Origin of the sequence: Nonomuraea sp. NPDC050643 (genome assembly GCF_040654715.1) — a bacterium.
GTDB lineage: Bacteria > Actinomycetota > Actinomycetes > Streptosporangiales > Streptosporangiaceae > Nonomuraea.
Map to the genome: position 1 here is coordinate 1 of NZ_JBFAIM010000049.1, position 55936 is coordinate 55936.

Genomic DNA, 55936 nt, shown 5'->3' on the forward strand with positions numbered 1-55936 from the left:
GTGCGGCAGGAGCTGATCGCCCACGCGCGGGCCATGACGGGCGCGGCCCGGGCCGGCGACGGCGAGGGTTTCGTGGCCGCCGACACCGCCTTCCACCGGGTGCTGCTCGGCGCGTCGGGCAACGGCATGTTCGCCCAGCTCGCCGAGGTGACCGAAGAACTGCTCGTGGCCAGGCGCGACCTGCTGCTCCTGCCCGAGCCGCTCGACACGACCGCCGTACGCCGCCACCTCGACGCGGCCGAGGCGGTCGCCGCCGGCCGTGGCGCCGAGGCGGCGCGGGTGGTCGGCTTGATCGTCGCGGCGGCCCATGATGAGGTCGAGCGTCTACTTGCGGGCGGCGCCTGCGCCGCGATCTTCTCAACGACGAAGGAGAGCACATGAGTGTCCCCGTGTTTGTCGGCCCCGAGCCCGTCCCGGTGCTGATCGACGCCGTACGCCGCGCGGGCGGCGAGATCGTGCCGCTGGAGCGGGCCGAGGCCATCGTCTACTTCGGCGACAACGACCCCGAGCGGATGCGCTCCATGCTCCACGACGGCATCCGCTGGGTGCAGTTGCCGCACGCGGGCGTCGAGCGGTGGGCGGACGCCGGCGTCATCACCGACCAGCCGGTCTTCACCGCCGCCACCGGCTCGTACGGCGCGCCCGTGGCCGAGCACGCGCTGGCCCTGATGCTGACCGCCGCGCGCGGGCTGCACCGGCTGGCCAGGACCACGTCGTGGGGGCCCAACACCTCCAAGGAGTTCGCCGGCTCGACGGTCGCCATCGCCGGCTGCGGCGGCATCGGCCGGGCGCTGATCCGGATGATGGAGCCGTTCGGCTGCACGGTGGTGGCGGTCACCGACCGGGCCGAGGTGCCGGGCGCGTCCAAGATCGTGCCGCGCGCCCGCTACCGCGAGGCGCTGCCCGAGGCCGACTACGTGGTCGTCGCCGCGCCCGCCACGCCGGACACCAGGGGCATGTTCGGGGCGCGCGAGTTCGCGCTCATGCGCGACGACGCCTGGCTGGTGAACGTCGCCAGAGGCGGCCTCGTCGTGACCGGCGAGCTGGTGGAGGCGCTGCGCGCGGGCCACATCGGCGGGGCCGCGCTCGACGTCACCGACCCGGAGCCGCTGCCCGACGGGCATCCGCTGTGGGAGCTGGACAACGTGCTCATCACCCCGCACTGCGCGAACCCGCGCGCCGCCTACTGGCGCGGCCTGGCCGAGCGCGTCACCTCGAACGTGCGCCGGTTCCACGCGGGCGAGCCGCTCGAAGGCCTGGTCTCACCGTCGCAGGGCTTCTGACCGCCCAAGCGCTCCCGCGGGCCCGCCGACGGCCCGGACCGTGAGGTCCGTCGACCGCCCTGGACCGTGAGGTCCGTCGACCGCCCGGACACCCCCGGGACCGTGCGGCCTGCTAACCGCCCAGGCTCACTCTGGCCCCGGTGCTCAGCCCCGAATCGTGCACCTCGAGCTCCGCCGGCTCGAGGTCCTTCGGCAGCTCGAACACCAGCGCGCCGGTGAACGACTGGCCCGCCTCGATGCGGACCGGCGTGATCTCCTTGCCGGCCTTGTCCAGCAGCTTGGTGCCGCCGTGCGGCGCGTCGTCCTCGTCGACCAGCCGCTGCTGACCGGGGTAGAGCACCCTGGCCTCCTGGCCGACGTTGTTGACGCGCACGCCGATCTGGCAGGTGCGCTTGTCGGCGGACTTCGGCGGCTTGGGGCACTTCGCGCCGGTCACGGCGAAGCGCAGCTTCCCGTCCTGCACGGGCCCGTCGCCGACGGCGGGGGAGGAGCGGAACACCCACGCCAGCACGGCCAGCACCACCACCAGCAGCACGACGGCGATGACCAGGGCGGTCAGGCAGCCGGCGAACACCCCGCGCTTGGGTCGCGCGGGCGGGTAACCCGGCAGCGGACCCTGGCCGGTGGTCGCGTGGTGGGGCAGCGGCCCCTGCCCGGTCTGGTGCGGCGGCATGTGCCCGCTCATCGGCCCGCCCAGGTCGGGGTGCGGCGCGCGCACGCCCCCCGGTACGGGCCCGGTGCGGTCGACCGGCGGCGGCTGGTGCGGCACCCGCGACGATCCCGGCCGAGGGCCGGTGCGCTCCGCGGGCGGCATCTGGGACGAGCCGGGCCGCGGCCCGGTGCGTTCGGCGGGCGGCACCTGCGCGGCGCCCGGCGTGGGCCCGGTGCGCTCGGCCGGCGGCGGCTGGTGAGGCTGGTGGGACACGCGCGACGAACCGGGCCGAGGTCCGGTCCGTTCGGCGGGCGGCATCTGGGACGAGCCGGGCCGCGGCCCGGTGCGTTCGGCGGGGGACGGCTGGTGGCGGGGCGGCTGGGGGCCGGGGCCCGGCACCGCGCCCGTGCGGTCGGGCGGCATCGGGTGCGGGGCCGGCGGCATCAGCGGCCCGAACTCCGACGGGTTCCACGCGTTGGTCAGGTGCTTGGAGGCGGCGAGCTGCGCCGCCGGCTCGTCGGCCGCGCCCACCAGCTCCAGCAGCAGTTGCTTGGCCGCGGGCCGGCGCGCCGGGTCGGGGTGGATGGCCGCCGCGACCAGCCGGTCGAGCGGCGCGGGCAGCCCCCGCAGGTCGGGCGGCGCGCTGCGGGCCCTGGCCGCCATCACGTAGGCGTCCCCCTCGCCGAACGGATGCCCGCCCAGCCCCGCGTACGCGATCAGCGACCCCCACGCGAACACGTCGCCCGCCGGGCTGGTGCGCCCCTCGAAGACCTGCTCGGGAGCGATCCATCCGGGGGTGCCCATGACCATGCCGGCGTTGGTGTGCCGGGAGTCGACGTGGGTCGAGCGGGCCAGCCCGAAGTCGATCACCCGGGGCCCGGCCAGGGTCAGCATCACGTTGGCCGGCTTGAGGTCGCGGTGCACCAGCCCCGCCGCGTGGATCGCGGTCAGCGCGGCGGCCACGCCCACGGCCGCCGAGTGCAGCACCGACGGCGTCAGCGCGCCGTGCTCGATCAGGTGGTCTTCCAGCGAGATGCCGTCGATGTACTCGGTGACGAGGTAGAGCACGCCCCGGTCCTCGCCGTGGTCGAGCACCCGCGCCGTGCAGAACGAGGCCACCTTGCGCGCGTTGGAGACCTCTTCGTTGAAGCGCGCCCGGTAGACCGGATCGGCGGTGTAGTCGCGGCGGATCGCCTTGAGCGCCACCCGCGAGCCGTCGGCGGCCTTGGCGAGGTAGACGACCCCCATGCCGCCCGAACCGAGGCGGCTGGCCAGCTCATAGGGCCCGATCGCCGGCGGATCTTCCGGCTTCAGCGGAGTGCCCGCGGAGCGCCCCAACGTCGCCGTCCTCTCGCCGTCGTCATCCCGTCTCAATCCGAACCGTTCCTCCCGCCGGTTCGTCATCGCGTGGCACCCGAACCGTTACGCCGCCCGGCATCCCGTTTGTACCCCAGACTCTAACGGAGGAAGGGGCTGCCCGTTGGCCAACTAGCCCTGAGCAGGGTTGCGACGGAGGGGCCGCATCGTGACGCGCAGCCGCCACGGATCGAGCGTGTGGGGCAGCGGGCGGTGCGGCGAGAGCAGCCGCCCGACGGGCTTCGGCCGCGCCGTGCGCAGGATGCTCGCCAGGAAGGCCGTGCCGACCGCGAGCGTCAGGTGCACCCCGCCGCAGCCGGGCCGGGCCCACCACTCCTCCGCCGCCGTGCCGTCCAGCCAGATCTCGGGGCAGAACGTGTTCGCGTACGGCAGGCGCGGGCTGCGCTGGTGGGCCGCGATCGGCACGAGCACGGTGGTGCCGGCGGGCAGGGTGGTGCCGTACCAGTCGGTCTCGGTGGTGGAGACCCGCGACAGCGCCGGCACCGGCGGCCACAGGCGCAGGCCCTCGCGCAGGCAGGCCCGCAGGTAGTCGCCGTCGGCGCGGGCCGCCTTGCGGTGGGCCGGGTGGGCGGCGAGCAGGGCCAGCGTCTGCGTCAGCCCGGTCGCCGTGGCGCCGAGGCCCATCAGCCAGAACGCGGCCTGCATGAGCCCGCGCGACTCGGGCTCGGGCGTCTCCGCGATCAGCCCGGCCAGGCTGCCGGGCTCGGCGCGGCGCAGGTGGTCGATGATCCTGGAGTCGTAGCGGCCGGACAGCAGGTCCTGGCGCCGCCGGGACCGTCTCCTGGCCCGCCGCCGGCCGGCCCGCGTGAGACCCTCCAGCAGCCGGGTGAGCTCCTCGTCGCCGGCGGCGCCGTCGCCGTACACGCAGCGCCTGGCCACGCGCTGCCAGCGGGCGTTGAGCCGGGCATGGTCCACCACGCCGGAGGTCAGCTCGGCGGCCTCCTCCTTGGCGATGGCGATGAAGCCCGGGCGCAGCACGTCGGTCGGCAGGGCGAAGGGCCGTTTCTCGACGGCCGGGGCGTAGGCGGAGTCCTGCTCCGACAGCACGCGCAGGGCGTCGCGCTTGGACATGACGAGCAGGGCCGGGCCGCGCGGGCCGCCCACCAGGACGGGGCGGCCGCCGTACCGGGACTCGAGGGTGGCCAGCAGCGTACGGGAGCGCAGCAGGTCGCGCCCGGGGGTCACGTGCGGCGCGCCCGGCGGGACGAGCGCGGCCGACAGGCGCAGGCTCTCCAGGAGGGTGGCCCTGGGCAGGCCCCTAGGCACGCGGGGCCTCCCGCGATCCGACGTTCATATCCCGATGTGATCGCCGGGGAGGTGCTCGCGCAATGCGGGGTTTCGGTCAATGGAACACTTTCGGTCTCATGATCGGCCCATGTTCCGTTGACCGGAACGGTCACAAGCCGAGGAGTGTGGCGGAGATGGCCTGGGCGGCGCCGCGCACCGAGATGCCCAGCTTGGCCAGCGGCACCTGATGGGCGGGCGCGGCCACCCCCAGCGACATGCAGATCCGGCCGCCGGGGCCGAACACCGGTGCGGCCACGCAGGCCACGCCCTCGGTGTACTCCTCCTGGGAGTAGGCCACGCCGTGCCTGCGGACCTGGGCCAGCTCGCGTTCGAGGCCGGCCAGGCTGGTGATCGTCCGGCGCGTCATGCGCTCGAACATGCCGCGCGCCAGCACCTCCTGGCGCAGCTTCGGATCGAAGGCCAGCAGTGCCTTGCCGGTCGCCGTGCAGTGCAGCGGCGCCCGGTCCACGCTGTCGGAGCGGGAGACGACGCGGTTGTGGCCGTAGAGGCGCTCGACGTAGCGGGCCTCCAGGCCCGAGGGAACGGCCAGGTTCACCGTCTGCCTGGTGGTCTCGTACAGATAGAGCAGATAGGGCAGCACCGCCTGGCGCGTGCCCGGGATGCGCGCCCTGGTGATGCCCGTCATCGACTCCAGCAGCTCACCCGGCAGATAGGCGTTGCCCACCCGCCGGGCCAGCTCCCGTGAGCACAGCACGCCCAGGATCCGGTGCGCGGTGGACTTGGGCAGCCCCGTGCTCCGGCAGAGCTGCGACAGCGTGACCGGGTGGGACGCCGCGCTGAGCGCGAGCAGGATGTCGATCCCCCGCTCCAGACTGCCCGGCTGCGACACGGGGCGGTCGTCCGTCACCATCTGTACTTGGCTGGCCGTTTCCGTCGGCATGAATTCCCTTTCGCCTGCCGAGGAGCGGAAGGGGGCTTCCCGGGGCTGCGGTTTTACATTTCCTGGCGTACCCGGCCACCGCTCGCTGATACCCCCGATCGGCGCTCGGCGATGATCTCCGCGTACACGGAAACCGCCACTTCACCAGGAGTTCTGGCCCCTATGTCCAGACCCGCCGGAACCCGCACCCGCTCACCTCCCTCCAACCCCTCCAGCACCGCCGCGCCGCGCCTGCGGCTGGCGATCAGCCCGACGTACGGCACGCCCCTGGCCAGCGCGTCCCGCAGCACCGGCTCCTCGCCCACGCCGTGCGAGGCGACCAGCACGACCGAGGTGCCCTCGGTGATCGGGCCCGGCTCGACCCGGTAGCCCAGCGCCCGCCCGACCGCGACGAACGCCCGCGCGATCGGGCCGTCCCCGTGCACGTGCACCAGCACCGGCGGCAGCACGGCCTCCAGGAAGATCTCCAGCGTCCCGCCGGACAGGCACGGCTGGCCCACCGCGACCAGACCCTCCTCCTCGTGCGGCGCCTCCGCCTCCGGGGTGATCCGCAGCAGCGTGGAGTCCCCGGTACGCAGCAGCCGCAGGCCCTGCGCGCGCACGGTGTCGGTCGCGCAGACGCCGCCGACGAACCCCTCGATCGTCCCGTCGGGCAGCACCAGCGCGCGGTCGCCCGCCTTCGCGCTGGTGGGCCGCTGCGCCCGCACGACGGTGGCCAGCACGTACGGCTCCCGCCCCGACCGCAACGACGCGACCCTGGCGTCCAGATCACCCGCCACTTCCTCCGATACCGGCCTCGGGTCCGGCGCCCCGCCACGCGGGCGGGGCGCCGGCATGCCCAGGAACTCGTTCACGGGATCGCCAGGTCCGTGCGGAACGGGTCGCCGTTGATGACGCGCCACACGTTCGCCGGGGTGAGCGGCATGTCCGCGTGCCGCACCCCGTACGGCGCCAGCGCGTCCACCACGGCGTTCACCACGGCGGCCGGCGAGCCCACGGTGGCCGACTCCCCAACGCCCTTGGCCCCGATCGGATGCGTCGGCGACGGCGTCACGGTCTCGCCCAGCTCCCACGACGGGCACTCCATCGACGTCGGCAGCAGGTAGTCCATGAACGAGGCCCCCAGGTGGTTGCCGTCCTCGTCGAACGCCATCACCTGCATCAGCGCCATCCCGACCCCGTCGGCCAGCCCGCCGTGGATCTGCCCCTCGACGATCATCGGGTTGATGCGCACCCCGCAGTCGTCCACCGCCACGAACCTGCGCACCTTGACCTGCCCGGTCCCGGGATCGACGTCCACGACGCAGACGTAGGCGCCGAAGGGGTAGGTCAGGTTGGGCGGGTTGTAGACGGTGGTGGCGTCCAGGTGGCCCTCGACGCCCTCGGGCAGCTCCAGGTTCGAGTGCGCGGCCAGCGCGATCTCCGCCATCGACTTGCCGGTGGCCGGGTCGCCCACCACCGACCACCTCCCGTCGGCCCACTCCAGGTCCTCCGGGGACGCCTCGAGCATGGCCGCCGCCACGATCTTGGCCCGGTCGCGTACCTTCCTGGCCACGATGGCCGTGGCGGCGCCGGAGACGGGGGTGGAGCGGGAGCCGTACGTGCCCAGGCCGAACGGCGTCTGGTCGGTGTCGCCGTGCACCACCTCGATGTCGTCGGGGGGCAGGCCCAGCTCCTGGCCGACGATTTGGGCGAACGTGGTCTCGTGCCCCTGCCCCTGGGACTGGCACGACACCCGCAGCACCGCCTTGCCCGTCGGGTGCACGCGCAGCTCGGCGCCGTCGGCCATGCCGAGGCCGAGGATGTCCATGTGCTTGCGCGGGCCGGCCCCGACGGCCTCGGTGAAGAAGCTCAGGCCGATACCCATGAGCTCGCCCCTGGCCCGCCGGTCGGCCTGCTCGGCGCGGAGCTTGTCGTAGCCGACCATGTCCATGGCCAGGCGCAGCGCCTTGGGGTAGTCGCCGGAGTCGTACTCCCAGCCGGTGGGGGAGTGGTAGGGGAACTGCTCCGGCTTGAGCAGATTGCGCATGCGCAGCTCGGCCGGGTCCAGGCCCAGCTCGGCGGCCAGCACGTCGACCATGCGCTCGACCAGGTACACGGCCTCGGTGATGCGGAAGGAGCAGGCGTAGGCGACGCCGCCGGGGGCCTTGTTCGTGTAGACGCCGGTGACCTCGCAGTGGGCGGCCTCGATGTCGTACGAGCCGGAGAAGACGTGGAAGAACCCGGCGGGGAACTTGGTCGGCTGGGCGGTGCCGTTGAAGGCGCCGTGGTCGGCCAGCACCTTGACCCGGATCGCCTGGATCCTGCCGTCGCGCGTCGCCGCGATCTCGCCGTGCATGTGGTAGTCGCGGGCGAAGGCGGTGCTCATGAGGTTCTCGGAGCGGTCCTCCATCCACTTGACCGGCTTGCCGGTGACGATCGAGCCGACGATCGCGCACACGTAGCCCGGATAGATCCCGACCTTTCCGCCGAAGCCGCCGCCGATGTCCGGGGAGATCACCCGGATCTTGTGCTCCGGCAGCCCGGCCACCATCGCGTACAGCGTGCGGTGCGCGTGCGGCGCCTGCGTGGGGCACCAGACGGTGAGCTTGCCGGTCACCTTGTCGAAGTCGGCGACCGCGCCGCAGGTCTCCAGCGGCGCGGGATGCACGCGCGGGTAGATCATGTCCTGCGCGACCGTCACCTCGGCCTGCTCGAACAGCGTGTCGGTGCGCGCCCGGTCGCCGGCCTCCCAGTCGAAGATGTGGTTGCCGGTACGGCCCTCGAGATCGTCCCTGATGACCGGGGCGTCCTCGTCGAGGGCGCGCCGGGCGTCGATGACCGCGCCGAGGGGGTCGTACTCGACGTCGATCAGCTCCAGCGCGTCGCGGGCCGAGTACGGGTCCTCGGCCACCACGAACGCGACCTCCTGCCCCTGGAAGCGCACCTTGTCCGTGGCCAGCACCGCCTGCGTGTCCTGCGACAGCGTGGGCATCCAGGCCAGGTTCAGCCCCGCCAGCGTCTGGCCGGTGATGACGGCCTTGACCTTCGGATGCGCCTCGGCGGCGCTGGTGTCGACGGAGACGATCCTGGCGTGGGCGTGCGGGCTGCGCAGGACGGCGCCGTACAGCATGCCGGGCAGGCGTACGTCGTCGGTGTAGTTGCCGCGGCCCCGGATGAAGCGGGCGTCCTCTTTGCGGCGCATGGGTCCGTAGCTCATGACTTCGCCTCCGTCGCGGGTTCGGCGACCGTCGAACGCGCATCGGCCGCCCACCGGATCGAGCGGACGATGTTCTCGTAGCCGGTGCACCGGCAGAGCTGTCCCGAGATGGCCTCCCTGATCTGGCCCTCGTCGGGGTCGGGATGGCGATCCAGCAGCGCGCGGGCGGTCAGCAGCATGCCGGGCGTGCAGAAGCCGCACTGCAGGCCGTGGCACTCCACGAAGCCCTTCTGCACCGCGTCCAGCTCGCCGTCCCGCTCCAGGCCCTCCACGGTGGTCACCTCGTGCCCGTCGGCCATGACGGCCAGCACCGTGCACGACTTGACCGGCACGCCGTCCAGCCGCACGGTGCAGACGCCGCAGTTGGAGGTGTCGCAGCCCCAGTGGGTGCCGGTCAGGTCCAGCTCGTCGCGCAGGAAGTGCACGAGCAGCAGCCTCGGCTCGACGTCCCTCGTGTAGGGCTGCCCGTTCACGGAGACCGTGATCCGCATGTCAGATCCTCCCTGCGGCCGTGGCCAGCGCGCGCCGGGTCAGCTCGGCGGCCAGGTGGCGCTTGTAGTCGGCGGGGCCGCGCTGGTCGGCGTGGGGCGAGCAGTGCTCGGCGGCGATCCGGCCCGCCTCCGCGAACGTCTCCGCGTCCGGCCGCCTGCCCTCCAGGTAGGTCTCGGCCTCCGGGGCGCAGAAGTGCTCGGCGCCGACCGCGGTCAGGCCGATGCCCGCCTCCGCGATCACGCCGTCGTCGAGCCGGACGACCGCGCCGGCCGCCGCCACGGGCCAGTCGCCGACGCGCCGCTCGACCTTCTCGTACGCGCTGCCGGTGCCGGGCGCGACGGGCACGCGGAGCTGGATCAGCAGCTCGTTCGGCTCGACGGCGGTCTCGTAAGGACCCTCGTGGAATTGCCTGACCGGCACCGTACGGATTCCGCCCGGGCCTTGGATGACGGCGGTCGCCCGTAATGCCGCGAACACCGCCGACAAATCCTCAGAGGGATCCCCTTGGCACAACGACCCGCCAACGGTCCCCCGATTTCGGACAATTGGGTCGGCAATAACGCGCTCCGCATCCCGAAATATCGGGAAAAGGTCGGTGGCGGTAGTGCTCTCCAGCAACTCCGCGTGCCGTACCAGCGCCCCGATGGCCAGCTCGTGGCCCTCGACGGCGATCCGCCCCAGTTCAGAGGCCAGGCCGTTGATGTCGATCAGCGCCTCGGGCTGGGCCAGGCGGAGCTTCATCATGGGGATGAGGCTGTGACCGCCTGCCACGACCCTGGCCTCGGGTCCGTAGCGCTCCAGGAGTTCGAGCGCGTGCGTGACGCTGTCGGCTCTCTCGTATTCGAACGTCGCGGGAACCTGCATGACTGCACACTGCTGTTACCGATTTGTCGCGACAATCCGCAAATAAGGCTTTCCTTAATGAGTGTCGGAGAACTATGAAGAGGGTGTGACACTCAGCCAGCTCGGCGCGTTCGTCTTCGTCGCCCGCCTGGGCTCGGTCAAGGCGGCGGCACGGGCCCTCGGGGTCAGCGAGCCGGCGGTCTCCCAGTCGCTGGCCCAGCTCCGCAGGCACCTCGGCGACCCTCTGGTGACCCGCTCCGGCGACCGCATGGAGCTGACGGAGGGCGGCCGGCGGCTGCTCGGGATCGCCGCCCAGATCGTCGCGCTCGGCGCGGAGGCGTTCGCCGCCGTCCAGCCCGGCCGTCCCGCGCGCCTGCACGTGGTCATGGACGCGGGCCTGGCCGAGTCCGTCGCCGGGCCCCTGATCTGCCTGTTCACGCAGCGCAAGCCGGTGGACGCCACCACCGGCGTGGCGGCCACGGCCGAGGTGCCGCTGCTGCTGTCCAGCCGCCTGGCCGACGTCGCGATCGGCGCGCAGGTGCAGGGGGCGGGGCTGGTGAGCAGGCCGGTGCTGCGCTGCCGCCTCATCGCGGTCGGCTCCCCGCGCGGCCGCCGCGACCAGTGGCTGGTCGGCCCCTCGGGCACCGACCCGGCCGGCGACACCGGCCGGTTGCTGCGGTTGCTGCGGGTGCCGGAGTCGCACGTACGGGTGTTCGCGAACCAGGCGGCGGCGTGGAAGGCGGCGGCCGAGGGCGCCGGCGTCGCGCCCGCCACCGCGCACCTGGTGACCTCGCAACTGCGCCGCGGGGACCTGGTGGTCGTCGAGACGGCCGCCACCCCGTTGCCCGCCTACTGGTACGCCACCACCCTCGACCCCGCCACCCGCTCGGCCACCGCGGGCACGTTCCTGGACTTCCTCACGACCCCGGCCGCCACCCAGGTCATGCGCACCCCGCACGACGGCATCCCCCGCAGCCGCTTCCGGCCGCCGGTGCACGTGTCGATCTGGAGCTGACGCGTGCGACGGCGTACGGCGGCGGGCGGCGGCGGGCACGCCCGCCGCCGTCGCCGCGTGAAGATCACCGCAGGGCGGCGGCCTCCGCGGCCAGCTTCTCGATGCGGTCCCAGTCGCCGGCCGCCAGCGCGTCGGCCGGGGTCAGCCAGGTGCCGCCCACGCAGCCCACGTTCGGCAGCGCGAGGTAGTCGGGCGCGGTGTTCACCCGGATGCCGCCGGTCGGGCAGAAGCGCACGTCCGGCAGCGGCCCGCCCAGCGCCTTGAGGTACGGCACGCCGCCCGCGGGCTCGGCCGGGAAGAACTTCAGCTCCTTGAGCCCCCGCTCGGCCAGCGCCATCACCTCGGACACGGTCGCGGCCCCCGGCAGGTAGGGGACCCCGCTCGAGTCCAGCGCCTCCACCAGGGACAGGGTCGTGCCCGGCGACACCAGGAACTTCGCCCCCGCCGACACGGACGCGGAGATGTCCTGCGTGGTCCGGATCGTTCCCGCGCCCACGGTGGCCTCGGGCACCTCGTCCGCGATCCTGGCGATGGCCTCGAGGGCGGCGGGCGTGCGCAGGGTCACCTCGATGACCGGCAGGCCCCCGGCGGTCAGCGCCCGCGCCAGCGGAACGGCGGTCTGGGCGTCCTCGATCACCACGACGGGGATCACAGGGGCCAGATCGAGCAAGCTCATGGGTTCTCTCCTCGTCGGCCGGCGTACGGCCGTCTAGTCATGGACAACACCGGCGGGGGCGGACTCACCCCACCAGCTCCCTGCGGGCGCGCTGGCTCAGCCACGCCGCCGCGCCGGTCAGCGCCGGCTGGGGCGCGACGATCAGCGCGGTCCCGATGGCAGCCAGGTACGTGGCCATGTCGGGATTGGCCTCGAACCGCGTACGGAAGTCACTGGTACGCACGCGTTCCACGATACGGGGGAGCACTCCGCCGCCCAGGTACACCCCACCCCGGGCGCCCAGGGTCAGCGCCACGTCGCCGGCGAAGTTGCCCAGCAGCCCGCAGAACACCTCGATCGTCTCCGCGCACAGCGAGTCGTCCATCCTCGCCACGATGTCGGAGGCGGTCAGGTCCGGCGCGGTCACGCCGTTCACCAGGGCCAGCGCCCGGTGCAGCCGGACCAGGCCGGGCCCGGACAGCACGTGCTCGGCCACCACGTGCGGCAGCCCCTGCTCGCGCAGCGCCCGGACGACCTCGAACTCCCGCGGCTCCACCACCGGGATCGTGACGTGCCCGCCCTCGCCGGGGACGGGGGTCCAGCCGTGCTCGGCCGGCACCAGCCCGCCGACGCCGAGCCCGGTCCCGGGGCCCAGCACGGCCTTGACGCCGTGGCCGGGCGGGGGTCCGCCGAGGGACACCAGGTCGTCGCCCTCGAGGTGTGGCAGCGACACGGCCAGCGCCTCGAAGTCGTTGAGCAGCCGGGCGTACGGCACGTCGAGGTCGCGTACGGACCCCGCCCACGCCGAGTTCGTCAGCCGATAGCGGTCGCCGTCGATCGGGCCCGCGAGCGCCAGGCAGGCCGCCCCCGGCCGCGCCCCGCCCGCGTGCTCCGCGAGATAGGCGGCCACGGCCTCGGGCAGGGTGGCGTAGTCGGCCCCGGCCAGGACCGCGACGTTCGACGGCCGCGCTCCCAGCGAGGTGACCAGGCCGAACCTGGCGTTGGTACCGCCGATGTCGGCGACGAGCCACGGAAGGTCAAAGGCACTCACGACATACCTCCGGCATTCGGGGCGGCGTCAAGATCGCTCGCCGTACACCGAAGGATGCCACGAGGGCCCACGACGGCCCAAAGGGGGCCGCGAGTACGTACGGGCTCATGAGTACGCCAAACGGACATGAAGCACCGTACAGGCAGAGAAGCGGTCACCGTGCCAGACCGGCGGGACGCGCGCCGAACGGCGCGCCCGTCTCCAGGTGCGAGGAGCCCGCCTCGGCCGGGAAGCCCAGGCCGGGGCCGTGGTGCGGCGACTCGGCGCCGCTCACCCCGAAGATCCCGGCGCCCTGCTCGGCGTGCCCCGCCATCCGGCGGAAGGCCGCGAACAGCTCGCGTCCCGTCCCGACCCACTGCGCGTCGCTCAGCGGCCGGCCCTCGGGCGTGCGCCGCGCCAGCTCCTCGGCCGGCACCAGCAGCTCCAGCGTGCCCGCCGCCGAGTCCAGCCTGACCACGTCGCCCTCGCGCACCAGCGTGATCGGGCCGCCGTCGGCCGCCTCGGGCGACAGGTGGATGGCCGCGGGCACCTTGCCGGAGGCGCCCGACATGCGGCCGTCCGTCACGATGGCGACCCGCTGTCCCCGGTCGAGCAGCACGGCCAGCGGCGGCGTGAGCTTGTGCAGCTCCGGCATGCCGTTCGCGCTGGGCCCCTGGTAGCGGATGACGGCCACGAAGTCCTGCCCGTCCAGCTCGCCCGCCTCGAACGCCGCCAGCAGGTCGAGCTGGTCGTCGAACACCTTGGCCGGCGCCTCGATCACCAGGTGCTCGGGCTTGACCGCCGACACCTTGCTGACCGCGCGGCCCAGGTTGCCGGAGAGCATGTGGATGCCGCCGTCCGCCGAGAACGGCTCCGCGACCGGCCGCAGCACGTCGAGGTCGGCGCTGCCGCCGGTGACCGGCGACCAGACCAGCTCGCCGTCCACCAGCTCGGGCGCCTCGCGGTAGCGGTCGAGGCCGGGGCCGGCCACGGTGAGCACGTCGGCGTGCAGCAGCCCCTCGTCGAGCAGGTCGCCGATCAGCACCTGCATGCCGCCGGCGTCGCGGAAGTGGTTCACGTCCGCCTGGCCGTTGGGGTAGATCTTGGTGAGCGACGGCACGACCCCCGACAGGCGGGCCAGGTCGTCCCAGGTCAGCACGATTCCGGCGGCAGCAGCCATGGCCACCAGGTGCAGCGTGTGGTTCGTGGAGCCGCCGGTGGCCAGCAGCGCGACACAGGCGTTCACGATCGACTTCTCGTCGACCAGCTCGCCGATCGGCGTGTATTCCGCTCCGTGCGCGGTGATCTCCACCGCCCGGCGCCCGGCGGCCGCGGTGAGGGCGTGGCGCAGCTCGGTGTGCGGGTTGACGAACGTCGAGCCCGGCAGGTGCAGGCCCATGACCTCCATCAGCGCCTGGTTGGAGTTCGCGGTGCCGTAGAAGGTGCAGGTGCCGGGGGAGTGGTACGACTTCGCCTCGGCGTCCAGCAGCTCGCCCCTGCCGACCTTGCCCTCGGCGAAGAGCTGGCGGGTACGCGCCTTGACCTTGTTCGGCAGCCCCGAGGTCATCGGCCCGGCCGGCACGAAGATCGCGGGCAGATGCCCGAAGTGCAGCGCCCCGATGAACAGCCCCGGCACGATCTTGTCGCACACGCCCAGCAGCAGCGAGGCGTCGAACATGTCGTGCGACAGCGCGATCGCGGCCGCCATGGCGATCACGTCACGGCTGTACAGCGACAGCTCCATCCCGGCCCGGCCCTGCGTGATGCCGTCGCACATCGCGGGCACGCCACCGGCCACCTGCGCCACGCCGCCCGCCGCGCGCACGGCCGCCTTCAGCTCGGGCGGGTACGTCTCGTACGGCTGGTGCGCCGACAGCATGTCGTTGTAGCTGGTCACGATGGCGACGCCGGGCTTGGACGTGCCGCGCAGGACCGGCTTGTCCTCGGCCGAGGCGCCCGCGAACCCGTGCGCCAGGTTGGCGCAGCCCAGGTGCGCCCGCGCCGGGCCCTTCGCCCGCGCGGCCTCGCCGTCGCGCCGGATCCGCTCCAGGTACGCGGTACGGCTGGTGGCGCTCCGCTCGGCGATCCGGTCGGTGACCTCCTGAATGATGGGATTCACAGTTCCTCCTCGTGCCAAGCGCGACCGCTACGGCCGAGCAGTTCGTGGGCTCCCGCGGGGCCCGTGGTCCCCGCGGGGTAGGGCTCGGGCAGCGCCCGGTCGGCCTTCCAGGCGTCCAGGATCGGATCGACCCAGCGCCAGGCGGCCTCCACCTCGTCGCGCCGCATGAACAGCGTCGGGTTCCCGGCCAGCACGTCGGTCAGCAGCCGCTCGTACGCCTCCGGCACCCGCGTCGTGAACGTCTTGCCGAAGCTCAGCGACAGCGGCACCGGCTTCAGCGTCACCTCGCCCGCGCCCGGCTCCTTGGCCATGATGTGCAGCTCGATGCCCTCCTCCGGCTGCAGCCGCAGCACCAGGCGGTTCGGCGTGCCCCCGGGGAAGATGGAGTGCGGCACGTCCTTGAACTGCACCACGATCTCCGAGCGCCGGTACGGCATCCGCTTCCCGGTACGCAGGTAGAACGGCACCCCCGCCCACCGCCAGTTCTTGACCTCGGCCCGGATCGCGGTGAACGTCTCCACCCGGCGCGACATCTCGGTCGTCGGCGTGGAGGCGGGCTCGTCCAGGTAGCCGGGCATGCCGCCGGCCTCGACGTACTGGCCGCGCACCGTGAACCGCTCCACCTCGCCGCCCGCGATCGGCCGCAGCGACTGCAGCACCTTGACCTTCTCGTCGCGGATGGCCTCACGGTCGTTGCGGGCCGGCGGCTCCATCGCGGTCAGCGTGAGGAGCTGCAGCAGGTGGTTCTGCACCATGTCGCGCAGCGCGCCCGCGTGGTCGTAGTAGCCGCGCCGGCCCGGCGTGCCGACGGTCTCGGCGGCGGTGATCTGGACGTGGTCGATCCACAGGGAGTTCCAGATCGGCTCGAGGAAGGCATTGGCGAAGCGCAGGACCAGCAGGTTCTGCACCGTCTCCTTGCCGAGGTAGTGGTCGATGCGGAAGATCTGGCGCTCGTCGAAGATGGCGCCGACCTCGTCGTTGATGCTCTGCGCGCTCGGCAGGTCGTGGCCGAGCGGCTTCTCCAGCACCACGCGCGACTGCGGCGTCACCAGGCCGGCCTCGTCCAGCTCGCGGCAGAAGGGGCCGAACGTCCTGGGCGGGCTGGCCAGGTAGAAGACGCGGTCGCGCTGCTCGTGCCCGGCCAGCAGCCTCGTCAGCGCGCCCCACCCGGACCGGTCCGCGCCGCCGACGTCCACGGAGACGTGGTGCAGGCGGCCGAGGAAGCGCTGCCACAGGGCCATGTCGTCCACCGGGATCTGGTCGCGTACCTCGGCGTCCACCTTGCCGCGGAAGTCGTCGTCGGTCAGCCCGCCCCTGGACATGGCGATGACGCGGGTCTCCGGGGCGAGCCGGCCGTCCCTGTCGCTGTGGTACAGCGCCGGGATCAGCTTGCGCATGGACAGGTCGCCGGTCCCGCCGAAGACGACGAGGTCGGCGGCGTACGCGGGGCCGCTGGTCGGGCTGCTGGTCGGGCTGCTGATCGGGGCGGCCGGCGGGGTCGTGGGCACGGTGGTGGACACGGTTAGGGACTCCGATGATCTACCAAGCAAGGACAGAACGGACACTAACGAGAGTTTGGTGCTTACACAAGCGGAGTTTTGGCATGCGAGATAAAAAAGTAGCGACTTTTCATGACACAACCACGTGTGGTTCACTTAGCCGATGCCACGACGTACCGCAGCGACCCTCGCCACGAGTGGCGAGGTGCTCCGCCTCATCCGCACCGGTGAGGCCGTGACGCGGGCCGACCTCGGCCGGGTCACCGGCCTGTCGCGTCCCGCGGTGCAGTTGCGCGTCGGTGAGCTGCTGGAACGCGGCCTGGTCGTGGAGCGCGACGACGCGCCGTCCACGGGCGGGCGGCCGCCGGTCCGGCTGGAGTTCAACGCCTCGGGCGGCGTGGTGCTGGTTGCGGCGCTCGGCGCCTCGCGGACGAGGGTGGCGGTCTGCGACCTGGCCGGGCACGAGCTGGCCGGGCGCGAGTTCACGATGGACGTGGAGCAGGGGCCCGGCCTCGTGCTGCCGCTGCTCATGGACACCTGGGACGAGCTGCTCGGCGACCGGCCGCACTCGACGATCAGGGGCGTCGGGATGGGCATGCCGGCCACGGTGGAGTTCGCGCAGGGCCGTACGGAGAGTGCGCGCGTCATGGCGTCCTGGACCGGCGTGGTGATCCCGCCGATCATCCGGGAGCGCTTCCCCGTGCCCGTGCTCGTGGACAACGACGTGAACATGCTGGCCATCGGCGAGCACCGGGGCGCCTACCCCGACCTGGACGACCTGCTGTTCGTCAAGATCTCGACACGGATCGGCGCGGGCGTGATCGCCGGCGGCGCCATCCTGCGCGGCGCGCTGGGCGCGGCGGGCGAGATCGGGCACATCCCGGTGCTGGACGGGGGCGGCGTGCTGTGCCGCTGCGGCAACACCGACTGCGTCGACTCCGTGGCCAGCGGCACCGCGCTGCTGCGCGACCTGCGGGAGCAGGGCAAGGACGTCAAGACGATCGCGGACGTGACGGCGCTCGTACGGGCGGGCGACGCCGAGACGATGGCCACGGTCCGCGAGGCCGGCCGCCGCATCGGCGAGGTGCTGGCCGGGGCGGTCAACATCCTCAACCCGTCGGTGGTGGTGCTCGGCGGGGACGTGGCGGAGGCGTTCGGCCCGCTCGTGTCCAGCATCCGCGAGGTCGTCTACCGCCGCTCCACGGCCCTGGCCACCCGCCGCCTGCGCATCGAGCCGAGCCGGTTGGGGGCGGGGGCGGGGATCAACGGGTGCGCGGTGATGGTGCTCGACCACGTGCTGTCGCCGGACGCGGTGGACGAGACGATGACGGTCTCCCTCCTGCGCCGCGACCGCGCCGCCTCAAGCTGAGCGCCGACGGACACCGCCGCTCGGTCTGGCGGTCTCACAGGAAAACCCCTCATGCCCAACCCATCGAGACCCCGCCGCCCGATCCCGAGCCCGGTTCCATCCGAGCCCCGTCCGACCCTGAGCCCCATCCCTTCCCACGCTTCGGCCTCTTCCTGAGCTTCGGCCCGCGCATGGTGATGCCCCGGCCTGCCCCCTAGACATCCCAGCGAGGCTCATCACTCGCTCTCACCACCCCGTCCGCGCCGAACACCAGATACCGATCCAGGTCATCGGCGAACCACCGATCATGCGTCACGGCCACCACCGTGCCCTCGAACCCGCCCAGCCCCCGCTGCAACGCCTCCGCGCTGGCCAGGTCGAGGTTGTCGGTCGGCTCGTCGAGCAGCAGCAACGTCGCCCCCGACAGTTCCAGCAGCAGGATCTGCAGCCGGGCCTGCTGCCCGCCCGACAACGTCTCGAAAGGCTGCCCGCCCGCCGGGGCCAGCTCGTAGCGGGCCAGCGCCGCCATGGCCTCGTTGCGGGTCATCGCGTGCTCCCGCATCACCACTTCGGCCGACGGTCGTCCCCGCAGGTCAGGGCGCAGGTGCGTCTGCGCGAAGTAGCCGGCCGCGACCCGAGCCCCCAGGCGTGCCACACCCGTGTGCGCGATCGGCTCGCCGGCCAGCAGCCGCAGGAAGTGGGACTTGCCGGTGCCGTTCGTGCCGAGCACGCCGACGCGCTCGCCGTACCAGATCTCGGTGGAGAACGGCCGGAGCAGTCCGGTCAGCTCCAGCTCCGCACACACGACCGCCCGCTTGCCGGTACGGCCTCCGCGCAGGCGCATGCGTACGTTCTGCTCCTTGGGCGCCCGCTGCGGCGGCCCCGCCCGTTCGAACCGCTCCAGCCGGGTCACCGCCGACTGGTACGCCCCCGCCAGGGCGTCGTTGTTGGCCGATCGCTGCCGCAGCAGGTGCACGAGCCGCCGCAGCCGGTCCCGCTCGTCCTCCCAGCGCTGCCGCACCTCCTCCAGCCGCTCCTTACGCCGCCGGCGGGCCTCGGCGTATCCCGCGAACCCGCCGCCGTGCACCCAGACACCCCGCCCCTCGACGGTGATGATCCGATCGGCCGCCTCGGCCAGCAGTCGCCGATCGTGCGAGACGAGCAACACGGTCTTGCCGGAGCTCCGGATGGCCCGCTCCAGCCACTGCTTCGCCCGTACGTCCAGGTAATTGTCCGGTTCGTCCAGCAGCAGCACCTCATCGGGCCCCCGCAGGAGCGCCTCCAGCATGAGCCGCTTCTGCTCCCCGCCCGACAACGTGGCCAGGCTCCGCTCCTTGACCTCCTCGTACGCCAGCCCGAGCGCCTCGGTGGCGCACACGTCCCACACGACTTCGAGCTCGTAGCCGCCCACGTCGGCGAAGTCGGCGATGGCCTGGGCGTAGGCCATCTGACTGGCCTCCTCATCCCGTACGGAGATCGCCCTCTCGGCCTCCTCCAGCACCACAGCCGCCGCCCGGACCCGCCCAGGCGCCACGCTCATCAGCAGATCCCGCACACTCCCCTCACCCAGGAACTGCCGCATCACCCCCACCCCACCCGCGGCCACGACCCGCCCTTCGACCGGCTCCAGCTCCCCGGAGATCAGCCGCAGCAAGGTGCTCTTCCCGGCCCCGTTCGGCCCGACGAGCGCCGCCTTGGCGCCATCGCCCACCTTGAACGACGCCTCCACGAGCAACGGCCGCCCATCAGGCAGCAGATAGGTCACCCCACTGACCTCGACGTGCCCCACGGCGCCACCTCTTCTCGACCAACGTTCCACCCACTAGACCATCGATCCGGTAACCCGTACAACGTATTATTCGCGGATGGACAACGTGTGGTCGCGCCCCGCAAAGCCCTCAAGACAGACCCTGACTTTGGACCGGATCGTGGAAGAGGCGCTGGCGCTCCTGGACGAGGAAGGCGTCACCCGCCTGACCATGCGCCGCCTGGCGGAACGCCTGAACACCGGCTCGACCACCCTCTACTGGCACGTCAAAACCAAGGACGACGTCCTCGACCTGGCCCTGGACGCCATCTTCCGCGAGGTCCGCCTCCCCACCCCCCTCCCACCCGCGGCACCGAACCCACCCGGAAACCGGCCGCTTGACGACCGCCCGCGCGAAGACGTCCCAGCCGAGACCAGGCCGAAGGGCGGCCCGGTTGGAAGCGGCCCGGTCGGGGTCGGCCCGGTTGATGGTGGCTGGCAGGCGCAGGTGCGTGGGCTGATGCGTGGCTGGCGGGCGGCCCTGCTGCGTCACCCCTGGTCGGCCACCATCCTCGACCGCCCGCTCATGGGCCCGAACGCTCTGGAACGCACCGAATTCCTCTACGAGACCCTGACCACAGCCGGCTTCCCCGCCCCGAAGGCCGCCGCCTTCAGCCTGTCCAACTACGTCATGGGCTCGGTCATCATGCAGGTGACCTTGCAGGACCGAGAGGAGGGGGACACCGGCGCGTTCCTGAGCGAGCGAGCCGACCGCTATCCGGCCCTGGCCGAGCACGGTCTGGACCACGAATGGGACGCCACATTCGACGAAGGTCTCGGCTACCTCCTGGCCGGAATGGAACAGGCCCGCAAGAAGTAGGCCGGAAGCGCTCCACCACAGCACCCCCGAACACCTCCGTTGCGTCCGCCCGAGCCGGAAACGCCCGAGCCGGGAAGGTTCGGGCCAGGGATGGGGATCGGGCCGCGATGGGAAGAGCCGGGCTGCGACGAGCGGAATCGACCAGCCAGACGATGGGAACGGCGCGCGTGCGGGCACTGGTCGTGAGTGGACCGGACGTGGGAGCACGGACGCGAAACGACGGACGCGAAACGACGGACGCGGAGCAATGGAGCCGGAGCACCAGGCGATGCCGGCGGACGCCGAGCGACGGGTCGTGCCGGCGGAGGCCGAGCGACAAGCCGTGCCGGCGGACGCCGAACGGCCGGCTCTGGTGAGCCGGCCGTATCGAGCGAGGGGGAGGATGGGCCCGGGTCAGTGGTGGGTGATCTCGGCCGGCTTTTCCGTCTGCTGCTTCGGCAGGAGCAGCCCGACCAGGAAGGTCGCGGCCATCATCCCGGCCGCCGCCCACAGCGTGACCTCGACGCTGCCGGTTCCGAAGTACACGGTCCCCAGCAGTGCCAGCCCCAGCGCGCTGCCGACCTGCTGGAGTGCCGACAGGGTGCCCGAGGCCGAGCCGGTCTCCTCCGGAGCGACCGAGGCCATCACGATGCCGAAGTACGGGCTCATGATCAGGCCGCTGCCCACCCCCGCGACCGCGAGGGCCGGGGCGAGCTGCCACGGTGAGACTTCGGGAGAGGCGATGGCGATCATGCCGATCACCCCGAGCGCCATGACGACCGCCCCGCTCAGCAGCACCCTGCGTCCGTGTCTGCGGGCGGCCTGCGCGATGCCCATGCCCGCGATCATGCCGAGCGAGGACGGTACGCCGGTCAGCGCCGCCTTGAGCGGGGAGTACGACAGCCCGAGCTGAGTGTAGAGGCCGACGATCAGGAAGAAACCGGCGAAGGCCGCGAAGTAGATGGTGCCGGTCGCCATGCCGGAGACGAACGCGCGCTTCCTGAACAGGCTCGGCGCCACCAGCGGGTCACCGCCACGCGCGGCCTTCCTCCTCTGGTGGACGGTGAAGAGCGCGAACACCACGACGGAACCGGCCATCATCGCGAACGCCCACACCGGCCAGCCGTGCTCGCGCCCCTGGACCAGCGGGAAGATCAGCAGCACGATGCCGGCGGAGGCCAGGCCCGCGCCCATCAGGTCGAGCCGCGTGCCCTTGACCGGCCGGGACGCGGGCAGGAACCGCAGGGCGGCCAGCGCGGCGGCGCCGCCGATGGGCAGGTTGATCAGGAAGATCAGGCGCCAGTCGATGCTGGTCAGCACGCCCGCCAGGATCGGCCCGCCCACCGCCGACAGCCCCATGACCGGCCCGAACAGCCCCATCGCCGCGGCCAGCTCCTTGGGCGGGAACATCTCCTTCATCAGCCCCATGCCCTGCGGGATCATCGCCGCCCCGAACAGTCCTTGGACGATCCGCGCCGCGATGATGGTCTCCGGCGAGAAGGCGAGGGCGCACAGCAGCGACCCGGCCGTGAATCCGGCGACGCCGATGAGGAACATGCGCTTGCGGCCCACGATGTCACCGAGCCGCCCGCCGGTCAGCAGGCCCGCGGTCATGGCCAGGGTGTAGGCCGCGCCCAGCCACTGGATCAGCGAGGTGCCGCCGCCGAGGTCGGCCCGCATGGTGGGGCCCGCGACGTTGGTGACGGTGGCGTCGAGGAGCTCCATCACCGAACCGGCGAGGATCACCGCGAGCGCCGGCCAACGCCACCGGTAGGGCGCCACGGACTCCCCGGGTGCCCGCGTCAAGGCTGTCGGCGTCGCGGGCTTGACGGGCGGCTGCGCCGGGCGGGTGTCGAGGGCGGTCATCTCGGCCTCCTGAATCGGAACGGCTTGTTCTGTTCCAAGAATAGCAGAACGGAACACTTCATTCCATAGTTGGCGCGAGAGAAGACGTCGTCGGTGGCCGCCCTGCGGCGCCGTACGGTGGAATGAGGCGTTGCGTGCCGTCCAGCGCGGCGGGGTCGGCAACTTCCCTGGGCTGAAATGGCCAGGTCGGAGCCCGTTTCGGGGGAGGAGATCGACGTGCGCCGGATGTGCCCCGATCGGCGTCGCCGCCATGGCCGGTATGCGGAACGTGGAACGCGGGATCGATCGGCCCGCGGGCCGTGTCCTCAGAGTGTGGTCGTCGTGAGCTCGGCCAGATGGTGCAGCGAGTTGGTGAGATGGTCCGGGCCGAACGGCGGGAACTGGATGTACTCCCGGATGGACTGCGGCACCGCCGACCAGTCGTAGGTGAGCGTGACCTCGGTCTCCGACGGGCCCACCGGCGCAAGGTCGTAACGCCAGATCCACCCGCCGAACTCCAGGTGCCCGTCGCCCTTGTCGTACCCCGTCAGCCAGCCGATGGCGCGCGGCGGGTCGAGCACCTGGACCTTGTTGGCCACCTGGTAGTCGCCGTCCGGATGGCCGGCGTGATGCATGTCCATCCGGAAGATCTGCCCCACCTCGGCCAGCGGCTCCTGGTTGACGGCCTCCTGGACCCAGCCGGTCCCATCGATCGCCGCATGGGCCGCCGGGTTCGCCAGCACCGCGAACACCCTCGCGGCGGGTACGGCGACGGTCAGGGTGGCGCTCACGGTGTCCTGATGATCCATGGTGTGCACGCTCCTCGTCATCTCATCGTGGGCCCCCGCAGGCGCGGAAGGGGACGTTCCCAGAATGTAGACAATGCGGGGAGGCGGAACTCATCGGCCGTGGCGGGCCTGTGACGCGGTCTCGACTCCGTTCAGCAACTGCACAGCAGGCCGCGAAGCGCCGTCTCCAGGCAGAGGCCGGACTGGGCGGGCGTCGGCCACGGGAAACGGACCAGCGATTCGTCGACCCGCACCGTGGCCCCGTACCGGTCCAGCTCCCAAAGCCAGACGTCTCCCGCCTGCTCCCCGAGTTGCCGCGACACCCCGGCCGTGAGCTGCGGGCGGTGGGAGTCGTTGACGTGGGCCAGTACCCGCTCGGCGGTCTCGGTCAGCGGATCGGGCGCCGCCCCCAGGTAGTCGTCGGCGTCCAGGAGCCCCGACTCCTGCCCGGTCAGGTACACGACCTGTGCCACGTCCAGGCGCAGCAGCCGGGGCGCGTCCCGCTCCCCGAACCGCTCCAGCGCCTCGAACAGGCTCTCGTCCGCGCTGTGCGCGGCCACCGCCACCGCCGCGCCCCGGGCCTCGTGCTCCGGTACGGCCTCCGCCCACCCCTGCACCTCGATCAGCCCGCGCGGGTGGGTGACGGTGCCCAACTGGCGCATCGCCGTGAGGTTGACCGCCACGACGGCGTCCTCGCGCAACCCGTGCAGCGACTCGCCGGGCAGGACGAGAAGGATGGGGCGGCCGCGTTCGTCGACCCCGCCGCGGGCGGGGGAGGGGGCGCCGTCGACGGAGAGCTTGGCGACGCTGGCGGTCGCGGCGAGGGTGCGGACCCGCTCGGGGATCGGCAGCATGACGCCTCCTTGGGAGCACAACAAGTGGTAGGTTAGCCTTACCTAAGTAAGGACTACCTAATCACATTGAGGTGAACGTGCGCTACACCGGCCCCAAGGTGCGACTGTCCCGTCGCGCGGGCGTCCCGCTGACCAGGAAAGCCGTCCGCTACTTCGAGCAGCGCCCCTACCCGCCGGGCGAGCACGGCCGCAAGACCAACCGCCGCACCACCGGCGACTACGGCCTGCGGCTGATGGAGAAGCAGAAGCTGCGCTGGTACTACGACGTGTCGGAGCGGCAGCTCCGCCGTTACTGGGACCTCGCCGTCCGCAAGCCGGGCGCGTCGGGCGCCGAGCTGGTGACGCTGCTGGAGAGCCGCCTGGCCTCCCTCCTGCTGCGCTCCGGCCTGGCCCCGTCGATCTACGCGGCCCGGCAGTACGTCAACCACGGCCACATCGCCGTGGACGGCCGCAAGGTGGACATCCCCAGCTACCTGGTCAAGCCGGGCCAGGTGATCACGGTGCGGGAGCGCTCGCGCCGGATGCAGCCGTTCGTCGCCGCCGCCGAAGGCGTGTACGCCGACGAGCGCACCGCGCCGTACCTCTCGGTCGAGCTCTCCGACCTGCGCTTCACGCTGACGCACCGCCCCGAGCGTGAGCAGATCGTGGTGCCCGTCGACGAGCAGCTCGTGGTGGAGTTCTATTCTCGGTAGCCATGAGCGAAGCGGGAGAGCGCCACGCGAGCTGGCTCGAGCTGTTCTTCGACCTGGTCGTGGTCGTGGCGGTGGCCCAGATGGCCCACCGGCTGGCGCACCCCACGTGGGCGGACGTGGCGCTCTTCGTGCTGCTCTACTACGCGGTGTGGAGCGTGTGGACCACGCTCACGCTGTACTCGAACGTGCTGGCCGACCGCACCCGCGTGCGGAGCATGCTGATCGGCATGTTCGGCATCGCCGTGATGGCCGCCTCCGGCCACTCGTGGGGCGCGCCGCTCGGCCTGGCGGCCGTGGCCGGGTTCGGGCTGATCGCCTCGCTCTGGTGGCTCACCCTCCAGTACGGCGTCAGCGCCGTCCCCGGCGCCCCCGAACGCGGCCTGCGGGCGTACGTGGCCCTGCCCGCCCACTTCGCCATGACGGCGGGCATCATCGCGACGGCGGCCGGCCTGGGCGTGGTCGCCACCCGGCCGGCCGAGCATCTGCACGGCGGCGTCGGCTGGGTGCTGGGCGGCGGCCTGGCCGTCTACTACGCCGCCTCGACCGTGCTCGGCCTGGCCCTGGGCGCCGAACGCCGCTGGATCTGGGGCTGGGCCGTGCCCTCCGTCGTCGCGTCGCTGGCCGTGGCGGCGGTGTCGGGGCTGGTCGCGGGCTGGACGGTGGTCGTACTGCTGCTGGCCGTCGCCCTGTGGCGGGTGCGCTACCGGCCGCGCGCCGGCTCCAGCCCGTCAGCCCCGTCAGCCCCGTCAGCCCCGTCCGCCGCGCCCGCCTGACCGGCCCCGCTTCCCCGACCCACCCCGCCCGTTCCGCCCGTTCGACCGCCCACCGACGGAACCACCGTTGGAGCCGCCGTTGGAGCCGCCGTTGGAGCCGCCGTTCGAGCGACCGCCGGAGCCACCTTCAGAGCCGCCGTCAAAGCCGCCTGTGCCGGGTGCGCCGTTCGCGTTCCCGTTCGCGTTCGCGTTCACCGTGACCGGCGGGCGCGGGTCGGTGGTGGCGAGGCCGCGCAGTTCGGCGACCTCCCTGCGCAGCTCGGACAGCTCGTCCAGGATCCGCTGGGTGTGCGCCGAGGTGTCCTCCAGCGCCGCCCGCTCCTCGGCGTTCTCCTCGTCCATCGCGCTGACCACCACCGCCAGGAACAGGTTCAGCACCACGAACGTGCACACCAGGATGAAGATGGTGAAGAAGATCCAGGCCGACGGATGCCGGCTCATCACCTCCCTGGCGATGTTGCCCCAGTCGTCGCCCGTCATCGTCTGGTAGAGGGTGAACAGCGAGGTCGGCAGGCTGCCGAAGCGGTCGGGCGCGGTCTGCCCGTAGAGCTTGGTGGCCATGACGGCGGCCACGTACAGCACCAGGGAGAGCAGCACCACGATCGAGCTCATCCCCGGCATCGCCCGCAGCAGCGCGGAGACCACGCGGCGCAGGCTCGGCACGACCGACAGCAGGCGCAGCACGCGCAGGATGCGCAGCGCGCGCAGCACCGACAGACCGCCGGTCGTGGAGGCGAAGGCGATGCCGATGATCAGCGTGTCGAAGATGTTCCAGGGGTCGCGCAGGAACGCGGAGCGCTCGGCGTAGACCTTGGCGATCAGCTCGGCGGCGAAGATGTAGAGCGCCACGTGGTCGACCAGGGTCAGCAGGGGCCCGTGCCGCTCCACCACGGCCGGGAAGGTCTCCAGGCCCAGGGTGCACGCGTTGATCAGGATGACGGCGATGATGAACCGCTGGAAATGCCGGTGGGCTAGTAAGTCGCGGGTGCGTTCACGCACGGGGACAGGCTCCTCAGAGGGGATCGTTTGCCCCACCATGATGACGCAACATGATCAAGGGGGAGGCTGTGGTATAAAACCCACCTGACAGTTAGAACAAGGGGGGCCGAACGACCATGTCCTATCCCGATTACGGCCCTGGCCACTACGGCCCGCAGCCCCAGACTCACCCCAACGGCACCACGATCCTCGTGCTCGGCATCCTGAGCCTGGTGGTCTGCAGCTTCATCGGGCCCTTCGCCTGGTCGATGGGTAACAAGGCACTGCGTGAGATCGACGAGAGCGGCTACTTCTACGAGAACCGCGGCTACGTCCAGGCCGGGCGCATCTGCGGCATCATCGGCACCGTCCTGCTGGTCCTGACCTTCGCCATCCTGGCGCTGGGTCTCGGTCTCGGTGTCCTCGGCGGCATCCTCTCCTCGACCAGCTCCTACTAGGCCGCGGGCGAGCCGGTCGCGCCGACGGGGGACGGCGCCGGCCGGTCCGGCGCCATCTCCCACCGAAGCCCGTTCCCCGGTAGGGGGTTAGCGGGCCACGCTCTTGGCCCGTCGTTGCAGGGCGGCGAGGATCCCGGCCGGGTCGAGGGTCCCGTAGCCGAAGTCGTAGTCGAACCCGACCTCGCTGCGGTCCTCCGCGGTACGCCGCAGCAGCGCCCGCAACTGGGCCGGTGACAGCCTGGTCGCCGGCCACCGGGTGCGTACGGCCGCCACGAGCCCCGCCGCCACCGGCGCGGCCGCCGAGGTGCCCGAGTCGGGCTCGCCCTCGCCGAACGCCCTCGACCCGGAGAAGTGCGTGTACGCGCACACGTCGGGCTTGCGGGCGGTCAGCCGCCCCGGCCCCTGCGAGGAGTAGCCCACCCGGTCCCCGTTGACGTCGACGCCGCCGATGGACAGCACCTTCGGATGGGAGTTGGCCCCCACGATGGGCCGGCTGGGGTAGGCGCAGCGGCCGTCGGGGCACTCGCGCCCGCAGTTGCCCGCCGCGAACAGCACGTCGGCCCCCGCCTTGTCGAGCGCGGCCACCATGAGGTTGAACGGGTGGGCGGCGTTGTCGGAGTAGTTGCCCGGATGCCCGACGGGGAAGTCCCACTCGGCGGAGAACGACCCCCACGAGTTGTTCACGACCAGCGCCCGCGACTCGGCGGGCTGGGCGTCGAGCACGGTGCGCAGGTGCGCGAACGCCGACACCGCGTCCGACAGCAGCCCGTCGAGCGCCGAGCCGCCCGGCCGGGTGGACAGCAGCACCGGGATGTCGATCAGCGTGGCCTGCGGCGCGGCCAGCAGCGTGTCGAAGGCGCACATCGTCCCGTGGCCGACCTCGAACTCGCCGGGCCGGCCCGTCACCCCCGACGGGTTCCAGCACCGCTCGGCGTCGAGCGTGACGCCCCTGCCGAGCTGCCTGGCCGTGTGCGCGGCGTTGATCCCGGTGTCGAGCACGGCCAGCGCCACGCCGGTGCCGTCGAGCCCCTGCGCGTGCAGCCCGGCGACGTTGAGCAGCCGCTCCACGTCGTGCCAGTCGCCGACCGGCCCGTCGCCCGCGCACGTCGGCGTGGACTCGATGACGGGGTCGGAGAAGACGCCCACCACGTCGGGCCTGAGCGTGGGCAGCAGCGTGACCCTGGCGGCCAGCTCGTCGTCCGAGATCGTGCCCCTGACGAGCACGGAGGCGTCCTCGGGGGCCAGCGAGAAGTCGAGCGGCTGGTTGAGCGAGAGCGGGTCGCCGCCCGCGGCGGGGATGGGCCGGGGCACGGCCACGGGCGTGAACGCCATGTCGAGCTCGACCCCGGGCAGTCCGTCGGCGACGTCGGCCGTGGTGGCCGTCTGGCCGGGGTCGGCGACCGCCGCGACGAGGTCGGGGGAGGGACGTAGCTGGATCAGGACCCGCATGAGTCACCACCGAACGTTTGGAGGGAACGAACCTCCCCACATTCCTTCATTCGCCTCCGCTCGTCCAGCGGATCTCAGGGGTTTTGACCTGGGAAAACACCGCATTTGTGGCGAAGCGGACGACATTTGTTCTGGGCTGTCAGGCTTCCTTGTTTTCGGTCTGTTCACTACGGTGAGGAATCATGACGCTCCAGGCGCAGAAGCCGGTCGATGACGGGGAAAAGGCTCACTGGCTGGCGGTGCGGCCGAGGCTGATCCTCGCCAGCGCCTTCATGCTCTTTCTCGAGCTTGCACTGATCCGGTGGACCGGGTCCAACATCGTCCACCTCAGTTATTTCACCAATTTCGTGCTGCTCGGCTCGTTCCTGGGCATCGGGCTCGGCTTCCTGCGCGTGGGGCGTTCGCGGCGGCAGCCGTACTATTCGCCCGTCGTGCTGGCCGTCCTGGTCATCGTCGTGCTGACCTTCCCCGTCACGGTCGACCGCAACACCGAGGGCGTCCTCTACTGGACGAGCCTGTCCACCAGCGGGCCGCCCGCCTGGGCCATCCTGCCGGTGATCTTCTGCGCCGCGGCCGCCATCCTCATGGGGCCCGCCGAGCTCGTCGGGCGCTGCTTCCCCGAGCTGCCGCGCCTGGAGGCCTACCGCTACGACCTGATCGGCAGCCTCACCGGCATCGCCGCGTTCACCGCGCTGTCGTTCCTGAGCGCGCCGCCGGTGTTCTGGGGGATCATCGCGGCCATCTGCTACGGCCTGCTGCTGGTGCCCCGGCCGCGCGTGCTCTACGTGGGGCTCGTGACCGTGCCCTCGCTGGCCGTGGTCGGGCTGCTGCTGGCCGAGACGCTCACCGCCGGGGCGATCTGGTCGCCCTACTACAAGGTCACCACCAAGCAACTCCAGCAGCTCGGCATCCCCGTCACCGACATCGCCGTCAACGGCATCCCGCACCAGCAGGCCGTGCCCGCCGCCGCCCGCCTGCAGTGGGAGGCCCAGTACGGCCTGCCGTACGAGCGCACCGGCAAGCCCCCGAAGGACGTGCTCATCGTCGGCGCGGGCAGCGGCACCGACGTCGCGATCGCCCTGTCCAAGGGCGCCACCCGCGTCGACGCGGTCGAGATCGACCCCAAGTTGCGCGAGCTCGGCGGCTCCGTCCACCCCGACCGGCCCTACGACGACCCGCGCGTCACGACCCACGTCACCGACGGCCGCGCCTTCCTGGAGCGCACCGGCGAGAAGTACGACCTCATCCTCTTCGCCCTGCCCGACTCGCTCACCCTCGTCTCCGGGGCCAGCTCGCTGCGCCTGGAGAGCTACCTGTTCACCGAAGAGGCCATGAAGGCCGCGCGCGCCCACCTCAAGCCGGGCGGCACGTTCTCGATGTACAACTACTACCGTGAGAGCTGGCTCGTCGACCGCCTGGCCTCCACCATGCAGAGCGCCTTCGGCCACAAGCCGTGCGTCGACGTCGTCAGCACCGCGGGCCAGCAGGCCGTGATCACCGCCGGCCTGGCCGCGGCCGACCAGCGCTGCGCCACCGAGTGGCCGGGCGCCGCCATCGGCACCCCGCAGCCGGCCAACGACGACCGGCCGTTCCTCTATCTCAAGGACGCCACGATCCCGCCGATCTACATCATCACGCTCGCCCTGATCCTCATCGTCAGCCTGCTGGCCGTCCGCGTCGTCGCGGGCCCCTACCAGCGGATGCGCCCGTACGCCGACCTGTTCCTGCTGGGCGTGGCGTTCATGCTGCTGGAGACGAAGAGCGTGACCGGGTTCGCGCTGCTGTTCGGCACCACGTGGGTGGTCAACGCGATCGTGTTCGCCGGCGTCCTCGTCGCCGTGCTCGCCGCCGTCGAGGTGACCCGCCGCTTCCGCGTGCCACCACTGCCGGTCATGTACGGAGTCCTGCTGGCCGGCCTGGTGCTGGCCTGGCTCGTGCCCAACGAGTGGCTGCTGTCGCTCCCGCTGCCGCTGCGCGCGGTGGCGGCCGTGACGGTCGCGTTCCTGCCGATCTTCGCCGCGAACGTGGTCTTCGCCAAGCGTTTCGCCGAGACCGCCGACGCGACCACGTCCTTCGGCGCCAACCTGCTGGGCGCCATGGTGGGCGGCTGCCTCGAATACGTGGCGCTGGTGATCGGCTACAAGGGCCTGCTCATCGTGGCGGCCGTGCTGTACGTCGGCGCCCTGGTGTTGCTCCCGAGGAAGAAGTCCGCGCTGGTGTGACAGGGCCGCAATTCCTTTATGTAATTCCTTGACCGACGGTCAGATGAATGGTTTCCGCCGTGGGTTGATTTGTCGCGGAACACGAGGTGAGCTAGACGTACCAGCCATGTTCAAAGGGAAATTCGGCTTACTCGAAAGGGAGGTGCATTGATCGGGGGTGACGTCCGGTAAACCCACGAGAAAAGGTGAAGTCATGGCGACACGAGGGGCAGCAAGGATAGATGTCGAGCTCGCCCTCCGGCAGGAGCCTGAGCCGGTGCCCGCCGGACGCGCGGAGCAGGTCGCCGCGGTGCTCCCCCAGGGAGTGCTGTTCGCGACGCCCCCGCGGACGACGGGGGAGGAGCCGCGGACCCCGCAGACGGAGTGGTCGCTCACCTCCGCGTGGCCCCACCGGGGCCGGAGCGCCACCGGGACCGCCGCCGTCCACTACGGTGCGGGCCACGACCGGCTCACCCGGCCGATGATCTTCGCGGACGGCTTCGGCCACGGGCCGAGCGACATGCGCGGGCTGTGGCACCGCCTCAACGCCTCCTACCCGCCCCACCGGCACCGCCTGCTGGACCAGCTCCTGGCCCAGGGCATCGACGTCGTGCTGCTCGGCTACGGCGCCCGGCACACCCACCTGCAGGCCAACGCGGGCGTGGCGGCGGCCTGCGTACGCCGGGCCATCAGCGAGCGGGCCGGCGACACGCCGCTGATCGTCGGCGGCGTCGGCATGGGCGGGCTGATCACCCGCTACGCGCTGGCGGAGATGGAGCACCGCGGCGAGGACCACCAGACCGAGACGTACCTGTCCTACGACACGCCGCACAACGGCGCCTGGATCCCGCTCATCCTGCAGCAGCTCGCGTACTTCTCCGCCGCCCTCGCGCCGGGCGGGCCCGGCCAGGCGGACCTCATCAAGAGCCCCGCCGCGCAGCAACTGCTGTGGGCCTGGGTCGAGAGCGGCCGGTACTCGGGGCCGGTCGCCACCGCCAGCCCGCTGCGCGTCGAGTTCATCGGGGACCTGCGGCGCGTCGGCTGGTTCCCGGCCCGGCCGCGCAAGCTCGGGGTGGCCAACGGCGCCGCCGACGGAACCGGCAGGAACGTGCCACCCGACGCGCCGGTGTTCGAGTGGAACGCCCTGGACGGGCTCGTCGGCGTCACGGTCCGCACCCAGCCCGACCGCGGCACCAACCGGCACGTGGGCGGCATGCGGGCGGTGCCGATGTGGGCCAGCAAGAGCTACACCAGCGACGTCGCGCCGTTCGACGGCGCACCCGGCGGGACGATGCCGTCGTACGGGATGCTCGCCGACAAGCTGGGCGTGCCGATCGACACCCGCTACCGCTCGGCCTGCTTCGTCCCGTCCGTCAGCGCGGTCGCCCTGCAGTACGACCCGCTGGAGTGGCCCGTCGATCTCTACACCGACATCACGGCCCTGTCGCCCGAGCAGAGCCAGCTCGACGACTTCCAGTGCGACGCCCACAACTCCGAGCACGGCGAGGTCACCGCCACGCTGGCGGAGTGGATCCTGGGCCAGCTCGGCAAGTAGCGCTCCGGCCGGGCGGCGGGTGAGACCTCAGCCCGCCGCCCGGCCGGGCGGCGGAGAGCGTCCGGCTAGAAGCCGCAGAGCTCGTCGAGGGACTTGGCGCCGGCCTTCTGGCTGTTCTTCGTCGGCGTCTGCGTCGGCCCCGCCGGCCCCGTTGTCCGCGGCTTCTGCGGGGTCGCGGTCCCGACGCCCGGCGAGGCGGTCACGTTCGCGGTCTGCGCCTGGCGGGCCGGGCGGCCCGAGTCGTTGATCGCCTTCTTCGTGGCCTGGCGGATCTTGACCCAGTCGGGGCGGCCCGAGTAGAACTCCGGCGGCACGAACTGCAGGCTCGTGATCTTGGCGTCCTTGACCTTGACCGCCAGCGCCACCAGCGGGTTCAGCAGGTCGCGGGGGATGTTCGTCTGCGCCACGCGCCTGGCCGCGCCGGCGAGCTTCTGGAAGTTGGTCAGGATCACGGTCGGCGTGGCCTGCTGGGCGAAGGCGCCGATGACGCAGCGCTGGCGGGCCATGCGGGAGAAGTCGTCGCTGTTGACGCGGGAGCGGCCGTACCAGAGGGCCTGCTCGCCGGTCAGCTTGCGGTTGCCGGCCTTGATCGTGCCCGCGGTGCCGTAGAGGCCGCCCCACGGCACGTCGTGCTCGACCCTGATGCGCAGGCCGCCGATGGCGTCGACGAGGTCGGCGAAGCCGTACATGTTCATCATGGCGTAGTAGTCGATCTGCAGGCCCAGGGTGTAGCCGATGGCGTCCATCAGCGCCCGGGGGCCCTTGTTCTTGCCGCCCATGACCTGCGGGTTGTCGTTGGCGTACTGCCAGACCTCGTTGAGCAGGCCGCCGTTGGGCAGTTCGGCCATGAAGCCGTTCGGGAACTGCTTGTGCAGCGGCGAGTTCGATGGGAAGCGCACGTGCTGCATGTTGCGCGGGAGGCTGAACAGGACCGTCGCGCCGGTCTTGATGTTGATGCTGGCCACGTTCATGCTGTCGGTGCGCACGCCGGTCCGGTTGCCGGCCGCGTCGCCGCCGATGAGCAGGAAGTTGACCCGGTCCTTGCCGTTCCACGGGTCCTCGGGGTTCTTGATCACCACGGGGTTCTCGGGGTCGGGGTGGGACGGGAAGATGTCGTTGATCGCGTTCCGGGCGGTCAGCACGGTCTGGGCCGCGAAGGCGAACGGCGACATCACCGCCACGCAGAGCACGCCCACCAGGATGCCGGTCAGCACCTGGCCCTGCTGCCTGAGCTTGTTCGGGCCGAGCGCCACGTATGACGTCACGACGACCGCGAACCACGCCAGCGCCAGCACCGACGCGACGACGACCACCGTGACGAGCATCCCGTCGTCGGCGAAGGAGGAGAAGCCCGCCAGGCCGCCCCGGCTCAGCATGTAGGCCAGGAGCCCCAGCAGCAGCAGCGCGTACGCGCTGATGAGCGCCAGCCCGGTACGGCGGTGCCCGGCGCGCAGATGGGCGGCGCCCGGCACGAGGGCGGACAGCGCGGTCCAGCCGAGCACGGCTCCCGTCGTCAGCGGTTTGGCGAACCGCGGGCGGGACGACGACCTCGCGGCGGAGCCGGAAGCCGGGCGCGATCGTCGAATGGGGCGTCGTTTCCTGCCTTCTGGCACGGTGCTGACCCCATCGCGATTGCTCACACCCGGCTCCTTACACGCCTACCAGGCAAAATTGACGCTTGCCCCCCGTTGGGCACAAGATTGCCAGGATTCTAGTCCTCATATCTGGACATCAGAGACATGTGTTCAAGCTGAGATGAATACCACGTGTCCGTCAGGAGACCGTTGAAGAGGACGCCATCCAGGTGTTGCACTGGTAGGCCTGGCTCCTCTCCCACCCCTGGCGGAACCACCGATTGTTGTTCACGGGCTTGCCGTGATCGCGTGGCCAGCCGGGGTAGTCGCCCACCTGACCGTAGAACGCGAACAGCCGGCTCCGGTTGGCGGTGTTCACCGGGTACGACGACGCCACCGACCGCATCCACATGCCGGCGAAGCACGTGGCCTGCAGCTCCAGCCGCCTGCTCAGCGCCAGTTTGCCGCTCTGGCTGGTGGAGTCCAGTGTCGTGCTCCACCACGAGTTCATCAGGCCCGTGATGTTCTGGACGTGGTGGCCGTACTCGTGGGCCATCATGCTGATGATGCCGCCGTGCCAGGTGATGATCTGGCCGTACCCGCGGGCGTTGCCGTTGCCCCGGGCCATGGCCGAGGTGGAGGCGTAGATCGTGTTGTTGCGCGGGCAGTAGTACGGCACCATGCTCCCCGCCGACGGGTAGTCCCCGCACGCGCCCCTGCCCCGCTTGGCGGCGATGGCGTAGTTGGGCGCGCTGAACTCGATGCCCTGCTTCTCCAGGATCGGCCGCCACGCCTGGTCCATGCACCTGCCGGTCTTCAGGATCAGCGACTTGAGCTGGCTGTGGCTGAAGATGTTGGCGTTGCCGGCCCGGCAGGTGAGCCGGGGCAGCGCGCCGGCCCGGTAGACGGTGTTGTTCTTCAGGCTCGTGTTGAGCGTGACCTTGGGGGGCGGCGTGACGGTGGTGTCCGGCTCCTCCTCCTCGGAAGGCTGCTCGCTGGGCGTCGGCGTGGCGTCCTGCGTCTCCGACCTCGTGGGGAAGGGGTCCGGGTCGTCGCTGGTGCTCTCCGACGGCTCGTACGTCGGGATCGCGATCGGCGTGGTCGTCTCCGACCGCGAGGAGCTCTTGAGCATCGCCGCCCCGATGACGATGAGCACGAACAACGCCGCCAGCGAGCCGAACACGGCGCCGAGCACCCCGGCGACGCCCATCCCGGACTTCCTGTGCGGCGGCTGCGGCCACTGCCGCGTCGGCATCGGCGGCGGTGGTGGTGGCGGGGGAGGCGGAGGCTGCTGCCGGTACGGTTGCCCGTACGGCGGCTGCGGGAACGGCTGCCCCTGCGGATAGCCCGGCCCCTGAGGCGGCGGTCCCTGCGGTGGCCCCTGAGGCGGCCCCTGGGGATATGCGGGCCCCTGCTGATACGGATTCCCCCGAGGGGGTGGCGGCGGCGGGGGAGGGGGCGGCGGTGGCGGCGGCGGGTACGGGCTTCCGCCCTGCGGCTGCGGCTGCCGATACCCCGGCGGCGGCCAGGGCCGCGAGGGGGGCCTCTGGGGCTGCCCTGGCCCCTGAGGCGGGGGTGGATATTGCCCGTTCCCTGTCACCGTGTCTCCCCGTGTACCCACTTGTCCGCAATGCTGGTTTTGCGCCGCGACTTGACGGACCCTTGCCAAATTTGGGGCAAAAGCATACTGATTTATCACCCGTCACGGATGTGACAGGGCTCGGTCACAGTCCGAAATCATTCGAGGTGATCTCGGTTATCTCCCGGTCCGGGCGGCGGGCGGTGTCCTAGCTTCGTTGGCATGAATCTCCAGCAGCTCCGCTATGTGGTCGCGACTGCGGAGCACCGCACCATGACCGACGCGGCCAGGTCGCTCTACATCGCGCAGCCTGCGCTTTCCCGCGCGATCCGCGATCTGGAGCGAGAGCTCGGCATGACGCTCTTCGCTCGTTCAGGCCGTGGTGTGGTCGTCACCGCACAGGGCCGCCGGGTGGTCAAGCTGGCGAGGGAGGTACTCGACGCCGTTCACGAGATCGAGGGCCTGGCCAACCACGGCGCCGTCACCGAGGCGGAACTCCGCATCGCCTCCACCCCCAGCCTGGAACCCGGCCTCGCAGGGCGGCTGCTGCCCGCCTACGCGGCCGAGCACCCGGGAGTACGCGTGCACATCGTCCGCTGCGACGGCCGTGACGCCGTCGTCAGCGCCATCAGGGATCAACGGGCCGACCTCGGTCTCACCGACCTTCCGGTGCCCACCGATCTCATCACCCATCCGCTCGAACGCCAGGAGATCGTCCTGATCTCCCCGCCCGGGCTCGACCTGCCCAATCCGGTGCCGATGGGCAAACTGCACGGCATGCGCCTGGCGCTGCCCGCCCGCGGCAGCATGCGGCGCAGGGAGCTCGACGCGATGTTCGGCAAGTACGCGGTCACTCCGGTGGTCGTGCTCGAGACCGACGAACGCAACGGCTGGCTCAACGCCGTACGCGCCGGGCAGGCGTCACTGCTGTGGTACCGCGGCATGGCCGAACAGGCCGGGCGCGCGGGCCTGGTGGTGCGCTCGCTCGAACCCGCACTGCGCCGCGTCATCGCCGTCGTGCACGCCCGCCGCCGCCTGCCGATCATCGCCCAGGACTTCCTGGCCACCGCAGAAAAGGGGACAGCCGCCTGACCACTTGAGGAACGATCCACGAAAGACGACCGCCGAACCCCCGAGCGCGGTCAGATCCTGATCCGCAGCACCTCTCCGGTCCCGGCCTGCGTGCCCCTGTCGGACACGTAGTACGCGCCGTCGGGACCGGCCGCCACCCTCGTCGGCGTGAACAGGCCGTCCCTGGCGATGAGCGTCCTCGTACCGTCGCGTACCACGCGGTGCGGGGCTTACCGCAGGGTCGCCCGGCAGCAGCCCGTTGGCGGCGATCTCCAGCACCTGAAGCCGGCCGCCGCGGCCGGCCTCGCCGGGATGCTCACCGGGCGGGGGAGAGCGGCAGCCGCACCACGGCCCGCAGCCCCGGCGCGGCGTCCTCGAGGGCGACCGTGCCGCCGTGCGCCCGCACGGTCTCCCGCACGATGGCCAGCCCCAGCCCGGCGCCGCCCTCATCGCGGCTGCGCCCGGAGTCGAGCCGGGTGAAGCGGTTGAAGACGCGCTCGCGATCCTGCTCGGGGATGCCGGGGCCGTCGTCGGTGACCGTCAGGACGCCGTCGGCGGTCAGCGTCACCTCGACCTTGGAGGAGGTGTGGCGGACCGCGTTGTCCATCAGGTTCGTCAGCACCCGGCTCAGGTCGAGGGCGTCGCCCCGGACCACGACCGGGTCGCAGACGGTCAGGCGGGCCTCGGCGTACCGGTCGGCGGTCTGGCGTACCACCTCGTCGAGCTCGACCGGCTCGCGGCGGGCCGGCACGCCGCCGCGCTCGTCGAGCCGGGCCAGCGCGAGCAGGTCCTCGGCCAGCCGGGACAGCCGCATCGTGTCCTCCAGCACGCCCTCGGCCGTCTCCCGCCAGTCCTGCCCGTCGGGATGCCCGAGCGCCACCTCGAGCTGCAGCCGGATGCTGGCCAGCGGGCTGCGCAACTCGTGCGCGGCGTCGGAGACCAGCGCCCGCTGGCGCTGCTCGGCCTCCTCCAGCCGGGCCAGCATGCCGTTGAGCGTGGTGGCCAGCGAGTGCACCTCGTCGCGCGACTGCGGCACCGGCAGCCGGCGCGACCTGGCCGTGTGCGTGATGTCCGCCGCGCCCCTGCGCAGCGCCGCGATCGGGCGCAGCGTACGGCCGATCATCAGCCAGCTCGCCACCGCGAGCAGCACGACCAGCGCCGGCGTGCCGACCAGCAGCACCCGCCCGGCCGTGCCCAGGCTCGTCTGGATCTCGCCGACGGGCCGGGCCGCGATGACGGTCTGCCCCCGGTCCGCGCTGAGCACGATGACCCGCAGGAAGCCCGGGATCGCGTATGGCCGCCCGTCCAGCTCGATGGCCTCCCCGCGCGCGAGCACCTTGGCCCTGGCCGCCGCGTCCAGCAGCGGCACCAGCCGGTCGGCGCCGTACGTGACGTGCGTGATCCGCCCCGTCGCGTCGATGACCTGGACGACCGTGCCGTCGTGCGTGGTGATCGGGCTGGTGAGCGTGCCCGCGTCGGCCGCCACGCGCACGGCCTGCGCCTGCTGCATGGTGGACTCGTCGACGGTGGCCATGAGCGTCCGGTCCAGCACGCTGAGCAGCACCGACGCCGACAGGGCCAGGGCCAGGGCGAGCACCGCGGCGGCGGCCACCGTGAGGCGGAAGCGCAGGCCCTGCCGCCGCCACCAGACCAGCGGGGACTCAGCCACCGTCGCCCGCCAGCCGGTAGCCGGCGCCGCGCACGGTCTGCAGCGCGTTCCTGCCGAACGGGGCGTCGATCTTGCGCCGCAGGTAGCCGACGTACACCTCGACCACGTTCGGGTCGGTGTCGAAGGTGTCCCACACGTGTTCCAGGATCTCCGACTTCGACACGACCTCGTCACGCCGCCGCATCAGGTATTCCAGCAGCGCGAACTCCCGCGGCGTCAGCTCGACCGCGTTGCCCTCCCGCTCCACCTTGCGGCGGGCGGGGTCGAGCGACAGGTCGCCCGCCACCAGCACCGCCGGCCGCCGCCCCGCGTCGCGCCGCATCAGCGCCCGCAGCCGGGCGACCAGCACCACGTACGAGAACGGCTTGGTCAGGTAGTCGTCGGCCCCCAGGTCGAGGCCGTCGGCCATGTCGTATTCGCCGTCCTTGGCCGAGAGCATGAGGATCGGCACCCAGTTCTCCTCGGCGCGCAACTGCTTGCACACGTTGTACCCCGACAGCCGGGGCAGCATGATGTCCAGCACCACGACGTCGTAGTCGCCCTGCCTGGCCGCGTACAGGCCCTCCTCGCCGTCGTGGGCGAGGTCCACGGCGAAGCCCTCGGCCTGGAGCCCGCGCTGGAGCGCCGCGGCCATTCGCCGCTCGTCCTCGACGACAAGTACTCTCATGTGGCGATTCTCCCGTTCCGGCGCTGAGACGACGCTGAGAAGACTGAGAGCCGTCTCAGACAGTCTCAGGCTTGCCACAGGATGCATCACGCAGGCTCTGAACATCGACATACCGTTAAGGAGTGAGATGCGAAGAGGCACGTTCGTGAGGTGGGGAGTCCCGATCGCGGCGGCTGCCGTGATCGGAGCCGCGATCGGCGCCGGCCCCGTCATCGCCGCGGTGAGCGGCGAGCCCACGCTGCCCGAGCGCTCGGCCCAGCAACTGCTGGCCGACGCCGCGGCGGCGACCAGCAAGGGCGGCATCCCGCCGATGTCCGGCACCGTGCAGCAGACCGCCTCGCTCGGTCTGCCCGCGCTGCCGGCGACCGGTGAGGCGTCGCCGCTCAGCCTGCTGTCCGGCTCGCACGAGGTGAAGGTCTGGTACGGCGCCGAGGACAAGGTCCGGGTGGCCATGCCGACCCAGCTCAACGAGACCAACCTGATCGTCAACGGCGGTCAGGCCTGGTACTGGGAGAGCGCCAGCAACACGGCCACGAAGCTGACGATCAAGCAGGGCGCCGGGGAGCAGCAGCACGCCCTGCGGACGCCGCAGCCGACCGACCTGACACCGCAGCAGGTGGCGGAGCGGATGCTGACCGGCGTCGACGAGCACACCGCCGTCCGGGTGATCAACACGGCGGAGGTGGCGGGCCGCCCGGTCTACCAGCTCGTGCTGTCGCCGAAGGACGCGGGCTCGCTGGTCCAGGAAGTACGCATCGCGCTCGACGGCGAGACGTACGTCCCGCTCCAGGTCCAGGTGTTCGCCAAGGGCTCGGCCGAACCCGCGTTCCAGGTCGGCTTCACCCAGGTGACGTTCACGCCGCCGGCGGCCGAGAACTTCACCTTCACCCCGCCCCCGGGCGCCAAGGTGGAGGAGAAGACGCTCGGCGAGGAGCGGGACTTCGGCAAGAACGCGGAGGAGAAGGCCGAGAAGGCCAAGGACGTCGCGGGCGATCTGAAGGTCGTGGGCGAGGGCTGGGCCAGCGTGGCGGTCGTGCCGTTCTCGCTGTCCGACCTGACCGCCCAGCAGGCCGAGACGTCCGAGGACTCGGGCGACCGGTTCGACCCGGATGGCGGTGACGTGGACCCGTCCGCGCTGGCCGACACCGTGCTCAAGTCCGCCACCCCGGTGAGCGGCACGTGGGGCTCCGGCAAGCTGATCAAGACCAAGCTCGTCACCGCCCTGCTGACCGACGACGGCCGCCTTCTGGTCGGCGCGGTCACCCCGGAGGAGATCACCAAGGCGGCGGGCATCAAGTGACCACCGTCACGCAGGAAGCGGGGGCGCCCTTCGGGGCGGCCCCGCCCTCCGGGGGCGTCTCCGGGGACGAGGCCATCGTCACGCAGGGCCTGACCAAGCAGTTCCGCGGCGGCCAGATCGCCGTGGACGCGCTCGACCTGGCCGTGCCGCGCGGCTCGGTGTTCGGGTTCCTGGGGCCCAACGGCTCCGGCAAGACGACCACGATCCGCATGCTGCTGGGGCTGGTGTCGCCGACGTCGGGCGCGTACTCGGTGCTCGGGCTGCCGCAGGCGCGGGCCCTGCCGAAGGTCGGCGCGCTCGTCGAGGGCCCGGCCTTCTACCCGTATCTGTCCGGCGAGGCCAATCTCATGCGCTTCGACGCCGCCGACCCGACCGCGCCCCGCGCGAGCGCCAGACGGCGGATCGCCGAGTCGCTGGAGCGGGTGGGCCTGTCGGCCGCCGCGGGCAAGCGTTACCGCAACTACTCGCTCGGCATGCGCCAGCGCCTGGCCATCGCGGCCGCGCTGCTCGGTCCGCGCGAGCTGCTCATCCTGGACGAGCCCACCAACGGGCTCGACCCGCAGGGCACCCGCGAGGTGCGCGCGCTGGTCAAGGAGATCGCCGCGGACGGCACCACGGTGTTCGTCTCCTCGCACCTGCTGGCCGAGGTCGAGCAGATGTGCACGCACGCCGCGATCATGCGGACCGGCAAGCTCGTCGCCCAGGGCACGATCGCCTCGCTCAACGGCGGGCTGGTGGCCCGCGTGCGGGTCGAGACGCCCGACACGGCCGACGCGGCGCGGGTGCTCGGCACGCTCGGCCTGGCCGACGTGCGGCCCGCGGGTGGTGAGGTCACGGCGGAGCTGGGCGGGCACGCGCCGGAGACGATCAACGCCGCGCTCGTGGGGGAGGGCGTGGCCGTACGTGGGCTGGCCGTGGTGCGGCCGAGCCTCGAGGACGTGTTCGTGGGATTGACAGGGGAGGGCTTCGATGTCGACGGCTGAGAGCGCGACAGCGACGGAGCAGGGGCGGCGGACGCCGGGTCTGGTGCCGGTGGCGGAGACCATGCGGACCGCCCAGCGCCACGCGCCCGAGTCGTCGCCCCCGGCCGAGCGGCCGGCCTCCACCGGGCCCGCGCGGGCGTTCTGGCGGCTGCTCGGCTCGGAGCTGGGCCTGACGTTCCGCCGCCCCCGCAACCTGGTGATGCTGGGGGTGCTCGCCGCCGTACCGGTGATCATCGGTGTCGCGCTGCGCGCCTTCGGCTCCGGCGAGGAGGGGATGGGCGGGATCATCCAGGCGGTCGCGGGCAACAGCCTGATGCTGACCTTCGTCTCGTTCTCGTTCCTGGTGCTGCTGCTGATGCCGGTGGCCGTGAGCGTCGTGGGCGGCGACTCGATCGCGGGGGAGGCGGGCGCGGGCACGCTGCGCTACCTGCTGGCCGCCCCGGCGGGGCGCACGCGGCTGCTGGTGGTCAAATACCTGAACGCGGCCGTCTACGGGTACGCCGTCACGGCCGTGGTGGCCCTGTCGGCCCTGGTGACCGGTCTGCTGCTGTTCCCCACGGGGCCCGTGACGCTGCTGTCGGGCACCACGATCTCGATGGGCGAAGGGCTGGTGCGGATCGCCATCTCGGTCGGCTACATCGGCACGGCCATGGCCGCGCTCGCCGCCGTGGCGCTGGCGCTGTCGACGTTCACGGAGGTGTCCATCGGGGCCATCGCGGCCACGATGGTGCTGCTCATCGTCTGCCAGGTGCTGCGGGCGATCCCCGAGCTGAGCTCGATCACGCCGTACCTGCTGCCGACCAAGTTCACGAACTTCGACGCGGTGCTGCGCAGTCCCATCGACTTCAGGGCGCTGGGCGACGGGCTGCTGGCGTTCGGGGCCTACATCGGGCTGTTCGGCTCGATCGCCTGGGCCCGGTTCTCCGGCAAGGACATCACCTCCTGACCTCGCCGTCCGGGCTCGGGCCCGTGGCGAGGCGCCCACCCGCCGGGGGCGGGCACCTCGTACGGCAGAGCCGGGCCGGGCGTCAGGAGGTGGGGCGGCGGCGCAGGCCGAGGGCGCCGATGACCACGCCGATGACGCCGACCGCCAGCCCGGCCCCGCCCAGGAGGCGGGCCGTGGTGTCGGAGGCCGACGCGGACGCCGACGACACCGGCGTCACCGAGGGGGCGGCCGCCGCCGCCGGGGAGGCGCTGGGAGAGGCGCTGGCCGAGGCCGCGCCGTGGGCGTCGTCGCCGCTGGCGGGGACCAGCTTGAGGAGCGGGGCCGGGTGCTCGGCCTCGGTGCCGTCGGTCTTGGGCGCCTCCGACCAGTCCACCACCTCGCCCCCCGAGTAGGTCTGCTTCGTCGGGAACATCAGCGAGTCGGTGTCCTTCGGCAGTTGCCCCATGGACACCTCGAACTCCTGGAACTCCCCGGGGTTGATCTTGCCGCCCGACCAGACGACCTTGGTGACGGCCTCCTCCAGATCGCCGTACTCGGTCTTGACCGGCGCCGGCAGCTTGCTCTCGGTGACCTTGACGTCCCACCCGGGCACGGGCTTGACCGACACGAAGGCGAGCGGGTGGTCAGCGGGGAAGGAGACCTCGATCTTGGTGGTCGAGGCGTCGTCGCGCTCGTTCGGCACCCGGAAGGCGACCTTGGTGAACCCGCCCTGCTCGGCGGTGCCGGGCTGGATGGTGACGTGGGCCAGCGCGGGCAGCGCGAGGCCGGCGGTGAGCGCGGTGGCGGCGGCCAGGACGGTCGCGGCGCGGCGTAGGAACGACATGCGTGAACTCCACTTGGTATCGGGGGGATGAGAAGGGGGCGTCAGACGGTCAGGCGGGAAGTGGAGGACCACGCCTGGCCACGCTGTGCCGGAAGACCGGCGTGAGCGGGACCACCCTGATGTGCACGATGGGGCCGGGGGCCCGCGGAACGAGTGCGGCGACCGGGGTGAGCAGGAGGAGCCGGCGGCCCAGGCGGCGCAGCAGCGACCACAGGGCGGCCTCGCCGCGCGCCACCCACAGCCCGGTGATCACCGTGGCCGTCAGGTGGGTGAGCAGCATGCCGGCGTTGACGGCCAGCCCGCCCTGCGCGTGCCCGTGGACGGAGACGTAGGCCGAGCCCGCGCCCGCGAACAGCTCGTGCAGCCCGAGCTGCGCCCCGACCAGCACGATCGTGATCGTGCCCGCCGAGCGCTCTCTGCCGCCCAGGGCGAGCCCCAGCGCGGCCACGCCCGCGAGTCCGAGAAGGGCGGGCCGCGGCGCGGGCGCCGCACCGCCGCCGATCACGTGGGCCAGCGCGGCCAGAGTCACGCAGACGGCGGCGAAGGCGGCCGTCCGCGCGAGCCTGAGGGGCAGTTGCGCACGCATGGGTGTGCCCCATGCTCTCACGGGGCAGGGAGTCTTGAGACCCAGAGGTCCAAGGTGCGCAAGGCCTGGTCCGAAAATGGCATTTGTCGCTAGGGTCGTGCCGACCACGTTGAACATAGAGGTGAGAACGTTGCGGCACTTAGCTGGTTTGCTCATCGGGCTTGTGGTGACGGCGGCCGTGCTGGGAGGCGGAGGGTGGGCCGTGCAGCAGGCGGTCGGCACCGCGGCGGCGACTCCACCGGACAACCAGAGGATGTGGATCGCGCTGGGCGCGATGGCCGCGGTCGGGCTCGTGGTGGGCCTGGTTACGGCCGGCCGGATCTCGCCGCTGGCGACGTTCGTCCCGTCGATGGTGCTGCTGGCCTGGACGGTCGTCTACGCGCTCGACGTCAACAGGGCGCTGTCCCTCATCCCGGCCGAGCCGTCGGTCAACCAGATCATCAGAGACGCCGGCTTCGGCGCCAAGACCCTGCTCACGACGGGCGTCTACGCCCTGCTCGGCGTGGTCCTGTTCATCCCCGTGCTGATGCCGTCACGCTGGTCGCGCCGTCATGACGACCTCGACGAGGAGTACGAGACCACGCCGGAGGGCAGCTACTACTAGCCCGCGCTGCCGGTGTAGAGGCGGGTCACGACGTCCTCGATCGACGACTGGTCGGGCGCCGTGGCCATCAGGTCGTCGAGCGTGCCGTCGAACGCCAGCCGCCCGTGGTCGATCAGCATGACCCGGCGGCACAGGCGCTCGATGTCGCCGAGATCATGCGTGGTCAGCAGCACCGTGGTGCCCCGCTCGGCGTTGAGCCGCTGCAGGAAGTCCCGGATGCTGGCCTTGCTGACCACGTCGAGCCCGATCGTCGGCTCGTCGAGCACCAGGACGTCCGGCGCGTGCAGCAGGGCCGCCGCCAGGTCGCCCCGCATGCGCTGCCCGAGGCTGAGCTGCCGCACCGGGGTGCGCATGAAGGAGCCCAGGTCGAGCGTCTCGGTCAGCTCGCCCAGCCGCGCGGCGAACGTGGCACGATCAACTTTGTAAAGGTGCCGGATCAGCTGAAAACTGTCGCCGAGCGGCAGGTCCCACCACAGCGTCGTCCGCTGCCCGAACACCACCCCGATCCGCCGCGCCAGCGTCGTGCGCCTGCGCGACGGATCCAGCCCCGCCACCCGCACCCTGCCGGACGTGGGGGTCAGGATGCCGCAGAGCATCTTGATGGTGGTGGACTTGCCCGCGCCGTTGGGCCCGAGGTAGCCGACGAACTCCCCGGCCGACACGGTGAACGACAGGTCGCTCACGGCGTGGACGAGGCTCCGCCGCACCTTGAACGAGCGTCCGACCCGTTCGAGCTCGATCATTGCTAACTCCCCGTTGATCGGTAGTGCCGGACTCCCTGCCGCCAGGCCAGCGCGGCCAGCAGGGCGAGGACCAGCGCGGCGGCCGGCCCGAGGAACCGCATGAACGCGGGTGTGCCGAAGGGGTCGTCGCGGCCCAGGACGTACAGGCCGGGCTGCCAGTTGATGAAGGCCAGCGGGAGCACGTACGTCACGCCGGCGACCAGGTCGCGGGCGTAGATGCTGAGCGGGTACTGGCTGAGCTGGTGGCTGCCGTAGGTGAAGGAGCTGGTCACCTCGGGCGCGTCGGTGAGCGCGAACTGCAGCGCCCCGGCCATCGTCCACAGCGAGGTGAAGATGACGATCCCGGTGACCACCATGACGGGGACCATCCAGGTGCGCCGCCAGTCGAGGTCGAGCGCGGTCATGGCGTAGCCGAGCACGAGACCGGACTGGACCACGCGCCCGATCCGGTTGGCGTTGAAGCGGTCGGTGGTGAGCTGGATCCACGCGCTGACCGGCCTGATCAGGAAGGTGTCGAGGGTGCCGGCCCTGATGTGCTGGCTGACGCGGTCGATGTTGCTGACGAAGGTGTCGCAGAGGGTGAAGGAGACGCTGGCGGCGCCGTACAGGAAGAGGACCTCGTCGCGGGTGAAGCCGGCGAGGGTGGTGGTGTTGGCGAAGATGACCAGGATCACGGCGACGTCGAGCGCGGCGATGGCGAAGCCGAGCAGGGTCATCAGCGCGAACGAGGCCGGGTAGGAGGCCGCGGCGCGCGTCCAGGTCCACAGCAGCAGGACGTACGTCCTAACCACCCTGGATCACCACCTTGTGGCGGATCGCCCGGGTGCCGAGCGCGCCGAGCCCGAGCAGGACCACGGCCCAGAACGCCTGGAAGCCGAGCGTCTCCAGGACGGGGGCCTTGCCCAGGTAGAGGTCGGTGGGCAGTTGCACCATGGCGGCCCAGGGCAGGGACCTGGCCAGGTCGCCGAGCCAGCCGGGGAAGATGTGCAGCGGCACCATCATGCCGCTGAAGAAGGTGGTCAGGACGAGTGACAGGACCGCCACGCCGCGGTCGTCCAGGAGCCAGCAGACCGACAGCGCGACGAGGTAGCGCCAGCCGAAGCTGACGACGACGCCGAGGGCGAAGCCGGTCAGGAAGGTCAGCCACCGGCCGGGTGTGGTGGGGACGAGGACGCCGAACAGGGCCGCGCCGACCAGCATGGGCGGGAAACCGCGGACGACGAACAGGTAGGCGGCCCGGCCCATGTCCTCGGCCAGCGTCCAGAGCTGCAGTGAGGCGGGGCGGACCAGGTCGAGGGCGATGTCGCCGCTGCGGATGCGTTCGGGAATGGACAGGCCGCCGCCGAACAGTTGCATCGGGCCGATGAACGCCTGGGTGACGAAGCAGTAGGTGACGGCGTCGGTCAGGTCGTAGCCGGCCAGGCCCGGGCGGGCCTGCCACAGGGCGATGAGGATGTAGGCGCGCAGGATGCCGAACACGCTGTTGGTGAACGCGCCGGCGAGCGCCGCCCAGACGTAGGTGGCGTGTTTGCGGAAGCCGTACCGGACGAGCCGGGCATAGAGCGGTATGGTTTTGCACCTCCGGGGTGTGATGACACGGTGACAGGCCGTGTCCGGACCCGCGCACGGGTCTGCCGGGCAGAGCATGGAATTATCCGTTGCGGCCTCAGCGGTCCGCAACGCGATAAACGAAGCGCAGGCCCGACCAGGTCGCGTCGATGGCGGCGACCTTGTTGTCGACCAGTCCCTGGTCCAGGCCGTAGTCCCGGATGGGGTTCTCGGACAGGTCGGTGGGGACCTTGCTGGCTCGTTTGGGCCAGCAGACCCACAGGCCGCCGTTCCTGGCGAGGAGGGCCTTGGCCGAGGGGAACCGGGTGTGCAGGGCGGCGCTGTCGGAGCAGAAGATGAGGATGACGTCGTAGGGGCCCTCGGCGGGGGCGTGGTGGACGTCGGCTTCCGGTCCGCCCAGGGCGAGCCCGTCGAGGTCGTCGGGGGCGTCGATGGCGAGCACCAGGTGGCCCGGCTTGACGCCGAGCTTGCGCGGGAGGGGGGTGCCCGAGTATCCGGCCATAGGTGTCAGCGTGTCACAGCGCCGAAATATCCGTGTAAGAGATGAGACACTTACTGGCCGGTAGAACGATGTTGAAAGGGGAAGAACAGTCCCTGGAGGGTCGATATGCGGATCGACAGGGATGTGGTTCCCGATTACCCCTTGAGCTGGCAGGCTCGCGCGCTCACCGGCCTCATGCGGGGGACCGTGAAGCCTGCCTCCGTCCTGCTGATGCGCCATCCGCTGGCGCTGGTGGGGGCGGCCCGGCTCGGTGATCTGGCGCGGATGGTGCACGTGCCCCATCCGGCGCACGTCTCGGTCGTCCCGGCGGAGTTCGCCTCGTGCGGGGGCGAGTGGGTGCGCGGAGGGCAGGGGCTCGACGAGCGCAAAGTGGTGCTGTACTTCCACGGCGGGGGCTATTTCTCGTGCTCCCCGCGTACGCATCGGCCGATCACGTGGCGGTTGTCGGTGGCGGCCGGGCGGCCGGTCGTGGCGCTCGACTACCGGCAGGGGCCGGTGCACCGGCTGGCCGACTCGCTGGCCGACGCGCTGGACGCGTACGACTGCCTGCTGCGGCGCGGATACGCGCCCGGGGACGTGGTGGTGGCGGGGGACTCGGCCGGTGGCCACCTGGCGCTGGCGACGCTGCTGGCGCTGCGCGATCGGGGGCTGCCGCTGCCGGGGGCGGCGATCTGCCTGTCGCCGTGGGCCGATCTGACGGACTTCCCGCGCCGGGCGAACCGGTGGCAGGATCCGCTGCTGCCGGCGAGCCGGGTGCGGTGGCTGGCGCGCCGGTGGACGTCGGGGCTGGACCCGCGGGATCCGCTGGTCTCGCCGGTGCGCGGGGACTTCACGGGGCTGCCGCCGCTGATGATCGTGACGGGGTCGACGGAGGTGCTGCGCGACGAGGCCAGGCGGGTGGCCGAGCGGGCGCGGCTGGCGGGGGTGCCGGTCAGGTACGAGGAATGGCCCAGGATGCCACACGTGTTCCCGATCCTGGCGGAGGTGCTGCCGGAGGCGCGGCTGGCGTTCCGGCACATGGCGTCCTTCCTGGGTGCGGTGGCCGCCCGGCCCGCGTCGATGGGGGATTCCGCGGCCGCGTGATTTTTACCCTGTCCCTTTTGCGATGGTCGGCGTACGCTGGCAGACCTAAGGCATGTAAGGTTAGGTATACCTAAGTTGTATACCAGGGGGGCAATTCGATGGCTGAGAAGTCCAGGGATCATCATCGCGGCGTCGTCCTGCGGACCGAGCAGATCTCGCGGCACATGGTCCGCGTCGTGGTCGGCGGTGACGGGCTGGCCGACTTCGCCACCACGGGACTCACCGATCACTACGTCAAGCTGGTCTTCCCCTACGAGGGGGTCGACTATCCCGAGCCGTTCAGCGTGAAGTCCTGCCGGGAGAGCATGCCCCGCGAGTTGTGGCCGAGGCTGCGGACCTACACCGTACGCGCCTGGGATCCCGACGCCCTCGAGCTGACCCTCGACTTCGTGGTCCACGGCGACGAGGGCCTGGCCGGGCCCTGGGCGGCCAACGCCAAGCCGGGCGACGTCGTGCTCATGCTGGGCCCCGGCGGCGGCTACGTGCCCGACCCGGAGGCCGACTGGCATCTCCTGGTGGGCGACGAGAGCGCGCTGCCGGCCATCGCCACCTCGCTGGAGGCGCTCCCGGACAGCGTGGTGGCCCACGTCCTGATCGAGGTGGACGCGCCCGCGGACGAGCTGAAGCTCGGCACGGCCGCCGACGCCCGGATCCGGTGGATCTACCGGGGCGACCGTCCCGTGGGCGAGGGTCTCGTACGGGCGGTGCGCGAGCTGGACTTCCCCGAGGGCGCCGTGCACGCCTTCGTCCACGGCGAGGCCGGCTTCGTGAAGCAGCTCCGCCGCCACCTGCGCCTCGAGCGGGGCGTCCCGCTGGAGCGGCTGTCCATTTCCGGCTACTGGCGGCTCGGGGCGGACGACGAGGCCTGGCGCGAGGTCAAGGGCGCCTGGAACCGCCAGGTCGAGGCCGAGGAAGAGGCGGCGATCGCCTCCTGACTCACCGGGAGGGAATGACCGTCTTACCTCCCATACCCCTTATGTAAGACATGCGGAAAGCCTCCCCGGAGCGCGCCACAGTGTGCTTGGCCGTGTTCCGGACAGGGCCGGACAGGGGAGGGACGGATCCGGATGGCGCGTGGTGCGAGCGGCACGCCTCCGGGCGTGCGACCGCTTACGGTGGGGGACCCGGTCGTCATCGGCCGATATCTGCTTCTCGGCCGCCTCGGCACGGGCGGCATGGGAGTGGTGTATCTGGCCGAACACCCTCAGGGTGGCCTCGTCGCACTCAAGACACCGCACGCGGTGCATCTCCACGATGCCACGCTGAGGGCGCGCTTCGCCGAGGAAGTGGCTTTCTCGCGCAGACTGGTGCCCTTCTGCACGGCGGCGGTCGTGGAGGACGGCTCCGACGGGGACCGGCCGTACCTGGTCACCGAATACCTCCCCGGCCCCGCCCTGTCCCAGGTCGTCAGGACCGGCGGCCCGCTGACCCCCGATCTCGCCCACGGCGTGGCGCTCGGGGTCGCTGCGGCGCTGGTCGCGGTGCACGAGGCGGGGCTGGTGCACCGGGATCTCAAACCGGGCAACGTGCTGCTGTCGCCATGCGGGCCCCGCGTCATCGACTTCGGCATCGCCCGCGACCTGGACGCCCTGGCCGCGCACACCCAGGCGGGCCAGGTCATGGGCAGCCCTGGGTGGGTGGCGCCGGAACGGCTGACAGGCGCTCCCGCGCTGCCCTCCTCCGACGTCTTCGTCTGGGGCTGCCTGGTCGCCTTCGCCGCCACCGGCCGCCATCCGTTCGGCGACGGCGAGCCGGAGGCGCTGACCCGGCGCATCGTGTGCGAGCCGCCGCGGCTGGCGGGCGTGCCGGACCTGCTCCGGCCCGCCGTCGAGGCCGCCCTGGCCAAGGAGCCGGACGGCCGCCCGACGGCCGCCGACCTGCTGCGGGCCTTGCTGGCTGCGGGCGGGGCGGGGGCGGCGCGGGATCTGCGGCGGGCGGTGGCGGAGGTGCTGGCGAACACGTGGACGCCGGTGCCGTGCCCGGCGGGCGGCGAAAGAGCCCGGCCACGGGCGGACGAGCCCGGGGCGGCCGGGCGAAGGAGGCGAACGGCGGGAGGAAGGGCGGCCCGGCGAAGAGGGCGTACGGCGGGCGGAATGGCCCGGCGCGGCGCGCATCTGTCGCACGCGAGCTTCGCGGCGCTGGCCACGGTCTCGATCGCGGCTGCCCCCGCCCGTCGGCGTCGATCACCACGATCCCCCAGGACGGCCCCGGCGAGTCCTCGGACCCGCCGCTCTCGGACACCCCCACGCCGACGGTCTCCGGCGAATGAAAAGGCCGCGCCAGTGCTGGGGGGTACTGGCGCGGCCCATTCGCCGGGGAACCGTCCCATGCCCTGGAGGTGGCCGGCGAACTCGGGGAGATCAGTGGGCGAACTGCTCCTCTTCCGTCGAGCCCTTGTAGGCGGTCGTCGAGGAGTCGGGCGCCACGGCGGTGCTGATCAGGTCGAAGTAGCCGGTGCCCACCTCACGCTGGTGGCGGGTGGCGGTGTAGCCGCGCGCCTCGGCCGCGAACTCGGCCTCCTGCAGCTCCACGTACGCCGTCATGCCGTCGGTGGCGTACCCCTGGGCGAGGTCGAACATGCCGTAGTTGAGTGAGTGGAACCCGGCCAGGGTGATGAACTGGAACTTGTACCCCATGTGGCCCAGCTCCCGCTGGAACTTGGCGATCGTCGAGTCGTCCAGGTGCTTCTTCCAGTTGAACGACGGCGAGCAGTTGTAGGCCAGCATCTGGTCCGGGTACTCGGCCTTGATCGCCTCGGCGAACTCGCGGGCCACGTCGAGGTCGGGCGTGCCGGTCTCCATCCAGAGCAGGTCGGAGTGCGGCGCGTACGCCAGCCCGCGGGCCACGCACGCGTCCAGGCCGTTCCTGACCCGGTAGAAGCCCTCGGCGGTGCGCTCACCGGTGGCGAACGCCTGGTCGCGCGGGTCCACGTCGCTGGTCAGGAGTGTCGCGGCCTGGGCGTCGGTCCGCGCGATGATCAGCGAGGGCACCCCGGCGACGTCCGCGGCGAGGCGGGCGGCGTTCAGGGTCTTGATGTGCTGGCCGGTCGGGATCAGCACCTTGCCGCCCAGGTGGCCGCACTTCTTCTCGGAGGCGAGCTGGTCCTCCCAGTGCACGCCCGCGGCGCCGGCCGCGATCATGCCCTTCATCAGCTCGAACGCGTTCAGCACCCCGCCGAACCCCGCCTCGGCGTCGGCCACGATCGGCGCCAGCCAGTGGGGGCCGTCGGTGCGGCCCTCCGACCAGGTGATCTGGTCGGCGCGCAGCAGCGCGTTGTTGATGCGGCGCACGACGGCGGGCACGGAGTTGGCCGGGTACAGGCTCTGGTCCGGGTAGGTGTGCCCGCCCAGGTTCGCGTCCGCGGCCACCTGCCAGCCGGACAGGTAGATGGCCTTCAGCCCGGCCTTCACCTGCTGCACCGCCTGGTTGCCGGTCAGCGCGCCGAGGGAGTTGACGTAGTCCTCGGTGTGCAGCAGGTTCCACAGCCGTTCGGCGCCGAGCCGGGCGAGCGTGTGCTCCTCCTGGACACTGCCCCGCAACCTGATCACGTCTTCGGCGCCATACGTACGCTCGACGCCCTCCCAGCGAGAGTCGTTGTCCCATTCGTCCTGCAGCTGCTCGGCAGCTCCCTTGAGGCGATCGTTCATTGGTTCGCTCCTTTGTCGTCCCCTGGGGCTTACGCCGAGTGTCTGCCCTGGGAGCACCCGCCAATAGGCCGATCAAGTGAGAAGATTCGCGAAAATTCTCGCCACATGCATTACCAGTGGGTATTCAGCAGTGAAGAAATCGCGAGTTTTACCGTTGGACTAGACCAATCGCCCCGTGCTCGGGAGCGCGGCGAGAAGGGCACCCCCGGGAGGCTAGAAGATGAGCCAATTTTCTGTCTAAGATGCCAGCATGGCGTCCTTGCTAGGCGAAGAACCGCTGTCTTTGACGCAGGAGCTTGATCTGATCGCGTTTGGCCAGCGCCTGCGCCACCTGCGCAAACAACGCGGCCTCACGCTGTCCGACCTGGGATCACGCGTCAGCAGGGCGCCCAGCCAGCTGTCGCTGCTCGAGAACGGCAAGCGCGAACCCAAGCTCTCCCTGCTCAAGTCGCTGGCGTCCGCCCTGGGCGTCCCCGTCGAGGAGCTGCTGCGCCGCCAGCCCCCCAACCGCCGCGCCCAGCTCGAGATCGCGCTGGAGGAGGCGCAGCGCGACCCCATCTACGCCGGGCTAGGCCTGCCACGGCTGAAGGTCTCCGCCCGCGTCCCCAACGACGTGCTCGAACACCTCCTCGGCCTGTACGGCGAGCTGCGCTCCCGGCAGGCCCGGGGCACCGCCACACCGGAGGAGGCCCGGGCGGCCAACGCCGAGCTGCGGCGGCGGCAGCGCGAGGTGGGCAACTACTTCCCCGAGATCGAGCAGGCCGCCGCCGAGGCGCTCGAGGTGGTCGGCTACCGCACCGGAGCGCTGTCCCAGAGCACGATCCAGAGCCTGGTCACGCACTTCGGCTACACCGTGCACACCGCCCAGGACCTGCCCCGCTCCGTGCGGTCCATCACCGACCTGCGCAACCGCCGCATCTACGTCAAGCACGAGCAGCTCGGCATGCACACCCCGCGCACGATCCTGCTCCAGACGCTCGGGCACCTCGCGCTCGGCCACGACAAGCCCCGCGACTTCGCCGACTTCCTGCGCCAGCGCACCGAGGCCAATTACTTCGCCGCCGCCGTGCTCGTCCCCGAGAAGGCCGCCACGCTCTATCTTCAGGAGGCCAAGTCCGACCGGGCGCTGTCGGTGGAGGACCTGCGGGACGTGTTCGCGGTCTCGTACGAGATGGCCGCCCACCGCTTCACCAACCTGGCCACCCACCACCTGGGCCTCGTCTGCCACTTCGTGCGCAACGACGCCGGGGGCACCATCTACAAGGCCTACGAGAACGACGGCATCGTCTTCCCGGCCGACGAGCAGGGCGCCATCGAGGGGCAGCGGATGTGCCTGCAGTGGTCGGGGCGGCAGGTGTTCGCCTCGCCCGACCGGTTCTCGGTGTTCTACCAGTACTCGGACTCGCCGACCGGGACCTACTTCTGCGTGGCGCACGTGGACCCGTCGCGCGAGCGGGACTTCGCGATCACGCTCGGGGTGCCGTACAAGGAGTCGCGCTGGTTCCGGGGCCGCGAGACCACCAACCGCACCAAGTCCGGCTGCCCCAACGGCGACTGCTGCCGCCGCCCGCCCACCGAGCTGGCCGAACGCTGGGAGGGCTACGCCTGGCCGTCCGCCCGCGCCAACTCCCACGTCCTGGCCGCGCTGCCGCCCGGGTCGTTCCCGGGCGTGGACGAGGCCGACGTCTACACCTTCCTGGAGCGGCACGCCGCCGGGACGTAGCCCCGTCCGGGCGCGGTCAGCTCACGCAGTCCTGCGTGTTGAGGCCGAGGATCAGCTCCTCCACCTTGTTCCGCTGGTTGACGCCGAAGTGGTAGAACGCCTTGCGGTTGCCGGGCACGGGGACGGAGTAGCCGTTGATCTGCTTCCTGACCCTGGGGTAGGCCTTCTTGATCTGGCTCAGGGTGGAGCCGACGGCGATGCCCCGGGGGGTGCGCACCCCGGTCGGCGCGAAGATGACGGCGACGCCGCGCTTCTTGGAGATGTACAGTCCGCCCCTGTCGCGGGCGGGGCGGCGCGACGTGAAGTGCCAGCGGGTGCAGTAGTCGCGCAGGTCGAGCACGATCTGGCCGGTGGCCTTGGCCTGCTTGGCGGTCATCCCCAAGGTGACGCCGCGGTAGCCGTACGGGCCGAAGGTGCCCCCTGTGGCGGTCCCCGCCGTGGCCTCTGCTGTGACCTGCGCCGTGGGCTGTGCTGTGACCTGCGCGGTGGCACCCGCCGGGGTCGCGATCACCAGGGCCGTGCCGGTGGCCGTCAGTGCCAGCGTCAGCCGAGTCATGTTCATCCCCGTTGTCCAATCTCTTGATCAGTCGCTGTCTTTTACCCCTCTTTGGGATGCCGCTCGCCGGCGGAAAGTTCGCGGTCAGCCGGTGGCAGGTCCGACATGCCTGGGGTACCAGGCGGTGAAGGCGGCGGGTGCCGCGAACGTGGCGACCTTGATGGCGATGACCAACGTCGTCGCGTGGGGCGAGGCGTACAGGACGAGCGTCAGGGCGAGGGCCGCCGTGGTGAAGGCCGCCGCCCAGACCGTGGTGATGACCACGTTGACGCGGTGGAAGCGCGGGGTCCCCCGGACGCGCTCCGGCGCCATGGTGCGCGCGATGCCCAGCGTGAAGGGCCTGCGGATGGCCAGCGAGCCCCAGGCGGTGCCCGCCAGCCAGACGTTGACCAGCGCGGGGCCGTACGGGGTGAGCGCCGAGTGAGGGTCCGCCAGGGAGAGCGCCGTGAGGCAGGCGAAGAACACCGCGGCGCTCGACTCGATCACCATCTCGTCCCAGGCCCGGCCCGTCCTGCGGTCGGCGGCGACGAGGACCAGGGCGATGGCGAGCCCGGTGATGGCTCCCCAGCGCCACTCGTCGCCGGTGGCGATGACGGCGTAGACGATCCAGGGCAGGAAACCGAGCAGGCCGCGCACGAAGACTCCTATGACATTCCAGAAGTGACAGGTCGACGCTAGACGTTCCTAATCCGACATGTCAACATAGGAAGGTGAGCCTTCGACACGCCGTGCTGGGTCTGCTCGCCCAAGGACCCGCGAGCGGATACGACCTGATGAAGATGTTCGACGTCTCGCTGTCCCACGTGTGGCCGGCCACGCAGAGCCAGCTCTACGCGGAGCTCGGCAAGCTGGCGGAGGCCGGCTTCGTGGACGTCGCGACGCGGGGACCGCGCGGGCGCAAGGAATATGCGCTCACCGAGGAGGGCCTGGCGGAGCTGCGCCACTGGCTGACCCAGATCGAGCCCACCAGGGTGGCGCGCAGCGACATGCTGCTGCGGGTCTTCTTCCTGGCCCGGGTGCCCCAGGAGCAGGCCCGCGCATATCTGCGCCATCAGGCCGGGCTGGCGGCCGAGCGGGTGGAGCGGCTGGAGGGCGTACGCGAGTTCGTCGAGAGCGGCGACGACGACCTGTCGGTGTACGGCCGCATCGCGCTCGAATACGGCCTGCGGCTCGGCCGGATGCAGCGGGAGTGGGCCGAATGGGCCGAGAGGCAGGTTCCCTGAGATTCGCCGGGAAAGGGATCGCTGGGGCGGCCGGTCCGGGGTGAAGGGGCGGCCATGTTCGACGACTTCGCGACCGAGCTGGTCGATGTGGGCGAGACGACGCTGTTCGTCCGCCATGGCGGCTCCGGCAAGCCGCCCACCACGCCCGGCCACGAGCCCTACTCCAAACGCGCCATGGCCCGCGACCTGGTCGCCCTCATGCGCCACCTCGGCCACGACCGGGGCTCGTACGTCGCCCACCGCCTCGCCGCCGACCACCCCGGCGCCGTCACCCCGCGCGGATGATCAACGCCGACCCCGACGCCTGGTACCAGGGTGCCGCCGGCCAGATGGGCGAGGAGGCGTACGAGGACTACCGGGCGGTCCTGACGGCGGACCGCGCGGCCGACGACGCCGACCGGACGGCGGGCCGCCGCGTCACCTGCCCGGCTCTGCTCCTGTGGTCCTCCAAGGACGACATGAAGGACCTGTACGGCGACCCGCTCGCGGTGTGGCGCGACCGAGCCGACGACGTGTCCGGCCCTCGATCGACTCCGGTCACCACATGGCGGAGGAAGCGCCGGAGGAGCCGGCACACGCACTGCCGGCGTTCCTGCGACCGTTCCTGTGACCGTTCCTGTGACGGGGCGGCCCGCACCGGCCGGGCCCCGCCGCCGGACGGACGAAGTCGAGGGATCGTGTTGTTGGCGGCCCTCCCCGATGTGAAGATCAAGAGGTGTCTTCTACCAGAACCATTCCGCCGATGCTCGCCGTCGCCGCGTCCATCCTTCTGATCAGCGGAAACGCCCAGGCGGCGGCCGACACGCCGTTACCCTCGGCGATCTTCCGCGCCACGCACAACAGCTACTCGGGCAACATCGCCGGCGCCAGGAGCTCGATCGCCGACCAGCTCGACCGAGGCATCCGCTTCATCGAGCTCGACATCCACGACAACGGCTACGCCACCTCCCGCGACTACTCCATCGGCCACGACTCACCCGGCAACCAGGTCGAGCGCGCGGGAAACCCCGCCTCCAACCTCCTGCGCGACTGGCTCGGCGTGATCAACACCTGGTCGCTGCAGCACCCCTCCGCCGCGCCGATCGTCGTCGCGCTCGACGTCAAGGACGACCTGACCGACAACCCCTCCTACGCCGCGGGCAACCTGGCCGCGCTCAACCAGGAGCTCACCTCCGTCTTCGGCCCGCGC

At 71.6% G+C, this 55936-nt stretch carries 53 protein-coding genes and 1 pseudogene (1 of these 54 cut by a window edge); 23 read left to right on the forward strand and 31 right to left on the reverse strand.

Going from position 1 to position 55936, the window contains the following annotated elements; genetic code table 11:
* Together AB0I15_RS44505 and AB0I15_RS44510 are read left to right on the forward strand one after the other, a co-directional pair.
* On the forward strand, positions 1-381 hold a 381-nt coding region (locus tag AB0I15_RS44505), incomplete at its 5' end, for an FCD domain-containing protein (RefSeq protein WP_358110514.1).
* Complete coding sequence (locus AB0I15_RS44510; RefSeq protein ID WP_358110517.1) at positions 378-1283, forward strand: D-isomer specific 2-hydroxyacid dehydrogenase family protein; 906 nt, start codon at positions 378-380, stop codon at positions 1281-1283. The genes AB0I15_RS44505 and AB0I15_RS44510, both read left to right, overlap by 4 nt.
* A gap of 112 nt (positions 1284-1395) precedes the next feature.
* Here AB0I15_RS44510 and AB0I15_RS44515 read toward each other — a convergent pair whose 3' ends face one another.
* The 7 genes from AB0I15_RS44515 to AB0I15_RS44545 form a co-directional block, all read right to left on the reverse strand.
* A complete protein-coding gene (locus tag AB0I15_RS44515) occupies positions 1396-3273 on the reverse strand; it encodes a protein kinase (protein WP_358110520.1) in 1878 nt (625 codons plus the stop codon).
* Between the two features lie 150 nt (positions 3274-3423).
* Complete coding sequence (locus tag AB0I15_RS44520; protein WP_358110523.1) at positions 3424-4578, reverse strand: cytochrome P450; 1155 nt, start codon at positions 4576-4578, stop codon at positions 3424-3426.
* A 130-nt stretch (positions 4579-4708) separates the two neighbouring features.
* Positions 4709-5500 (reverse strand): IclR family transcriptional regulator, encoded by a 792-nt coding sequence (locus AB0I15_RS44525; protein WP_358110526.1) that lies wholly within the window; start codon positions 5498-5500, stop codon positions 4709-4711.
* A gap of 53 nt (positions 5501-5553) precedes the next feature.
* Positions 5554-6354 (reverse strand): XdhC family protein, encoded by an 801-nt coding sequence (locus tag AB0I15_RS44530; RefSeq protein WP_358110529.1) that lies wholly within the window; start codon positions 6352-6354, stop codon positions 5554-5556.
* On the reverse strand, positions 6351-8699 hold the full coding sequence (locus AB0I15_RS44535; protein ID WP_358110532.1) for an aerobic carbon-monoxide dehydrogenase large subunit: 2349 nt from the start codon (positions 8697-8699) through the stop codon (positions 6351-6353). Before AB0I15_RS44535 ends, AB0I15_RS44530 begins: the two co-directional genes overlap by 4 nt.
* Positions 8696-9190, reverse strand: coding sequence for a (2Fe-2S)-binding protein (locus AB0I15_RS44540; protein ID WP_358110535.1), 495 nt, complete (start codon positions 9188-9190; stop codon positions 8696-8698). The genes AB0I15_RS44535 and AB0I15_RS44540 overlap by 4 nt, the downstream gene beginning before the upstream one ends.
* A gap of 1 nt (position 9191) precedes the next feature.
* Positions 9192-10055, reverse strand: coding sequence for a xanthine dehydrogenase family protein subunit M (locus tag AB0I15_RS44545; protein ID WP_358110538.1), 864 nt, complete (start codon positions 10053-10055; stop codon positions 9192-9194).
* 85 nt (positions 10056-10140) lie between these two features.
* On the opposite strand from AB0I15_RS44545, the gene AB0I15_RS44550 reads away from it, so the two are divergent.
* Positions 10141-11049 (forward strand): LysR family transcriptional regulator, encoded by a 909-nt coding sequence (locus AB0I15_RS44550; RefSeq protein ID WP_358110541.1) that lies wholly within the window; start codon positions 10141-10143, stop codon positions 11047-11049.
* Positions 11050-11113: 64 nt separating this feature from the next.
* Here the strand turns inward: AB0I15_RS44550 and AB0I15_RS44555 are convergent, their stop codons facing one another.
* The 4 genes from AB0I15_RS44555 to zwf form a co-directional block, all read right to left on the reverse strand.
* Entirely contained in the window at positions 11114-11725 is a 612-nt protein-coding gene (locus tag AB0I15_RS44555; RefSeq protein ID WP_358110544.1) for a bifunctional 4-hydroxy-2-oxoglutarate aldolase/2-dehydro-3-deoxy-phosphogluconate aldolase, read from the reverse strand.
* Between the two features lie 64 nt (positions 11726-11789).
* Positions 11790-12755, reverse strand: coding sequence for a glucokinase (glk, locus tag AB0I15_RS44560; protein WP_358110547.1), 966 nt, complete (start codon positions 12753-12755; stop codon positions 11790-11792).
* 154 nt (positions 12756-12909) lie between these two features.
* On the reverse strand, positions 12910-14853 hold the full coding sequence (gene edd / locus AB0I15_RS44565) for a phosphogluconate dehydratase (protein WP_358110550.1): 1944 nt from the start codon (positions 14851-14853) through the stop codon (positions 12910-12912).
* On the reverse strand, positions 14850-16334 hold the full coding sequence (gene zwf, locus AB0I15_RS44570; RefSeq protein ID WP_358110800.1) for a glucose-6-phosphate dehydrogenase: 1485 nt from the start codon (positions 16332-16334) through the stop codon (positions 14850-14852). The genes edd and zwf overlap by 4 nt, the downstream gene beginning before the upstream one ends.
* A 181-nt stretch (positions 16335-16515) precedes the next feature.
* On the opposite strand from zwf, the gene AB0I15_RS44575 reads away from it, so the two are divergent.
* Complete coding sequence (locus AB0I15_RS44575) at positions 16516-17721, forward strand: ROK family transcriptional regulator (RefSeq protein ID WP_358110553.1); 1206 nt, start codon at positions 16516-16518, stop codon at positions 17719-17721.
* 193 nt (positions 17722-17914) lie between these two features.
* Here AB0I15_RS44575 and AB0I15_RS44580 read toward each other — a convergent pair whose 3' ends face one another.
* A complete protein-coding gene (locus AB0I15_RS44580) occupies positions 17915-19489 on the reverse strand; it encodes an ATP-binding cassette domain-containing protein (RefSeq protein ID WP_358110556.1) in 1575 nt (524 codons plus the stop codon).
* Positions 19490-19628: 139 nt separating this feature from the next.
* Here AB0I15_RS44580 and AB0I15_RS44585 point away from each other — a divergent pair, with 139 nt between their 5' ends.
* Positions 19629-20327: a TetR/AcrR family transcriptional regulator gene (locus tag AB0I15_RS44585; RefSeq protein WP_358110559.1), complete on the forward strand. Its 699-nt coding sequence runs from the start codon at positions 19629-19631 to the stop codon at positions 20325-20327.
* Positions 20328-20720: 393 nt separating this feature from the next.
* Here the strand turns inward: AB0I15_RS44585 and AB0I15_RS44590 are convergent, their stop codons facing one another.
* The 3 genes from AB0I15_RS44590 to AB0I15_RS44600 all read right to left on the reverse strand — a co-directional run bounded on the left by AB0I15_RS44590 (position 20721) and on the right by AB0I15_RS44600 (position 23793).
* Positions 20721-22172: an MFS transporter gene (locus tag AB0I15_RS44590; protein WP_358110562.1), complete on the reverse strand. Its 1452-nt coding sequence runs from the start codon at positions 22170-22172 to the stop codon at positions 20721-20723.
* A 305-nt stretch (positions 22173-22477) separates the two neighbouring features.
* Positions 22478-22960 carry a hypothetical protein gene (locus AB0I15_RS44595; RefSeq protein WP_358110565.1) on the reverse strand — a complete coding sequence of 161 codons (483 nt, stop codon included), beginning with the start codon at positions 22958-22960 and terminating at the stop codon, positions 22478-22480.
* 131 nt (positions 22961-23091) lie between these two features.
* Positions 23092-23793, reverse strand: a complete 702-nt coding sequence (locus AB0I15_RS44600; RefSeq protein ID WP_358110568.1) for a DUF2470 domain-containing protein — start codon at positions 23791-23793, stop codon at positions 23092-23094.
* A 77-nt stretch (positions 23794-23870) separates the two neighbouring features.
* On the opposite strand from AB0I15_RS44600, the gene rpsD reads away from it, so the two are divergent.
* Together rpsD and AB0I15_RS44610 are read left to right on the forward strand one after the other, a co-directional pair.
* On the forward strand, positions 23871-24485 hold the full coding sequence (rpsD, locus tag AB0I15_RS44605) for a 30S ribosomal protein S4 (protein WP_358110803.1): 615 nt from the start codon (positions 23871-23873) through the stop codon (positions 24483-24485).
* 2 nt (positions 24486-24487) lie between these two features.
* On the forward strand, positions 24488-25258 hold the full coding sequence (locus AB0I15_RS44610; protein WP_358110572.1) for a low temperature requirement protein A: 771 nt from the start codon (positions 24488-24490) through the stop codon (positions 25256-25258).
* On the opposite strand, the gene AB0I15_RS44615 is transcribed toward AB0I15_RS44610, so the two are convergent.
* Complete coding sequence (locus AB0I15_RS44615; RefSeq protein WP_358110575.1) at positions 25232-26257, reverse strand: ion transporter; 1026 nt, start codon at positions 26255-26257, stop codon at positions 25232-25234. The two genes, AB0I15_RS44610 and AB0I15_RS44615, sit on opposite strands and share 27 nt — an antisense overlap.
* Positions 26258-26373: 116 nt before the next feature.
* Here AB0I15_RS44615 and AB0I15_RS44620 point away from each other — a divergent pair, with 116 nt between their 5' ends.
* Complete coding sequence (locus AB0I15_RS44620) at positions 26374-26694, forward strand: DUF4190 domain-containing protein (RefSeq protein ID WP_358110578.1); 321 nt, start codon at positions 26374-26376, stop codon at positions 26692-26694.
* Between the two features lie 87 nt (positions 26695-26781).
* Here AB0I15_RS44620 and AB0I15_RS44625 read toward each other — a convergent pair whose 3' ends face one another.
* Positions 26782-28143, reverse strand: coding sequence for a S8 family serine peptidase (locus AB0I15_RS44625; protein WP_358110581.1), 1362 nt, complete (start codon positions 28141-28143; stop codon positions 26782-26784).
* 182 nt (positions 28144-28325) lie between these two features.
* Here AB0I15_RS44625 and AB0I15_RS44630 point away from each other — a divergent pair, with 182 nt between their 5' ends.
* On the forward strand, positions 28326-30365 hold the full coding sequence (locus AB0I15_RS44630) for a spermidine synthase (protein ID WP_358110584.1): 2040 nt from the start codon (positions 28326-28328) through the stop codon (positions 30363-30365).
* Positions 30366-30621: 256 nt separating this feature from the next.
* The gene (locus AB0I15_RS44635; protein WP_358110587.1) at positions 30622-31899 is read left to right on the forward strand and encodes a hypothetical protein; all 1278 of its coding nucleotides are present in this window, start codon (positions 30622-30624) and stop codon (positions 31897-31899) included.
* A 65-nt stretch (positions 31900-31964) separates the two neighbouring features.
* Here the strand turns inward: AB0I15_RS44635 and AB0I15_RS44640 are convergent, their stop codons facing one another.
* Positions 31965-33539, reverse strand: a complete 1575-nt coding sequence (locus tag AB0I15_RS44640; RefSeq protein WP_358110590.1) for an LCP family protein — start codon at positions 33537-33539, stop codon at positions 31965-31967.
* Between the two features lie 133 nt (positions 33540-33672).
* Positions 33673-34728 (reverse strand): neutral zinc metallopeptidase, encoded by a 1056-nt coding sequence (locus AB0I15_RS44645; RefSeq protein ID WP_358110592.1) that lies wholly within the window; start codon positions 34726-34728, stop codon positions 33673-33675.
* Between the two features lie 546 nt (positions 34729-35274).
* Here AB0I15_RS44645 and AB0I15_RS44650 point away from each other — a divergent pair.
* Positions 35275-36144 (forward strand): LysR family transcriptional regulator, encoded by an 870-nt coding sequence (locus AB0I15_RS44650; protein WP_358110596.1) that lies wholly within the window; start codon positions 35275-35277, stop codon positions 36142-36144.
* Between the two features lie 50 nt (positions 36145-36194).
* Here the strand turns inward: AB0I15_RS44650 and AB0I15_RS44655 are convergent, their stop codons facing one another.
* From AB0I15_RS44655 to AB0I15_RS44665, 3 genes are all read right to left on the reverse strand, one after another.
* Positions 36195-36341, reverse strand: a complete 147-nt coding sequence (locus tag AB0I15_RS44655) for a hypothetical protein (protein WP_358110599.1) — start codon at positions 36339-36341, stop codon at positions 36195-36197.
* A gap of 98 nt (positions 36342-36439) precedes the next feature.
* Complete coding sequence (locus AB0I15_RS44660) at positions 36440-37792, reverse strand: ATP-binding protein (RefSeq protein ID WP_358110602.1); 1353 nt, start codon at positions 37790-37792, stop codon at positions 36440-36442.
* Entirely contained in the window at positions 37785-38459 is a 675-nt protein-coding gene (locus AB0I15_RS44665; protein ID WP_358110605.1) for a response regulator transcription factor, read from the reverse strand. Before AB0I15_RS44665 ends, AB0I15_RS44660 begins: the two co-directional genes overlap by 8 nt.
* 127 nt (positions 38460-38586) lie before the next feature.
* Between AB0I15_RS44665 and AB0I15_RS44670 the strand changes: the two genes are divergently transcribed.
* Genes AB0I15_RS44670 through AB0I15_RS44680 form a run of 3 tightly spaced genes read left to right on the forward strand, consistent with a single transcriptional unit; the run spans position 38587 to position 41688 of the window.
* Positions 38587-39759 carry a DUF2092 domain-containing protein gene (locus AB0I15_RS44670; RefSeq protein ID WP_358110608.1) on the forward strand — a complete coding sequence of 391 codons (1173 nt, stop codon included), beginning with the start codon at positions 38587-38589 and terminating at the stop codon, positions 39757-39759.
* Positions 39756-40742, forward strand: a complete 987-nt coding sequence (locus AB0I15_RS44675; RefSeq protein WP_358110611.1) for an ABC transporter ATP-binding protein — start codon at positions 39756-39758, stop codon at positions 40740-40742. The genes AB0I15_RS44670 and AB0I15_RS44675 overlap by 4 nt, the downstream gene beginning before the upstream one ends.
* Positions 40729-41688, forward strand: a complete 960-nt coding sequence (locus tag AB0I15_RS44680) for an ABC transporter permease (RefSeq protein ID WP_358110613.1) — start codon at positions 40729-40731, stop codon at positions 41686-41688. Before AB0I15_RS44675 ends, AB0I15_RS44680 begins: the two co-directional genes overlap by 14 nt.
* Before the next feature lie 82 nt (positions 41689-41770).
* Here the strand turns inward: AB0I15_RS44680 and AB0I15_RS44685 are convergent, their stop codons facing one another.
* Positions 41771-42511 (reverse strand): YcnI family protein, encoded by a 741-nt coding sequence (locus AB0I15_RS44685; protein WP_358110616.1) that lies wholly within the window; start codon positions 42509-42511, stop codon positions 41771-41773.
* A 49-nt stretch (positions 42512-42560) separates the two neighbouring features.
* Positions 42561-43097 carry an MFS transporter gene (locus AB0I15_RS44690; protein WP_358110619.1) on the reverse strand — a complete coding sequence of 179 codons (537 nt, stop codon included), beginning with the start codon at positions 43095-43097 and terminating at the stop codon, positions 42561-42563.
* 148 nt (positions 43098-43245) lie between these two features.
* Here AB0I15_RS44690 and AB0I15_RS44695 point away from each other — a divergent pair, with 148 nt between their 5' ends.
* Entirely contained in the window at positions 43246-43701 is a 456-nt protein-coding gene (locus tag AB0I15_RS44695; RefSeq protein WP_358110622.1) for a hypothetical protein, read from the forward strand.
* Here AB0I15_RS44695 and AB0I15_RS44700 read toward each other — a convergent pair.
* The 4 genes from AB0I15_RS44700 to AB0I15_RS44715 are packed head-to-tail and all read right to left on the reverse strand — an operon-like array spanning position 43698 to position 46515.
* Positions 43698-44444 carry an ATP-binding cassette domain-containing protein gene (locus AB0I15_RS44700; protein WP_358110625.1) on the reverse strand — a complete coding sequence of 249 codons (747 nt, stop codon included), beginning with the start codon at positions 44442-44444 and terminating at the stop codon, positions 43698-43700. The genes AB0I15_RS44695 and AB0I15_RS44700 overlap by 4 nt on opposite strands.
* Positions 44445-44446: 2 nt before the next feature.
* Positions 44447-45235, reverse strand: a complete 789-nt coding sequence (locus AB0I15_RS44705; protein ID WP_358110628.1) for an ABC-2 family transporter protein — start codon at positions 45233-45235, stop codon at positions 44447-44449.
* Entirely contained in the window at positions 45228-46091 is an 864-nt protein-coding gene (locus AB0I15_RS44710) for an ABC-2 family transporter protein (RefSeq protein WP_358110631.1), read from the reverse strand. Before AB0I15_RS44710 ends, AB0I15_RS44705 begins: the two co-directional genes overlap by 8 nt.
* Positions 46092-46110: 19 nt before the next feature.
* Positions 46111-46515, reverse strand: coding sequence for a hypothetical protein (locus AB0I15_RS44715; RefSeq protein WP_358110634.1), 405 nt, complete (start codon positions 46513-46515; stop codon positions 46111-46113).
* 141 nt (positions 46516-46656) lie between these two features.
* On the opposite strand from AB0I15_RS44715, the gene AB0I15_RS44720 reads away from it, so the two are divergent.
* The 3 genes and pseudogenes from AB0I15_RS44720 to AB0I15_RS44730 all read left to right on the forward strand — a co-directional run.
* Positions 46657-47598: an alpha/beta hydrolase gene (locus AB0I15_RS44720; RefSeq protein WP_358110636.1), complete on the forward strand. Its 942-nt coding sequence runs from the start codon at positions 46657-46659 to the stop codon at positions 47596-47598.
* A gap of 98 nt (positions 47599-47696) precedes the next feature.
* Positions 47697-48533 (forward strand): siderophore-interacting protein, encoded by an 837-nt coding sequence (locus tag AB0I15_RS44725; RefSeq protein ID WP_358110638.1) that lies wholly within the window; start codon positions 47697-47699, stop codon positions 48531-48533.
* 132 nt (positions 48534-48665) lie between these two features.
* Positions 48666-49478: pseudogene (locus tag AB0I15_RS44730) on the forward strand (serine/threonine-protein kinase); the annotation flags it as partial.
* Positions 49479-49958: 480 nt separating this feature from the next.
* Here the strand turns inward: AB0I15_RS44730 and aceA are convergent.
* Positions 49959-51245 carry an isocitrate lyase gene (gene aceA / locus AB0I15_RS44735; RefSeq protein ID WP_358110641.1) on the reverse strand — a complete coding sequence of 429 codons (1287 nt, stop codon included), beginning with the start codon at positions 51243-51245 and terminating at the stop codon, positions 49959-49961.
* A gap of 283 nt (positions 51246-51528) precedes the next feature.
* On the opposite strand from aceA, the gene AB0I15_RS44740 reads away from it, so the two are divergent.
* Entirely contained in the window at positions 51529-52968 is a 1440-nt protein-coding gene (locus AB0I15_RS44740) for a helix-turn-helix domain-containing protein (protein ID WP_358110806.1), read from the forward strand.
* Positions 52969-52984: 16 nt separating this feature from the next.
* Here the strand turns inward: AB0I15_RS44740 and AB0I15_RS44745 are convergent, their stop codons facing one another.
* Complete coding sequence (locus AB0I15_RS44745) at positions 52985-53524, reverse strand: hypothetical protein (protein ID WP_358110644.1); 540 nt, start codon at positions 53522-53524, stop codon at positions 52985-52987.
* Between the two features lie 84 nt (positions 53525-53608).
* Positions 53609-54160: a hypothetical protein gene (locus tag AB0I15_RS44750; protein WP_358110647.1), complete on the reverse strand. Its 552-nt coding sequence runs from the start codon at positions 54158-54160 to the stop codon at positions 53609-53611.
* A gap of 74 nt (positions 54161-54234) precedes the next feature.
* Here AB0I15_RS44750 and AB0I15_RS44755 point away from each other — a divergent pair, with 74 nt between their 5' ends.
* The 4 genes in view from AB0I15_RS44755 to AB0I15_RS44770 are tightly spaced (at most 54 nt apart) and all read left to right on the forward strand, a layout consistent with a single transcriptional unit that may run on beyond the window.
* Positions 54235-54747, forward strand: a complete 513-nt coding sequence (locus tag AB0I15_RS44755) for a PadR family transcriptional regulator (protein ID WP_358110650.1) — start codon at positions 54235-54237, stop codon at positions 54745-54747.
* 54 nt (positions 54748-54801) lie between these two features.
* Entirely contained in the window at positions 54802-55032 is a 231-nt protein-coding gene (locus AB0I15_RS44760) for a hypothetical protein (protein WP_358110653.1), read from the forward strand.
* Positions 55029-55520, forward strand: a complete 492-nt coding sequence (locus AB0I15_RS44765) for a hypothetical protein (RefSeq protein ID WP_358110656.1) — start codon at positions 55029-55031, stop codon at positions 55518-55520. Before AB0I15_RS44760 ends, AB0I15_RS44765 begins: the two co-directional genes overlap by 4 nt.
* Positions 55490-55936 carry the start of a hypothetical protein gene (locus AB0I15_RS44770; protein ID WP_358110659.1) on the forward strand. The gene runs 948 nt beyond the window's last position, so the window shows 447 of its 1395 coding nt (coding positions 1-447); its start codon is at positions 55490-55492; its stop codon lies off the right edge, out of view. Before AB0I15_RS44765 ends, AB0I15_RS44770 begins: the two co-directional genes overlap by 31 nt.

Excerpts from the sequence above, each read along its gene's own strand:
- AB0I15_RS44625 (WP_358110581.1), bottom strand. The coding sequence starts at position 28,143 with ATGCGGGTCCTGATCCAGCTACGTCCCTCCCCCGACCTCGTCGCGGCG.
- AB0I15_RS44765 (WP_358110656.1), top strand. The coding sequence starts at position 55,029 with ATGATCAACGCCGACCCCGACGCCTGGTACCAGGGTGCCGCCGGCCAG.
- AB0I15_RS44525 (WP_358110526.1), bottom strand. The coding sequence starts at position 5,500 with ATGCCGACGGAAACGGCCAGCCAAGTACAGATGGTGACGGACGACCGC.
- AB0I15_RS44555 (WP_358110544.1), bottom strand. The coding sequence starts at position 11,725 with ATGAGCTTGCTCGATCTGGCCCCTGTGATCCCCGTCGTGGTGATCGAG.
- aceA (WP_358110641.1), bottom strand. The coding sequence starts at position 51,245 with ATGAACGATCGCCTCAAGGGAGCTGCCGAGCAGCTGCAGGACGAATGG.
- AB0I15_RS44535 (WP_358110532.1), bottom strand. The coding sequence starts at position 8,699 with ATGAGCTACGGACCCATGCGCCGCAAAGAGGACGCCCGCTTCATCCGG.
- AB0I15_RS44710 (WP_358110631.1), bottom strand. The coding sequence starts at position 46,091 with ATGCTCTGCCCGGCAGACCCGTGCGCGGGTCCGGACACGGCCTGTCAC.
- AB0I15_RS44745 (WP_358110644.1), bottom strand. The coding sequence starts at position 53,524 with ATGACTCGGCTGACGCTGGCACTGACGGCCACCGGCACGGCCCTGGTG.
- AB0I15_RS44725 (WP_358110638.1), top strand. The coding sequence starts at position 47,697 with ATGGCTGAGAAGTCCAGGGATCATCATCGCGGCGTCGTCCTGCGGACC.
- AB0I15_RS44590 (WP_358110562.1), bottom strand. The coding sequence starts at position 22,172 with ATGACCGCCCTCGACACCCGCCCGGCGCAGCCGCCCGTCAAGCCCGCG.
- AB0I15_RS44715 (WP_358110634.1), bottom strand. The coding sequence starts at position 46,515 with ATGGCCGGATACTCGGGCACCCCCCTCCCGCGCAAGCTCGGCGTCAAG.
- AB0I15_RS44690 (WP_358110619.1), bottom strand. The coding sequence starts at position 43,097 with ATGCGTGCGCAACTGCCCCTCAGGCTCGCGCGGACGGCCGCCTTCGCC.
- AB0I15_RS44650 (WP_358110596.1), top strand. The coding sequence starts at position 35,275 with ATGAATCTCCAGCAGCTCCGCTATGTGGTCGCGACTGCGGAGCACCGC.
- AB0I15_RS44575 (WP_358110553.1), top strand. The coding sequence starts at position 16,516 with ATGCCACGACGTACCGCAGCGACCCTCGCCACGAGTGGCGAGGTGCTC.
- AB0I15_RS44595 (WP_358110565.1), bottom strand. The coding sequence starts at position 22,960 with ATGGATCATCAGGACACCGTGAGCGCCACCCTGACCGTCGCCGTACCC.
- AB0I15_RS44685 (WP_358110616.1), bottom strand. The coding sequence starts at position 42,511 with ATGTCGTTCCTACGCCGCGCCGCGACCGTCCTGGCCGCCGCCACCGCG.
- AB0I15_RS44760 (WP_358110653.1), top strand. The coding sequence starts at position 54,802 with ATGTTCGACGACTTCGCGACCGAGCTGGTCGATGTGGGCGAGACGACG.
- AB0I15_RS44620 (WP_358110578.1), top strand. The coding sequence starts at position 26,374 with ATGTCCTATCCCGATTACGGCCCTGGCCACTACGGCCCGCAGCCCCAG.
- AB0I15_RS44510 (WP_358110517.1), top strand. The coding sequence starts at position 378 with ATGAGTGTCCCCGTGTTTGTCGGCCCCGAGCCCGTCCCGGTGCTGATC.
- AB0I15_RS44540 (WP_358110535.1), bottom strand. The coding sequence starts at position 9,190 with ATGCGGATCACGGTCTCCGTGAACGGGCAGCCCTACACGAGGGACGTC.
- AB0I15_RS44610 (WP_358110572.1), top strand. The coding sequence starts at position 24,488 with ATGAGCGAAGCGGGAGAGCGCCACGCGAGCTGGCTCGAGCTGTTCTTC.
- AB0I15_RS44630 (WP_358110584.1), top strand. The coding sequence starts at position 28,326 with ATGACGCTCCAGGCGCAGAAGCCGGTCGATGACGGGGAAAAGGCTCAC.
- AB0I15_RS44670 (WP_358110608.1), top strand. The coding sequence starts at position 38,587 with ATGCGAAGAGGCACGTTCGTGAGGTGGGGAGTCCCGATCGCGGCGGCT.
- AB0I15_RS44600 (WP_358110568.1), bottom strand. The coding sequence starts at position 23,793 with ATGCTGCCGATCCCCGAGCGGGTCCGCACCCTCGCCGCGACCGCCAGC.
- AB0I15_RS44700 (WP_358110625.1), bottom strand. The coding sequence starts at position 44,444 with ATGATCGAGCTCGAACGGGTCGGACGCTCGTTCAAGGTGCGGCGGAGC.
- AB0I15_RS44680 (WP_358110613.1), top strand. The coding sequence starts at position 40,729 with ATGTCGACGGCTGAGAGCGCGACAGCGACGGAGCAGGGGCGGCGGACG.
- AB0I15_RS44645 (WP_358110592.1), bottom strand. The coding sequence starts at position 34,728 with ATGCCGACGCGGCAGTGGCCGCAGCCGCCGCACAGGAAGTCCGGGATG.
- AB0I15_RS44665 (WP_358110605.1), bottom strand. The coding sequence starts at position 38,459 with ATGAGAGTACTTGTCGTCGAGGACGAGCGGCGAATGGCCGCGGCGCTC.
- AB0I15_RS44545 (WP_358110538.1), bottom strand. The coding sequence starts at position 10,055 with ATGCAGGTTCCCGCGACGTTCGAATACGAGAGAGCCGACAGCGTCACG.